The sequence below is a fragment of the Sinomonas sp. B1-1 genome, from assembly GCF_050474465.1.
Taxonomy (GTDB): Bacteria; Actinomycetota; Actinomycetes; order Actinomycetales; family Micrococcaceae; genus Sinomonas; species Sinomonas flava.
Window position 1 is genome coordinate 172,571 of the sequence record NZ_JBCHVF010000001.1, and the last position, 55,774, is coordinate 228,344.

At 71.4% G+C, this 55,774-nt stretch carries 55 protein-coding genes, 9 tRNA genes, 1 pseudogene and 1 riboswitch (2 of these 66 cut by a window edge); of the genes and pseudogenes, 41 read left to right on the forward strand and 24 right to left on the reverse strand.

The annotated features are described in order from the left end of the window. The 9 genes from dxs to ACQ5BE_RS00795 all read left to right on the forward strand — a co-directional run. Positions 1–1,490: the 3' portion of a 1-deoxy-D-xylulose-5-phosphate synthase gene (gene dxs, locus ACQ5BE_RS00755; RefSeq protein ID WP_430295071.1), read on the forward strand. 493 nt of this gene lie to the left of the window's left edge; only the last 1,490 of its 1,983 coding nucleotides appear in the window; its start codon lies off the left edge, out of view; it ends in the stop codon at positions 1,488–1,490. Continuing rightward, positions 1,487–2,098: a DUF402 domain-containing protein gene (locus ACQ5BE_RS00760; RefSeq protein WP_430295073.1), complete on the forward strand. Its 612-nt coding sequence runs from the start codon at positions 1,487–1,489 to the stop codon at positions 2,096–2,098. The genes dxs and ACQ5BE_RS00760 overlap by 4 nt, the downstream gene beginning before the upstream one ends. Then, a complete protein-coding gene (locus ACQ5BE_RS00765; protein WP_430295074.1) occupies positions 2,095–2,652 on the forward strand; it encodes a hypothetical protein in 558 nt (185 codons plus the stop codon). Before ACQ5BE_RS00760 ends, ACQ5BE_RS00765 begins: the two co-directional genes overlap by 4 nt. Positions 2,653–2,692: 40 nt before the next feature. Then, positions 2,693–3,670 carry an aldo/keto reductase gene (locus tag ACQ5BE_RS00770; protein WP_344297858.1) on the forward strand — a complete coding sequence of 326 codons (978 nt, stop codon included), beginning with the start codon at positions 2,693–2,695 and terminating at the stop codon, positions 3,668–3,670. Positions 3,671–3,748: 78 nt separating this feature from the next. Beyond that, positions 3,749–4,759, forward strand: a complete 1,011-nt coding sequence (locus tag ACQ5BE_RS00775) for a nucleoside hydrolase (RefSeq protein WP_430295739.1) — start codon at positions 3,749–3,751, stop codon at positions 4,757–4,759. Between the two features lie 103 nt (positions 4,760–4,862). Beyond that, positions 4,863–5,684: an ECF transporter S component gene (locus ACQ5BE_RS00780; protein WP_430295075.1), complete on the forward strand. Its 822-nt coding sequence runs from the start codon at positions 4,863–4,865 to the stop codon at positions 5,682–5,684. Next, positions 5,677–6,468 (forward strand): energy-coupling factor transporter transmembrane component T, encoded by a 792-nt coding sequence (locus tag ACQ5BE_RS00785; protein WP_430295741.1) that lies wholly within the window; start codon positions 5,677–5,679, stop codon positions 6,466–6,468. Before ACQ5BE_RS00780 ends, ACQ5BE_RS00785 begins: the two co-directional genes overlap by 8 nt. Then, a complete protein-coding gene (locus ACQ5BE_RS00790) occupies positions 6,465–8,030 on the forward strand; it encodes an ATP-binding cassette domain-containing protein (RefSeq protein ID WP_430295076.1) in 1,566 nt (521 codons plus the stop codon). Before ACQ5BE_RS00785 ends, ACQ5BE_RS00790 begins: the two co-directional genes overlap by 4 nt. A 98-nt stretch (positions 8,031–8,128) precedes the next feature. Then, entirely contained in the window at positions 8,129–8,740 is a 612-nt protein-coding gene (locus ACQ5BE_RS00795; RefSeq protein WP_430295077.1) for a hypothetical protein, read from the forward strand. A gap of 36 nt (positions 8,741–8,776) precedes the next feature. On the opposite strand, the gene ACQ5BE_RS00800 is transcribed toward ACQ5BE_RS00795, so the two are convergent. The 9 genes from ACQ5BE_RS00800 to ACQ5BE_RS00840 form a co-directional block, all read right to left on the reverse strand. Continuing rightward, positions 8,777–10,936, reverse strand: a complete 2,160-nt coding sequence (locus tag ACQ5BE_RS00800) for a 3-hydroxyacyl-CoA dehydrogenase NAD-binding domain-containing protein (RefSeq protein WP_430295078.1) — start codon at positions 10,934–10,936, stop codon at positions 8,777–8,779. Next, positions 10,937–12,154, reverse strand: coding sequence for a thiolase family protein (locus ACQ5BE_RS00805; RefSeq protein WP_430295079.1), 1,218 nt, complete (start codon positions 12,152–12,154; stop codon positions 10,937–10,939). Positions 12,155–12,199: 45 nt separating this feature from the next. After that, entirely contained in the window at positions 12,200–13,603 is a 1,404-nt protein-coding gene (locus ACQ5BE_RS00810) for an HRDC domain-containing protein (RefSeq protein ID WP_430295080.1), read from the reverse strand. A 43-nt stretch (positions 13,604–13,646) separates the two neighbouring features. Continuing rightward, positions 13,647–14,231: a DUF3000 domain-containing protein gene (locus ACQ5BE_RS00815; RefSeq protein ID WP_430295081.1), complete on the reverse strand. Its 585-nt coding sequence runs from the start codon at positions 14,229–14,231 to the stop codon at positions 13,647–13,649. 85 nt (positions 14,232–14,316) lie between these two features. Then, positions 14,317–15,390 (reverse strand): threonine aldolase family protein, encoded by a 1,074-nt coding sequence (locus ACQ5BE_RS00820; RefSeq protein ID WP_430295742.1) that lies wholly within the window; start codon positions 15,388–15,390, stop codon positions 14,317–14,319. A 96-nt stretch (positions 15,391–15,486) separates the two neighbouring features. Further along, positions 15,487–16,260: an SDR family NAD(P)-dependent oxidoreductase gene (locus ACQ5BE_RS00825; RefSeq protein ID WP_430295082.1), complete on the reverse strand. Its 774-nt coding sequence runs from the start codon at positions 16,258–16,260 to the stop codon at positions 15,487–15,489. After that, a complete protein-coding gene (locus ACQ5BE_RS00830; RefSeq protein WP_430295083.1) occupies positions 16,257–17,654 on the reverse strand; it encodes a DUF6421 family protein in 1,398 nt (465 codons plus the stop codon). Before ACQ5BE_RS00830 ends, ACQ5BE_RS00825 begins: the two co-directional genes overlap by 4 nt. 185 nt (positions 17,655–17,839) lie before the next feature. Continuing rightward, the gene (msrB, locus tag ACQ5BE_RS00835) at positions 17,840–18,283 is read right to left on the reverse strand and encodes a peptide-methionine (R)-S-oxide reductase MsrB (protein WP_430295084.1); all 444 of its coding nucleotides are present in this window, start codon (positions 18,281–18,283) and stop codon (positions 17,840–17,842) included. A gap of 14 nt (positions 18,284–18,297) precedes the next feature. Further along, positions 18,298–18,789, reverse strand: a complete 492-nt coding sequence (locus tag ACQ5BE_RS00840) for a hypothetical protein (RefSeq protein ID WP_430295085.1) — start codon at positions 18,787–18,789, stop codon at positions 18,298–18,300. Positions 18,790–18,824: 35 nt separating this feature from the next. Here ACQ5BE_RS00840 and ACQ5BE_RS00845 point away from each other — a divergent pair, with 35 nt between their 5' ends. After that, positions 18,825–20,102 (forward strand): alpha/beta hydrolase family protein, encoded by a 1,278-nt coding sequence (locus ACQ5BE_RS00845; RefSeq protein ID WP_430295086.1) that lies wholly within the window; start codon positions 18,825–18,827, stop codon positions 20,100–20,102. 28 nt (positions 20,103–20,130) lie between these two features. Here ACQ5BE_RS00845 and ybaK read toward each other — a convergent pair whose 3' ends face one another. The 3 genes from ybaK to ACQ5BE_RS00860 all read right to left on the reverse strand — a co-directional run bounded on the left by ybaK (position 20,131) and on the right by ACQ5BE_RS00860 (position 22,250). Further along, complete coding sequence (gene ybaK / locus ACQ5BE_RS00850) at positions 20,131–20,670, reverse strand: Cys-tRNA(Pro) deacylase (protein WP_430295087.1); 540 nt, start codon at positions 20,668–20,670, stop codon at positions 20,131–20,133. Position 20,671: 1 nt separating this feature from the next. Beyond that, on the reverse strand, positions 20,672–21,145 hold the full coding sequence (locus ACQ5BE_RS00855; protein WP_430295088.1) for a SufE family protein: 474 nt from the start codon (positions 21,143–21,145) through the stop codon (positions 20,672–20,674). Positions 21,146–21,335: 190 nt separating this feature from the next. Then, the gene (locus ACQ5BE_RS00860; protein WP_430295089.1) at positions 21,336–22,250 is read right to left on the reverse strand and encodes a sulfurtransferase; all 915 of its coding nucleotides are present in this window, start codon (positions 22,248–22,250) and stop codon (positions 21,336–21,338) included. Between the two features lie 276 nt (positions 22,251–22,526). Between ACQ5BE_RS00860 and zapE the strand changes: the two genes are divergently transcribed. Next, entirely contained in the window at positions 22,527–23,561 is a 1,035-nt protein-coding gene (gene zapE / locus ACQ5BE_RS00865; protein ID WP_430295090.1) for a cell division protein ZapE, read from the forward strand. Between the two features lie 102 nt (positions 23,562–23,663). Here the strand turns inward: zapE and ACQ5BE_RS00870 are convergent, their stop codons facing one another. From ACQ5BE_RS00870 to ACQ5BE_RS00905, 8 genes are all read right to left on the reverse strand, one after another. Further along, positions 23,664–23,894, reverse strand: a complete 231-nt coding sequence (locus ACQ5BE_RS00870) for an antitoxin (RefSeq protein ID WP_344297893.1) — start codon at positions 23,892–23,894, stop codon at positions 23,664–23,666. Positions 23,895–24,039: 145 nt separating this feature from the next. Beyond that, a tRNA-Val gene (locus ACQ5BE_RS00875) sits at positions 24,040–24,111 on the reverse strand. A 32-nt stretch (positions 24,112–24,143) separates the two neighbouring features. Further along, positions 24,144–24,216, reverse strand: a tRNA-Gly gene (locus tag ACQ5BE_RS00880). A gap of 22 nt (positions 24,217–24,238) precedes the next feature. Beyond that, positions 24,239–24,310 (reverse strand) — tRNA-Val (locus ACQ5BE_RS00885). A 32-nt stretch (positions 24,311–24,342) separates the two neighbouring features. Then, positions 24,343–24,415, reverse strand: a tRNA-Gly gene (locus ACQ5BE_RS00890). A 22-nt stretch (positions 24,416–24,437) separates the two neighbouring features. After that, positions 24,438–24,509: transfer RNA gene (locus ACQ5BE_RS00895), tRNA-Val, on the reverse strand. A gap of 32 nt (positions 24,510–24,541) precedes the next feature. Beyond that, positions 24,542–24,612, reverse strand: a tRNA-Cys gene (locus tag ACQ5BE_RS00900). Positions 24,613–24,650: 38 nt separating this feature from the next. Then, a tRNA-Gly gene (locus ACQ5BE_RS00905) sits at positions 24,651–24,723 on the reverse strand. A 317-nt stretch (positions 24,724–25,040) separates the two neighbouring features. On the opposite strand from ACQ5BE_RS00905, the gene ACQ5BE_RS00910 reads away from it, so the two are divergent. The 15 genes from ACQ5BE_RS00910 to hisF all read left to right on the forward strand — a co-directional run bounded on the left by ACQ5BE_RS00910 (position 25,041) and on the right by hisF (position 36,059). Continuing rightward, positions 25,041–25,112 (forward strand) — tRNA-Val (locus ACQ5BE_RS00910). Between the two features lie 97 nt (positions 25,113–25,209). Beyond that, positions 25,210–26,154: a cytochrome gene (locus ACQ5BE_RS00915; protein WP_430295091.1), complete on the forward strand. Its 945-nt coding sequence runs from the start codon at positions 25,210–25,212 to the stop codon at positions 26,152–26,154. A 43-nt stretch (positions 26,155–26,197) separates the two neighbouring features. After that, on the forward strand, positions 26,198–26,785 hold the full coding sequence (def, locus tag ACQ5BE_RS00920) for a peptide deformylase (RefSeq protein ID WP_430295092.1): 588 nt from the start codon (positions 26,198–26,200) through the stop codon (positions 26,783–26,785). Further along, positions 26,782–27,702: a methionyl-tRNA formyltransferase gene (fmt, locus tag ACQ5BE_RS00925; RefSeq protein WP_430295094.1), complete on the forward strand. Its 921-nt coding sequence runs from the start codon at positions 26,782–26,784 to the stop codon at positions 27,700–27,702. The genes def and fmt overlap by 4 nt, the downstream gene beginning before the upstream one ends. Further along, positions 27,699–29,273: an RsmB/NOP family class I SAM-dependent RNA methyltransferase gene (locus ACQ5BE_RS00930; protein ID WP_430295095.1), complete on the forward strand. Its 1,575-nt coding sequence runs from the start codon at positions 27,699–27,701 to the stop codon at positions 29,271–29,273. Before fmt ends, ACQ5BE_RS00930 begins: the two co-directional genes overlap by 4 nt. Continuing rightward, complete coding sequence (gene rpe, locus ACQ5BE_RS00935) at positions 29,274–29,939, forward strand: ribulose-phosphate 3-epimerase (protein WP_430295096.1); 666 nt, start codon at positions 29,274–29,276, stop codon at positions 29,937–29,939. A 111-nt stretch (positions 29,940–30,050) separates the two neighbouring features. Continuing rightward, positions 30,051–30,191, forward strand: a riboswitch (FMN riboswitch). Between the two features lie 81 nt (positions 30,192–30,272). Further along, positions 30,273–30,407, forward strand: coding sequence for a hypothetical protein (locus ACQ5BE_RS00940; RefSeq protein WP_430295097.1), 135 nt, complete (start codon positions 30,273–30,275; stop codon positions 30,405–30,407). 56 nt (positions 30,408–30,463) lie between these two features. Further along, positions 30,464–31,507 (forward strand): bifunctional diaminohydroxyphosphoribosylaminopyrimidine deaminase/5-amino-6-(5-phosphoribosylamino)uracil reductase RibD, encoded by a 1,044-nt coding sequence (gene ribD, locus ACQ5BE_RS00945; protein ID WP_430295743.1) that lies wholly within the window; start codon positions 30,464–30,466, stop codon positions 31,505–31,507. Then, the gene (locus ACQ5BE_RS00950; protein WP_413250756.1) at positions 31,507–32,130 is read left to right on the forward strand and encodes a riboflavin synthase; all 624 of its coding nucleotides are present in this window, start codon (positions 31,507–31,509) and stop codon (positions 32,128–32,130) included. Before ribD ends, ACQ5BE_RS00950 begins: the two co-directional genes overlap by 1 nt. Further along, positions 32,127–32,774, forward strand: a complete 648-nt coding sequence (ribB, locus tag ACQ5BE_RS00955; protein ID WP_430295098.1) for a 3,4-dihydroxy-2-butanone-4-phosphate synthase — start codon at positions 32,127–32,129, stop codon at positions 32,772–32,774. The genes ACQ5BE_RS00950 and ribB overlap by 4 nt, the downstream gene beginning before the upstream one ends. Further along, the gene (gene ribA, locus ACQ5BE_RS00960; RefSeq protein ID WP_430295099.1) at positions 32,771–33,448 is read left to right on the forward strand and encodes a GTP cyclohydrolase II; all 678 of its coding nucleotides are present in this window, start codon (positions 32,771–32,773) and stop codon (positions 33,446–33,448) included. The genes ribB and ribA overlap by 4 nt, the downstream gene beginning before the upstream one ends. Before the next feature lie 57 nt (positions 33,449–33,505). Next, positions 33,506–33,979 carry a 6,7-dimethyl-8-ribityllumazine synthase gene (gene ribH, locus ACQ5BE_RS00965; RefSeq protein WP_430295100.1) on the forward strand — a complete coding sequence of 158 codons (474 nt, stop codon included), beginning with the start codon at positions 33,506–33,508 and terminating at the stop codon, positions 33,977–33,979. Between the two features lie 99 nt (positions 33,980–34,078). Beyond that, complete coding sequence (locus ACQ5BE_RS00970; protein ID WP_208712433.1) at positions 34,079–34,342, forward strand: phosphoribosyl-ATP diphosphatase; 264 nt, start codon at positions 34,079–34,081, stop codon at positions 34,340–34,342. A gap of 81 nt (positions 34,343–34,423) precedes the next feature. Then, a complete protein-coding gene (hisG, locus tag ACQ5BE_RS00975; RefSeq protein ID WP_430295101.1) occupies positions 34,424–35,272 on the forward strand; it encodes an ATP phosphoribosyltransferase in 849 nt (282 codons plus the stop codon). A gap of 13 nt (positions 35,273–35,285) precedes the next feature. Beyond that, on the forward strand, positions 35,286–36,059 hold the full coding sequence (gene hisF / locus ACQ5BE_RS00980; RefSeq protein WP_430295102.1) for an imidazole glycerol phosphate synthase subunit HisF: 774 nt from the start codon (positions 35,286–35,288) through the stop codon (positions 36,057–36,059). A gap of 38 nt (positions 36,060–36,097) precedes the next feature. Here the strand turns inward: hisF and ACQ5BE_RS00985 are convergent, their stop codons facing one another. Continuing rightward, a complete protein-coding gene (locus tag ACQ5BE_RS00985; protein ID WP_430295103.1) occupies positions 36,098–36,622 on the reverse strand; it encodes a hypothetical protein in 525 nt (174 codons plus the stop codon). A 49-nt stretch (positions 36,623–36,671) separates the two neighbouring features. Then, positions 36,672–37,316, reverse strand: a complete 645-nt coding sequence (locus ACQ5BE_RS00990) for a TIGR03085 family metal-binding protein (RefSeq protein WP_430295104.1) — start codon at positions 37,314–37,316, stop codon at positions 36,672–36,674. An 88-nt stretch (positions 37,317–37,404) separates the two neighbouring features. On the opposite strand from ACQ5BE_RS00990, the gene hisI reads away from it, so the two are divergent. The 11 genes and pseudogenes from hisI (at position 37,405) to pyk (ending at position 52,570) form a co-directional block, all read left to right on the forward strand. Further along, entirely contained in the window at positions 37,405–37,791 is a 387-nt protein-coding gene (gene hisI / locus ACQ5BE_RS00995) for a phosphoribosyl-AMP cyclohydrolase (RefSeq protein ID WP_344297924.1), read from the forward strand. Between the two features lie 55 nt (positions 37,792–37,846). Then, positions 37,847–39,412, forward strand: coding sequence for an anthranilate synthase component I (locus ACQ5BE_RS01000; protein ID WP_430295105.1), 1,566 nt, complete (start codon positions 37,847–37,849; stop codon positions 39,410–39,412). Beyond that, on the forward strand, positions 39,405–40,055 hold the full coding sequence (locus tag ACQ5BE_RS01005) for a Trp biosynthesis-associated membrane protein (RefSeq protein ID WP_430295106.1): 651 nt from the start codon (positions 39,405–39,407) through the stop codon (positions 40,053–40,055). The genes ACQ5BE_RS01000 and ACQ5BE_RS01005 overlap by 8 nt, the downstream gene beginning before the upstream one ends. Before the next feature lie 75 nt (positions 40,056–40,130). Continuing rightward, a complete protein-coding gene (locus tag ACQ5BE_RS01010) occupies positions 40,131–40,394 on the forward strand; it encodes an HGxxPAAW family protein (RefSeq protein ID WP_344297930.1) in 264 nt (87 codons plus the stop codon). Next, positions 40,394–41,221 carry an indole-3-glycerol phosphate synthase TrpC gene (gene trpC / locus ACQ5BE_RS01015; protein ID WP_430295107.1) on the forward strand — a complete coding sequence of 276 codons (828 nt, stop codon included), beginning with the start codon at positions 40,394–40,396 and terminating at the stop codon, positions 41,219–41,221. Before ACQ5BE_RS01010 ends, trpC begins: the two co-directional genes overlap by 1 nt. A gap of 143 nt (positions 41,222–41,364) precedes the next feature. Further along, complete coding sequence (gene trpB, locus ACQ5BE_RS01020; RefSeq protein ID WP_430295745.1) at positions 41,365–42,699, forward strand: tryptophan synthase subunit beta; 1,335 nt, start codon at positions 41,365–41,367, stop codon at positions 42,697–42,699. Continuing rightward, the gene (gene trpA, locus ACQ5BE_RS01025) at positions 42,696–43,505 is read left to right on the forward strand and encodes a tryptophan synthase subunit alpha (protein ID WP_430295108.1); all 810 of its coding nucleotides are present in this window, start codon (positions 42,696–42,698) and stop codon (positions 43,503–43,505) included. The genes trpB and trpA overlap by 4 nt, the downstream gene beginning before the upstream one ends. 2 nt (positions 43,506–43,507) lie before the next feature. Next, a pseudogene (gene lgt / locus ACQ5BE_RS01030) lies at positions 43,508–44,417 on the forward strand (prolipoprotein diacylglyceryl transferase); the annotation flags it as partial. 462 nt (positions 44,418–44,879) lie between these two features. After that, positions 44,880–49,499 (forward strand): glutamate synthase large subunit, encoded by a 4,620-nt coding sequence (gene gltB / locus ACQ5BE_RS01035; RefSeq protein ID WP_430295109.1) that lies wholly within the window; start codon positions 44,880–44,882, stop codon positions 49,497–49,499. Next, positions 49,492–50,949 (forward strand): glutamate synthase subunit beta, encoded by a 1,458-nt coding sequence (locus ACQ5BE_RS01040; RefSeq protein WP_430295110.1) that lies wholly within the window; start codon positions 49,492–49,494, stop codon positions 50,947–50,949. Before gltB ends, ACQ5BE_RS01040 begins: the two co-directional genes overlap by 8 nt. A 112-nt stretch (positions 50,950–51,061) precedes the next feature. After that, positions 51,062–52,570: a pyruvate kinase gene (gene pyk / locus ACQ5BE_RS01045; RefSeq protein ID WP_430295111.1), complete on the forward strand. Its 1,509-nt coding sequence runs from the start codon at positions 51,062–51,064 to the stop codon at positions 52,568–52,570. Positions 52,571–52,646: 76 nt separating this feature from the next. Here pyk and ACQ5BE_RS01050 read toward each other — a convergent pair whose 3' ends face one another. Then, positions 52,647–53,270 (reverse strand): ANTAR domain-containing response regulator, encoded by a 624-nt coding sequence (locus tag ACQ5BE_RS01050; protein WP_430295112.1) that lies wholly within the window; start codon positions 53,268–53,270, stop codon positions 52,647–52,649. A 130-nt stretch (positions 53,271–53,400) separates the two neighbouring features. On the opposite strand from ACQ5BE_RS01050, the gene ACQ5BE_RS01055 reads away from it, so the two are divergent. The 4 genes from ACQ5BE_RS01055 to ACQ5BE_RS01070 all read left to right on the forward strand — a co-directional run bounded on the left by ACQ5BE_RS01055 (position 53,401) and on the right by ACQ5BE_RS01070 (position 55,671). Next, positions 53,401–53,482: transfer RNA gene (locus tag ACQ5BE_RS01055), tRNA-Leu, on the forward strand. A 199-nt stretch (positions 53,483–53,681) separates the two neighbouring features. After that, positions 53,682–54,875, forward strand: a complete 1,194-nt coding sequence (locus ACQ5BE_RS01060) for an inorganic phosphate transporter (protein WP_430295113.1) — start codon at positions 53,682–53,684, stop codon at positions 54,873–54,875. A 2-nt stretch (positions 54,876–54,877) separates the two neighbouring features. Further along, positions 54,878–55,096 (forward strand): hypothetical protein, encoded by a 219-nt coding sequence (locus tag ACQ5BE_RS01065; RefSeq protein ID WP_430295747.1) that lies wholly within the window; start codon positions 54,878–54,880, stop codon positions 55,094–55,096. A gap of 35 nt (positions 55,097–55,131) precedes the next feature. Next, the gene (locus tag ACQ5BE_RS01070) at positions 55,132–55,671 is read left to right on the forward strand and encodes a dihydrofolate reductase family protein (RefSeq protein ID WP_430295114.1); all 540 of its coding nucleotides are present in this window, start codon (positions 55,132–55,134) and stop codon (positions 55,669–55,671) included. Here ACQ5BE_RS01070 and ACQ5BE_RS01075 read toward each other — a convergent pair. Continuing rightward, on the reverse strand, positions 55,656–55,774 hold the 3' end of the coding sequence (locus ACQ5BE_RS01075; RefSeq protein WP_430295115.1) for a hotdog fold thioesterase. 481 nt of this gene lie beyond the right edge of the window; the window shows 119 of its 600 coding nt (coding positions 482–600); its start codon lies off the right edge, out of view; its stop codon occupies positions 55,656–55,658. The genes ACQ5BE_RS01070 and ACQ5BE_RS01075 overlap by 16 nt on opposite strands.

Sequence of the window (55,774 nt, forward strand, 5' to 3'; positions counted from 1 at the left end):
ACCGGCGGGTGGTGATCGTGGTCAACGACAACGGCCGCTCCTACGCGCCCACCGTCGGCGGCGTCGCCGACTACCTGGCCTCGATGCGGCCCGCGATCGACAAGGTCCGCACCACCGCGGCGTACGAGGGGATGCTCGATCTCGCCAAGCGCCGCCTCAAGAACGGCGGGCCGCTCGGCCAGTTCGTCTACAGGGGCCTGCACGCGACCAAGAAGGGCCTCAAGGACTGGTGGGCGCCCCAAGGCATGTTCGAGGACCTGGGCCTGAAGTACGTCGGCCCGGTGGACGGCCACGACCTGCGCGCCCTGGAGGAGGCGCTCGCCACCGCGAAGAACTTCGCCGGACCCGTGATCGTCCATGCCATCACGGAGAAGGGGCACGGCTACGCTCCGGCGCGCAACCACGAGGCCGACCAGTTCCACGCGGTCGGCGTGATCGACCCCGAGACCGGGGCACCTGCCGAGACGGGCGGGGGCACGTCGTGGACGAGCGTCTTCGCCGACGAGATCGCCGCGATCGCCGACGAGCGCGAGGACGTCGTCGGGATCACGGGGGCGATGCTCATTCCCGTGGGCCTGCACAAGTTCGCCGCGCGGCACCCCGACCGCGTGTTCGACGTGGGCATCGCCGAGCAGCACGCGGTGGCGTCCGCGGCCGGCATGGCGTTCGGCGGCCTCCACCCCGTCGTCGCCCTCTACGCGACCTTCCTCAACCGCGCGTACGACCAGCTCCTCATGGACGTCGCGCTCCACAAGGCCGGCGTGACCCTTGTCCTGGACAGGGCCGGCGTCACCGGCCCCGACGGGGCAAGCCACCACGGGCAGTGGGACATGGCGCTCGTGCAGAGCATCCCGGGCCTGCACCTCGCTGCGCCGCGGGACGCGTCCCGCCTGCGCGAGGAGCTCCGCGAGGCCGTCGCGGTCGACGACGCGCCGACGGTCGTGCGCTTCTCAAAGGGCACCGTGGGCCCGGAGACCGAGGCGATCGAGCGCCTCGACGACGGCGTCGACGTGCTCGCCCGGGCCGGACACGGCGTGCCGGGCGAGGCCGGCCCCGACGTCCTGCTCGTCTCCGTGGGCGCGATGAGCGAGATCGCGCTCGATGTGGCGCGGCGCCTCGAGCACCAGGGGATCAGCTCGACAGTCGTCGACCCGCGGTGGGTGCTCCCCGTTCCGCGCAGCCTCATCCGGCTCGCGGCCCGCCACCGCATCGTCGTGTGCCTCGAGGACGGCGTGCGCACGGGCGGAGTGGGCTCGCGCATCCGGCAGGAGATGCGCGCCGCGGGAGTGGACACGGCGCTGAACGAGGTGGGCCTGCCCGCGGAGTTCCTCGACCACGGCACCCGCGCGCAGGTCCTCGAGCGGGTGGGCCTCACACCCCGGCAGATCACGCACGACATCGTCGCGCAGGTCCTCGGCACGAAGGTCCCCTTCGCGCGCCCGCTGCCCGGGCAGCCCGCCCCCTCCACCGGCAGCCTGCCCCAGCTGTGACAATCCCGACTGGTCCCTGGACACCGGCTCCGCCGTCGGGCGCGGACACTCCGCGGCCAGGAGAGCTCGTCGTAGCCCGCAACCGCAAGTGGGACGGCAGGGGGCACTGGGTGGTCCCAGGCTTCAGCCTCGGCGAGGACGAGCACGGCTGGTGGATCTACCAGGGCAGGGGAGAGTTCATCTCCCGCCCGGGCGCCGCGCTGCACACGCGCTCGGACGCGGTCCTGCTCGTACCCCGGGCCGGGGGCTACGCGGCCACCTTCTACGACGACACCAACCCGGGCGACTTCCGCGTCTACGTGGACCTCGCCTGGGACCTCGCGTGGCACCGCATCGGCGAGCCCGCGGGCCCCGGCCACCCGGGGGTGGTCGAGTTCCACATGGTCGACATGGACCTGGACGTGATCCGGTCCGCCCACCACGGGGTGTTCGTCGACGACGAGGACGAGTTCGAAGAGCACCGCCGCGAGCTCGCCTACCCCCAGGAACTCGTGGCCGCCGTCCGCGCGGAGTGCGCGCGCATCCACCGGGCGGTGCTGGACGGCACCGGCCCCTTCGACGGAACCGCCGACGCCTGGATGGCGCGCGGCCGGAAGGAGAACGCATGAGCTACACGAGGCTGTACAGGCGCACCGAGGACGGGACCCTCGAGTTCCGCGAGGCGTGGTACGACGACGAGGCCGCCCAGTTCGTGGTCAACCACGGCACGGTGGGCCACCAGTCCAAGACCCAGGAGACGGACGACGTCGGCGCTGACGCCGGCGAGGCGCTCCTGGCCGCCTTCGAGGCACAGTGCGCCGAGGACGGCTACGGCCCGGTGCCCGACGACCAGCTGTGGCGGGTCGTCGCCCAGTTCGCACTCAAGACCGCCGAGGGCACTGAGCGGGACAGACACCTCGAGCGGCAGGCAGTGCAGGCGCTGTCGGCCCACCTGGCCTGGCGCGGCCTCGGGACGGTCGAGGGCAGCTCGATCGGCGCTGGGAAGCTCAACGTCTTCGCGACCTGCGTCGACGCCGGCAAGGCCGTCACGGCGGTCAAGACCTGCCTGCGCGAGGCCACGAGCGACTTCACGAAGCTCTCGATCGCCGTCGCGCCGGCCACCGACCCGGAGGCTTTCAGGCTCAAGCACGCACCCGCCGGGGTCCGCGGCTTCTCACTGTAGGACCGGCGCTGCCCGCCGGTCGCGCGGGTAGGCTGGCGGCATGACTGACTACCGCCGTCTCGGCCACTCCGGCCTGACCGTCTCGACCGTCGGACTCGGGTGCAACAACCTCGGCCGTGCGAACACGCCGACCGCGACGCAGGAGGGCACCGACGCGGTCGTACATGCCGCCATCGACGCCGGCATCACGCTGTTCGACGTCGCCGACGTCTACGGAGCCACACCCGGGCTGAGCGAGGAGATGCTCGGCAGGGCCCTCGCCGGCCGACGGGACGATGTCGTGGTTGCCACCAAGTTCGGCATGGACATGCATGGGGCCAACGGAAGGGACTTCGGCGCACGCGGTTCGCGGCGCTACGTCCGCAAGGCCGTCGAGGCGTCCCTGCGGCGGCTCGGGACGGAATGGATCGACCTGTACCAGTTCCACACGCCGGACCCCGGAACCCCCATCGAGGAGACGCTCTCGGCCCTCGACGACCTCGTCCACGAGGGCAAGGTCCGCTACATCGGCCACTCGAACCGCTCCGGCTGGCAGATCGCCGAGGCGGAGTTCGTCGCGCGCATGGGCGGCTACACGCCCTTCGTCTCGAGCCAGAACCACTACAACCTCCTGGACCGGCGCGCAGAGCTCGAGGTCACGGAGGCAGCGGAGGCCTACGGGCTCGGCGTCCTGCCGTACTTCCCGCTCGCCAACGGGCTCCTCACCGGCAAGTACTCCCGCGGGAGTGCGCCGGAAGGGTCCCGCCTGTCCCACACGCGCACCAACCTCGTCCACGACGCGGACTGGGACCAGCTCGACCGCTTCTCCGCCTTCGCCGAGGAGCGCGGCCTCACCGAGCTGCAGGTCGCCTTCTCCTGGCTCGCGGCGCAGCCCTCGGTCGCGTCGGTGATCGCCGGCGCCACGCGGCCCGAGCAGATCCGCGAGAACGCCGAGGCGGCCTCGTGGGAGCCCAGCGCGGAGGACCTCGACGAGCTGGACGACATCTTCCCGAAGACGCCTCGCATCGCGCTGTTCTGAGCCGCGCACCGAACCGACGTGCACGAGCAGTCCCGCCCCGTCCCGCACGAGCCCACCCGCCATACCGTGTCCGTCCTCATGGACTGCGACACGGGGATCGACGACGCGCTCGCGCTCCTCTACCTGTGCAGCCAGCCGCACGTCGAGCTCGTCGCCGTGACGAGCACGCCCGGCAATGTCGACGCCGACCAGGTCGCCGCGAACAACCTGGCGCTCCTCGAACTCTGCGGCCGCGACGACGTCCCCGTTGCCATCGGGGCCCGGGCGCCGCTGTCCATCCCGCTCGTGACGACGCCCGAGACCCACGGTCCCCAGGGAATCGGGTACGCGGCGCTTCCCCCGGCACGGCGGGCACCCGAGGCGCGCGACGCCGTCGGGCTCTGGGTGGAGGCGGCACGCGCACGCCCCGGCGAACTCACGGCCCTCATCACCGCGCCGCTGACCAACTTCGCGCTCGCGCTGCGGGCCGAGCCGCGCTTGCCCGAGCTGCTGGCCGGAGTGGTGATCATGGGCGGGGCGTACAACTACCAGGGCAACACCACGCCGACCGCGGAATGGAACACGCACGTGGACCCGCACGCCGCCGCCGAGGTGTTCGCCGCGTATGCAGGCCATCCCGCGGACCGGCTCCCTGTCGTGTGCGCCCTCGAGACCACCGAGCGGATCGAGATGCACCCCGAGCACCTCGCTGCCCTCGCGGAGGCGGCGGGATGCGCGGAGCCGGAGGAGGTCCTGCCCGACCAGCCCGAGGGCGCGCGCAGCCGGGCATCCAGCCCCCTCGTGCGGCACGTGAGCGACATGCTGCGCTTCTACTTCGAATTCCACCGCCACTACGACCAGGGCTATGTCGCCCACGTGCACGACTACTTCGCGGCGAGCGTCGCGGCCGGAACCGCCCGCTACGCCACGCGCGCCGCGACAGTCCACGTCGAGACCGGCTCGCCCCGCCTCGCCGGCACCACGGTTGCCGACTACCGCGGCCTGTGGGGCGAGCCCCCCAACGCGCGGATCGTCTCGGAAAACCACCCCGACGAGGCCTTCGCCGAGCTTGTGGCGTCCCTCGGCGCCCTTGCGCGGCGACTGGACTAGACTGCACTGTGCCCCGGCAGCGCCGGGACAACCGCCGAGGTGACATAGGCGGCGTCGCCCCATCCACGAAGCACGACGCACTCGCAAAGGACCTCGCCCGGCCATGTCGCACCCCCTGACTGAAGACGCCCCGCGCCGAACGCCCCTGAGGACTGTGCTCATCGTCCTCGGCGCCGTGGCCATCGTCGCCACGTTCGTCTACCTTGTCGCGACGTCCCCGGCAGAGCCCGCGGACGTGCCCTCCTCGTCCGCCGCCCTCGTGGCGCTCACCGGCTACGGGATCGCGACGGCGCTCCTGTTCGCCGGGATCCTCCCGACGCTGCCGACCTCGACCCTCGTGCTCCTCCCCGTCGCGCTCGTGCTGAATATTGTGCTGGGCCAGTTCGTCGGTTCGAGCCTCGTCCCGATCTACCTCGACTCGATCGGCACGGTGCTCGTCGGATTCCTCGCAGGCCCCGCCGCCGGTGCCGCGACGGGTCTCCTGAGCACGATCGTGTGGTCGTTCTTCAACCCGACACTCATCCCGTTCGCCGCCGGGGCCGCGGTCATCGGCGCCCTCGCAGGGCTCGCCGCGCGGCTCGGCGCGGTCCGCCGCTTCTGGTGGGTTCCGGTCGCCGGCCTGGTCACGGGAGCCGTCGCCGCCGTGATCGGCGCCTCCGTCGCGGTCGCGGTGTTCGGCGGGACCTCGACGGGCGCGACCGGGGCCGTCATCGCCTTCTTCAGGGCCACCGGCGACAGCCTCGTGGATGCGGTCCTGAAGGGATCGATCTTCTCGGACCTCTGGGACAAGCCGATCACGTTCACGGTGGCGGCGCTGCTGGCCTACGCCCTTCCCCGGCGCACCAGCGGGCGTTTCGGCTTCGTGCGGCACCACCGCGTCCTGGCTGCCCAGAGGCAGGACTCCGAGGCGGCGCCTGCTGTCTGACGATCCTCATCTCCCTGCACGCGACGCCCCGGGGAGCGTCAATCCCCTCACCGGGCTCGCGCTCGCGGCGGCAGCGCTCGTGCTCTGCTTCGCCGTGGCGCACTGGGCGGTGTGGGCCGGGACGATCGTGCTGGCCGCGGCGGCCTCGGCAAGGGCCGGGACGCTGGGACGGGTGGCTGTGGCTGCCGGCGTGGTCGTCGCGCCTTTCGCCCTGTGGGCGCTCGTCATCCACGGGTCCTTCTTCCCGGAGGGGCGCACCGTGCTGCTCGCAGCCGGACCGCTGAGGGTCACCGCCGAGGGGCTGGCCTACGCCGGGTCCTTCGTGCTGCGGACCGCGGCGGCCGTGGCGGTGATGCTCGCCTTCTCGCTGTGGGTCGATGTGGCTGTGCTCCGCGCCGCCCTCGTGCGCCGGAGAGTCCCACCGCAGCTGGGGTACGTCCTCGCCGCGTCGCTCGGCCTCGCGGGCGTCGTGGGGGACCGCCTCCGTCGCATCCGCGAGGCGCAGGAGGCCCGCGGACTCGTCGTCGGAGCGGGTCCGGGGTCACGGCTGCTCGCGGCGCGGCTCCAGATCGTGCCGCTCGTGCTCGGCCTCCTCGACGAAGCCGGGGAGCGGGCGATGGCGCTCGATGCGCGAGGCCAGACCCTGCCTGGGCCGCGCACCTCGTATGTCGACGAGCCGGACTCCGCAGCGCAGCGCGCCCTGCGCTGGGCCCTCGTCGTGACGGCCGGGGCCGCGGCTGTGGGGACAGTCGTCGCGGCCGTCGCGGGAACGACGGGCGGATGACACCGCGCGCTGCGCAGCCGGTGCTCGCTGCGGACATCCGGTCCTTCTCCTACGACCGCGCGGCCCCGGTCCTGCGCGGCGTCCGGGTCGAGCTGCCGCCCGGCTCGCTCAGCGCCGTGCTGGGCGGGTCGGGCAGCGGGACGTCCACGCTCGCGAAGCTGCTCTCGGGCTGGGCGGTGTCCGGCGGGCACGGAGTGTTCGACGGGACGCTTGCCCTCAGGCCGGCTGGCTCCGGGCAGCGCACCACGCTCGAGTTCCGGGGCGGCCCGGACGATCCCAGGCTGAGGCTCGGGGCCTGGGGACAGCATGTCGCCTACGTCCCGCAGCGTGCGACGGACCTCCTGACCGGTGCGGCGCAGACGGTCGGCGAGGAACTCGCCTTCGCCCTCGAACAGCGGGGGATGCCCCGCGAGCAGATGCGCCGCCGCGTCGCCGAGGCCGCGCGCGCCGTCGGGCTCTCGGCCCTTCTCGGGAGGCACCCGGCCCACCTGTCCGGCGGGGAGCAGCGCCGCCTCGCACTCGGCTGCGCGCTCGTCGGGCGGCCGACCGTGGTGGTGCTGGATGACCCGTCGGCATCGCTCGACGCCGCCGGCCGCGCGGACCTCGGGCAGCTCATCGACACGCTGCGCGCCGCGGGGACGGCCGTGGTCGTCGTCGGGATGTGCGCCGATCGGCTCGCCCGCCGTGCGGACCACTGGGTGCTCCTGGCCGCCGGGGCTCCCGCCGCAGAGGGAACCCCCGAGCAGGTCCTGGCCACGGAGGCCTTCCGGCTCTCCGGGGTCCTGCCGCAGGACCCCGCGGACGCCGCGCCGGACGCCCCCTCCCAGCGGTCAGCGGCCGGCAGCGCGGCGGTGCGGGCCCTCTCGGCGGCGGCACCGGCTGACCCCGCGCTCGCGGAGCTCGCGACGGTCTCGTTCGCCTACCCGGGCGCCCCGTCATGGGTGCTGGACCACGCGGACCTCGAAGTGCGCCCGGGCGAGGTGGTCGCACTCGCCGGGCCCAACGGGGCGGGGAAGTCCACGGCCCTGAAACACTTCGCCGGCATTGCGCGGCCCACCCGAGGGACCGTGCGCATTGCCGGCCGGGATATCGCGCGTGTCCCCGCGGGGCGGGTCGCGGACACGGTGGGCACCCTCTTCCAGGATCCGCGCGACCAGCTCTTCGCCCGGAGCGTCCTGCGCGAGGTCGAGTTCGGCCTCCGCCTCGGGCCGCGGGGCCGCGCGAGGAGGTCCCGCGCCGAGGTCCGGCGTCGGGCGCTTCGGGCACTCGACTCCGTCGGCCTCGGCTCCCGGGCGGGGGAGCACCCGTACGATCTCACCGCCTCCGGACAGCGGCTGACCGCCCTTGCCGCGGTCATCGCCCGCGGGCCCCGTGTCCTGCTCCTCGACGAGCCCACGGTCGGCCTTGACCGCCACGGGCTCGCCTGCCTCGAGCGCCTCGTCGCCAGCGCGGCGGAGTCGGGCGCCGCCGTCGTGCTCTCGACCCACGCCGCCGCGTGGGCGCGCGCCCGGGCCGATCGCGTGCTGGCCATCGCGGACGGGCGCTTCGTCGCGGCGGAGTGACTCGCCAGCGTCGGGGGGCTGCCGTTCCGGTAGTGTTCTCGGCTAGGGGCGTCTGCGCCCGGCGCCCCCAGCGGGGCGGAAGTGCCAGAGGAGGATGCGTGCACGCGGCGTGGGAGCGTTGGGACAGCTTCTGGGTGGCAGGCGTCCGGCGGGGCGCGGTGTTCCGGGCGTTCGACGGCGGCCTCCTCACCACGCGCGTCGCGTTCCAGGATGCCACCGGGACCCCTTTCGCCTCGGAATCGCTCGTGCGCCTCACGGACGACGGGGAGACGTGGCGGGCCTACCGCTACCGGCAGGAGCCGGGTGGGCTCGGCGAGGGCCTGCGCCGTGACGAGTCCGGCCTGGGCGTGGACACACTGCCGGCAAGCGGCGAGTACCTCCTCGTCGCCCAGTTCGCGGCCTCCTCACGCGGCATCGCGACCTACCTGCGCGTCGACGAGGCCTGCCCCGAGGCAGCACCCGCTCCCGCGCAGCTGCGCCGCGGCCCCGCCGAGCCCGTGGACCTGCCGGATGGACGCAGCATCCGCGCCGAGCGGCTCGATGTCACCGCTGGCGGGATGCGGGTGGCCACCTACTGGGCGCACGACGGCGGGGTCGTGCGGACCGCCTCCGCCGGCACTCTGGCCTTCGCCTGCCCGGGGGACAGAGAAGCCCTCGCGGGGATCGCGCCGCGACTTGGCGCGTTCCTCCGCGAGGGCTTCGGGGGCTGACCGGCCTCCGCCCGGAGAACCCGGGCGAGCCGCGTCTCAGATCTCCGGGTGGAACCGCTTCCCGTTGATGCGCTCGGACGCGCCGACCCGGTCCAGGTAGGGCGTGATCCCGCCCAGGTGCATGGGCCACCCCGCCCCCAGGATCATGCACAGGTCCACGTCCTCGGGGCCGGCCACCACGCCCTCGGCGAGCATGAGGCCGATCTCCTCGGCGAGCGCGTCCTGGCAGCGGGTGAGGACCTGCTCGGCCGTGGACGGTGTGCTGCCGAACCGCAGGAGGGCGAGCGTCGCCTCCGGGACCTCGCGCCCGCCGTCGGCCGCCCGAGCCCAGAGGCCCTTGACGCCTGCGTCGATGAGCGCCTGCTGGTTTGCCGAGACGTGGAAGCGGTCGCCGAAGGCGGCGCGCAGGGACTCGGCGACGTGCTGCGCGACAGGCAGCCCGACCATCTCGGCGAGCGTGAACGGAGTCATGGGCAGGCCCATCGGGGCCAGGGCGCCGTCCGCGACCTCGGCGGGCGTGCCCTCGTCGAACGCCGCCGTGACCTCGCCCATGAGGCGCAGCAGCACCCGGTTCACGACGAACGCCGGGGCGTCCTTGACGAGCACGGCGGTCTTCTTCAGGCCCCTCGCCAGGGCGAACGCGGTGGCCAGCACCGCGTCGTCGGTCTGCGGGGCGCGCACAACCTCGATGAGCGGCATGACGGCGACCGGGTTGAAGAAGTGGAATCCGACTACGCGCTCGGGGTGGGCCAGATCCTGCGCCATCGCCGTGACGGAGAGCGAGGACGTGTTGGTGGCGAGGATGCATTCCGGCTTGACCACCGCCTCCACTTCGGCGAGCACCTGCTTCTTGACCGCGAGTTCCTCGAACACGGCCTCGATGACGAAGTCCGCGTCGGCGAACTCGGCCTTCGACACCGAGCCGGTGACCAGCGCCTTGGTGCGGTTGGCGGCGTCGGCGGAGATCCGGCCCTTGGCGAGCAGCCTGTCCACCTCGGCGTGGACGTGCCCCACGCCCTTCTCCACCCGGGCCTGGTCGACGTCCGTCATCACGACGGGGACCTTCAGCTGCCGCGCGAACACGAGGGCAAGCTGGCCGGCCATGAGTCCCGCTCCGACGACCCCGACCTTGGTCACGGGCCGCGCGAGCTTCGCCTCCGGCGCCCCAGCGGGCCGCTTGGCGCGCTTCTGGACGAGGTCGAGGAAGGCGTACACGGTGTCGCGGAACTGCGGGGACTGCATGAGCCCGGTGAGTGCGGCGACTTCGAGCTCGGCGGATTCCTCCTGCGTGGCGTGCGCCCCCGCTTCGAACACATCGAGCACCTTGCCGGGGGCCGGAGCGGCATCCGATGTCTTCGCGCTGACGACGGCGCGCGCGGCCTTCGCGGCCTCGGCCCATCGCTGCGCTGCGGCAGCGTCCTCGCGGGGTTCGACGGCGTGCGGCCGCTCCACGGTGGTGGCGCCGGAGAGCACCGAGGCGGCCCACACGAGGGAACGCTCGAGGAAGTCGGCCGGCTCGAAGAGGGCGTCGGCGATCCCGAGCGCGAACGCCTCCGTGCCGCGAAGGGTGCGGTTGCTGTTCAGCGGGTTCTCGATCATCACCCTGAGCCCGGCCTCGGGCCCCGTGAGCCGGGGGAGGCGCCATACTCCGCCCCAGCCCGGGATGAGTCCGATGAACGCCTCCGGCAGCCCGATGCCCTGGGCGCCCGCGGAGACTGTGCGGTACGTGCACGCGAGCGCGATCTCGAGGCCGCCGCCGAGGGCGACTCCGTTGATGAAGGCGAAGGTCGGCACGCCGACTCCGTCCGCGAGGAGGTCATAGGCGGCATGGCCGAGGCGCGCCATCTGCTCGCCGGCCGCGGGATCGCGCAGGGTCTTGACCGTCGTCAGGTCGGCGCCGGCGACGAGGAAGTACGGCTTGCCCGTGACCGCCACGGCGTGGATCTCTCCCGCCGCCGCCCGGGCCCGCAGCCCTTCCAGCCTCCGGCCGAGTTCGATGAGCGTATTGGGGCCGAGGGTGGTGGGCCGGGTGTGGTCGAGGCCGTTGTCGAGCGTGATCAGCGCGATCCGGACAGGGCCGCCGTCCGTGGGCACCTCGACGTCCTTCACGAGCGAGTGGGTGACCACTTCGTCGGGCACGTGGGCGGCGAGCCCCGCAAAGGCGTCGAACCGCGAGGTGGGGGTAGTGGCGCTCATTCACTCGCCCTTCCGGTAGTCGGGGTGGTGGGGGTTCTCCCAGATGACGGTGCCGCCCATGCCGAGGCCGATGCACATCGTCGTCATGCCGTAGCGGACGCTCGGGTCCTCGGCGAACTGGCGGGCGAGCTGGGTCATGAGTCGCACGCCCGAGGAGGCGAGCGGGTGGCCGACCGCGATCGCTCCGCCGTAGCGGTTGACGCGCGGGTCGTCGTCGGCGATCCCGAAGTGGTCCAGGAAGCTCAGGACCTGGACGGCGAAGGCCTCGTTGATCTCGAACAGGCCGATGTCCTCGATTCCCAGGCCGGCCTTGGTCAGGGCCTTCTCGGTGGCTGGGACCGGACCGATGCCCATGACCTCCGGCTCGACGCCCGCGAACGCGAAGGCCACGAGGCGCATCTTCGGCTCGAGTCCGAGTTCTTCGGCGGTCTCCGCCGACGTGAGCAGGCACGCCGTCGCACCGTCGTTGAGGCCCGCGGCGTTGCCCGCGGTGACCCTGCCATGGGGGCGGAACGGGGTCCGGAGTCCGGCGAGGTCCTCGAGCGTGGTGCCCGGCCGCGGCGGCTCGTCTGCAGTCGCGAGGCCGAACCCCTCGCCGGGCCGGTGCGTGGCGACGGGGACGAGATCGGGCTGGATCCTCCCGTCCCCGTATGCTGCGGCGAGCTTGGCCTGGGAGGCGACGGCGTAGGCGTCGGCGCGCTCCCTGGTGATGGCCGGGAAGCGGTCGTGGAGGTTCTCGGCCGTGTTGCCCATGTTCAGCGCTGCGGGGTCCACGAGCCTCTCGGACATGAAGCGCGGGTTCGGGTCGGCCCCCGCACCCATCGGGTGGCTGCCCATGTGCTCGACGCCGCCGGCGATCACGACGTCGTACGCGCCCACCCCGATGCCGCTCGCCGTCGTCGTCACGGCCGTCATGGCACCGGCGCACATGCGGTCGACGGCGAAGCCGGGGACGCTGCGGGGAAGGCCCGCGAGGAGTGCGGCAGTGCGCCCGATCGTGAGCCCCTGGTCTCCGGTCTGGGTGGTGGCCGCGATGGAGACCTCGTCCACGCGCTCGGCCGGCAGCGACGGGTTGCGGCGCAGCAGCTCGCGGATGGTCTTGACGACGAGGTCGTCGGCGCGGGTGCCATGGTAGATCCCCTTCTCGCCGGCTCTGCCGAAGGGGGTGCGGACGCCGTCGACGAAGACGACGTCCCTGATGTGACGTGCAGTACTCATGCCGCTAATGTTACTGACCAGTAACATCTGTGGCAATGGGGTCGGTCAGTCCTCGACGGTGTCCTTCCTGGCCTTCGCAGCAAGCGGCTCTGGGTGCTCGAACGCGTCGAGGATGAGCGGGGCCACATGCTGGATCTGCCACTCACGCGCACCCAGTCCCCGAAGCGCGGCGGCCAGTGACCCCAGCGTCAGCGGCTCCGGGGGGCGCCACGCGACACGTCGCAGGTGGTCCGGCGTCAGGAGGTTCTCGGTGGGCATGTGCAGCGCGTCCGCGGCCGCCGCGACGCGCGGGCGTGCGGTCTTGAACCGCGCCGCCGCCTCCGGGTCGCGCTCGTCCCAGACCCGTGGCGGAGGCGGCGCGGAGCTGGGAACATGCAGCGGAGGGAGCTCTTCGAGGCGACGCGCTGCCGCGATGGCGCGGAGCCACCGGGGCGCCTCGCGCTGGGCGGCGCGCCCGTGGAAGCCCTTGGTGGTCAGCAGCTGGGGGACGGTGGTCGGCATGGCACGCGCCACCGCGACGAGCGCCGAGTCGGGGATGAGCTTGCCGGGGGCGATGTCACGCTTCGCCGCGAGCGCGTCGCGCTCGAGCCACAGCTCGCGGACGGCGGCGAGCTGGCGCCGGTCACGGATCTGGTGGACCCCCGAGGTGCGGCGCCAAGGGTCCTGCTTCGGCTCCGGGACGCCCGCCGCGAGGATCGCTGCGAACTCCTCCTCGGCGAAGCCGAGCTTGCCCTGGCCTTCGAGCAGCTCGATCAGCTCCTCGCGCAGCTCGACCAGGACCTCGACATCGAGCGCCGCATACCGCAGCCACGGCTCGGGGAGCGGTCGCGTCGACCAGTCGGCGGCCGAGTGCTCCTTGGCGAGGCCGAACCCCAGCATCTGCTCGACAACGGCGGCGAGCCCCACACGCGGGAGCCCTGCGAGCCGGGCCGCGAGCTCGGTGTCGAAGAGCCTGTCGGGCCACATCCCCAGCTCGGCGAGGCACGGAAGGTCCTGCGTGGAGGCGTGGATGATCCATTCGACGCCGCGCAGGGCCTCGTTGATGATCTTCAGGTCGTCGAAGGGCTCCGGGTCGATGAGCCACGTGCCCGCGCCCTCGCGGCGGATCTGGACGAGGAAGGCCCGTTGCCCGTAGCGGAAGCCTGAGGCGCGTTCGGCGTCGACGCCGGCGGGTCCCGTTCCGGCCGCGATCGCCCGGGCCGCGCGCTCGAGCCCCTCGTCGGTGGAGATGACGAGCGGGACACCGTCCCGCGGCGCGTCGAGGTCCACGACAGCGGGGACCGGCACTTCGAAGCCCTCGACGGCGATGTGCGCGGCTCTGCGGATCACGGATGCCGCGGGAACGTCGGCCGCGGCGCCGGCGGGCACGGCATCGGACCGCCGCCCTGACGCTGCTGTGGGAGCGTCGTCGTCCTTCGGGTGGGGAACGTCGTGGGGCTGAGCGGTCATGGTGACGTCAGTGTACCGCCGGTGCAGGCTGTGCCGGCGGCGCTCACGGCTTCTCCACAGGGCGGGGACGGCGCCAGTGAAGCGCTGCGACACCCGGCGGGAGAGGCGGCACGCCTGCGAAGCTGCAGACCATGTCGCACCATGCCTCGAGGTGGTCCCTCATCTGCGGGCCGGCGGGAGTCCACGAGGCCCTCAGCTCGATGTCGATCGCGTCACTGCGCCCGGCAAGGGTCCCGAAGGACTCCGAGAGCACGCGTGTCGCAGTCCCGCCCGCGGCTGCATAGTCGGCGTGGTGCTTCTCGAGCGACTCCACGAGCCATGTCCAGGCGACGGAGCCCAGCAGGGCGTCGTTCCCCATCTCGGGCTCGAGCTGGGCGCGGATGTAGGTGACGATGCGGAACGTTCCCTCCCAGACCACGGGCGGCTCGGGGTCGTGCAGGAGGATGAACCTGCCAGTCGCCAGTTCCTCGTCGTCGTCGCGCACCTCGGCCTCGAGGGCTACGGCGTACGGGGCCAGACGGGCCGGAGCCGGAATCTCCTTGAGCCCCAGCTCGCGCCGGTTCGACGCGCTGCGGAGTGAGCGCAGAGCGCTGACGAAATCCGCAGGCAGGTGTGCTAGTGCGGTCACCTCACCAGCGTACGCTCAGGCCCTTCGGCCCCTCTGGAGCGGCGCGCCGGTCCAGAGGGGCCGAGCGTCGCCGGCCGGCCCAGGCTCACCGCCCCAGTTCCGCCCGCAGCGCCTCGGCGAACCGGTCGACATCCTCGGGGGTCGTGTCGAAGGAGCACATGCAGCGGACCTCGCGGCGGGAGGCGTCCCAGTCGTAGAAGCGGAACTTCTCCCGCACGCGGTCAGCCACTCCCTCGGGCAGGATCGCAAAGACCCCGTTGGACTCGGTGGGCTGGGTGAGCTCGACGCCGTCGAGCCCTTCGACGGCCGAGCGGAGGCGGGCTGCCATCGCGTTGGCGTGTGCCGCCGAGCGCAGCCAGAGGCCGTCCTCGAGGAGGGCGAGGAACTGGGCCGAGACGAAGCGCATCTTGGAGGCGAGCTGCATGTCCATCTTGCGCAGGTACGTGAGTCCGCGCGCCGCCTCGGGGTTGAGCGCGACGACGCATTCGCCGAACAGCATGCCGTTCTTCGTCCCGCCGAAGGAGAGGATGTCGACCCCCGCGCCCGAGGTGAACTCGCGCACCGGGACTCCGAGCGCCGCAGCCGCGTTCGCGAGCCGGGCCCCGTCCATGTGCACGCTCATGCCGCGGGCGTGGGCGTGCTCGGTGATCGCCCGGACCTCCTCCACCGAGTAGCGGGTCCCGAGCTCGGTGGACTGGGTGATCGAGACGGCGAGCGGCTGTGCACGGTGCTCGTCGCCCCAGCCCCAGGCCTCCCGGTCGATGAGTCCAGGGGTGAGCTTGCCGTCCGGGGCAGGGACGGCGAGGAGCTTGATCCCGCCTACGCGCTCGGGTGCGCCGTTCTCGTCCACGTTGATGTGGGCGGTCGTCGCGCACACCACGGCGCCCCAGCGCGGGAGCAGCGACTGGAGGGAGACGACGTTCGCGCCGGTGCCGTTGAACACCGGGTACGCTTCGGCCGCCTCTCCGAACAGGCCCTTGACGGCCTCCTGGAGCCTCGCCGTGTAGTCGTCCTCGCCGTAGGCGACCTGGTGGCCGCCGTTCGCAGCGGCGAGCGCGGCGAGCACCTCGGGGTGCACGCCGGAGTAGTTGTCCGACGCGAAGCCGCGCACGCCCGGATCGTGGAGCGGCCACCCGGACGGGGCGGCGGGCAGCGGCACGGAGGCGGGCACGGTCGGAGCAGGGGAGTCAGTCACAGTCACAGTATGCCTAAGGGTGTCGGTGTCTACAGGGGGTCTCGGGGAGCCGCGGACGCCTCACGCCGTGAGGTCGAGGCGCGCGCCGTTGACCGCGGCGGCGTCGTCGGAGAACAGCTCGACGGCGCGCGCTGCGAGCGCGTCCACATGGGTGTAGCCCGCGAAGCTCCGCTCGGGGCTCTTGGCGCGCATCGCCTCGTCGAGCAGGGCCTTGACGGCGAGGACGACGGCGGCGCTCGTCTGGGGGAGCGGCCCCTCCTTCCGCGCGGACTGCACGGCGGCGAGGCCCTGGGCCATGGCCCGCGTCCAGGCCTCGGCAGCAGCCTTGGCCGCCTGGTAGTTCGCGTTCGCCGCGCTGGGGCGCGCGAGCGTGGTCGTGGAGACCATGGCGAAGCGTCCGCGCGGCGACGCCGCGATGGCGTCGAAGAAGGCGCGCGAGGTGTTCCGCAGGGTCGTGATGGCGCCGCGGGCCAGGAAGTCCCAGTCGGCGTCGTCCTGGTCCGCGAGGGTGCCGCCTCCGCGCCACCCGCCGACGAGGTGGATGACCCCGTCGACCGCGCCGAACCGGGCGCTCACGTCCGCGGAGAGCCGCTGGACCGCTGCGAAGTCGGCGAGGTCGCACGCGAACTGGGGTACCCCGGCGTCGTGCGCGGGGTCCCCGAAGACCTCGGCGAGGTGCCCCGTCCTGCTGCCCACGGCGATCGCCGTCGCGCCGGCGGCGCGCAGGGCACGCACGGCCGCCACCCCCGAGGCCGCCGTGGCCCCGGCGACGACGACCACCGCACCCTCCGCGCCGGCGGACGGCGACCGCGGAGGCTGGCTGTCCGTGCTCACGCGGCCGCCGGGGGCAGGGCGGTCTCCCCGGTGATCCCGGCGGTCGACTCGACGACAGTGCGCATCTTCTTCTCCAGGGCCTCGTAGAACATCGACAGCGGGAACTCGTCGTCGAGGACCTGGTCCGTGAGCTCGCGCGGGGTGCCCGTCAGGGGCAGGGCGTCGGGGCCCTTGGCCCACACGGAGGCCGGGTGCGGCGTCACGGTGCCCGAGATGAGCTCGTACGCTGCGAGCCAGTGTGCCACCTTCGGCCGGTCGATGGAACGCCAGTAGAGCTCATCGATGGCGTTGCCGAGGGCGCTCACGACGTCGGGCACCTCCGCCCAGTCGATCGTGAGCTTGGTGTCGGTCCAGTTCAGGACGCGGTGCTGGTGCATCCACGCGAAGAGCAGCTGGCCGCCGAGGCCGTCATAGTTGCGCACGCGGCCGCCCGTGATGGCGAACCGGAAGATCCGGTCGAAGACCACGGCATACTGCACGAGCTTCGCGTGCTTCCGGGCCGCCGGGTCCGCAGTCTCGTCCCACTCGATCTTCACGCACTCCCGGAAGGCGGTGAGGTCGCAGCGGAGCTCCTCGAGCGAGTAGAGGAAGAACGGCATGCGCTGCTTGATCATGAAGGGGTCGAACGGGAGGTCGCCGCGCATGTGCGTGCGGTCGTGGATGAGATCCCACATGACGAAGGTCTCCTGCGCGAGCCCCTGGTCCGCGATGAGCTCGGCGGCCTCCTCGGGCAGGTCGAGGTTGGTGATCCTCGCCGCCGCGTCGAGGACTCGGCGGAACCGGGCGGCTTCCCGGTCCGCGAAGATCGCCCCCCAGGTGAACGTCGGGACCTCGCGCATCGCCACGGTCTCCGGGAACAGCACGGCGGAGTTCGACGCGTAGCCCGGCGTGAAGTCGAGGAAGCGGATCGGCACGAACAGCCTGTTGCTGTATTCGCCGGCCTCGAGCTGCGCGATGAAGTCGGGCCAGACGACCTCCACCAGGACGGCCTCGACGAAGCGGTTCCTGCTGCCGTTCTGGGTGTACATCGGGAAGACGACGAGGTGCTGGCGGCCGTCGGCCCTCTCCAGCTGCGGCTGGAAGGCGACGAGCGAGTCCAGGAAGTCCGGTACCCCGAAGCCGCCCGCCGACCACGCGCGGAAGTCGGCTGCGAGCAGGCGGAGGTACTCGGCGTCGTGCGGGAAGCGCGGGGCGAGGGCCTCGACGCCGGCCACGATCAGCTCCACGAGCGCTGCTGCGCGGTCCCGGCTGTCCGGCTCCGGGACCGAACCGTCCTGCGCTTGGAGGCCCTGGAGCTCGATGGCTGCACTCTTCAGGGAGAGCCACGCGGGATCGTTCTGGACCGGGGCATGGGGAGTGGACGCGCTGGGAGTCGCGACGGCGATGGCGGACATGTCACTCTCGCTTTCTTCTGCTGGTGAGTCGAGCGTAGCGAGAGGGCGGACACACTGGGCCTAAGAAGCCCCGAGCATCAGGAAGTCTTGGTCTCAGGTCTGCAGGAAGGCCGAGCGGCGGGCCGCGCGCTGGTCCTCACCAGGCTCGGCCCGCCGCAGAGGGGCAGGATCCTGACGCGGGCCCGTCAGCCCTCGTCGGGGACGAGCGTCAGGGAGATCGAGTTGATGCAGTACCGCTGGTCGGTGGGCGTCGCGTAGCCCTCACCCTCGAACACGTGGCCGAGGTGCGAGTCGCAGGTGGCGCAGCGGACCTCGATCCGCTCCATGCCGAGGGTCCTGTCGTGCAGGTACACGACCGCGTCCTCGGCGAGAGGGGCCCAGAACGAGGGCCAGCCGCAGTGCGAGTCGAACTTCTCCTGGCTGGTGAACAGCTCGGCGCCGCAGGCCCGGCACCGGTAGGAGCCGCGCGTGTGGGTGTTCCAGTACTCGCCGGTGAAGGCGCGTTCCGTCCCGGCCTGCCGGAGGACCTGGTACTCCTCGGGGCTCAGCTGGGCACGCCACTCGGCGTCCGACTTGCGGACCTTCTCGCGGGCGGGATCGGGGGAGGGGGTTGTCGGGGTGGTGTCCATGCTCAGAACAACGTTCAGGAGTCCCCGATGAATCCCGTCCCCGCGTACAGGTGCAGGACGGGGATGCCGAGCCTGCGCTGGGCCTGGTTCGCCCAGTCGGTGTGGAACGTGTCCTCGATGGCGTGGGGGAGCGTCACCACCACGGCCTGCTCTGCCGCCGTGGCGGAGGCGCGGTCGGCGAGGGCCTGCACGGGGTCCCCCTCGATGATGCTCCCCGAGACGTCGGTTCCGAGTCCTTCGAGGGCGGCGAGGGACGTGGCGAGTGCAGTCTGGGCGAGCGCGCGCGCCGACTCGGGGCCCGGCCCCTTGTCCGTGAGGCCGCCGACGGCCTTGCCGAACTCGAGCATCGAGAGGTGGTCGAGGAAGTCGACCACGAGACGGCGCTTGCGGCCGGCGGGGACAAGGATCTCGAGACGGGCCATGCCGTTCTCGAGGAGGCCCTCGACCGCCTTGCGCTCGCTGGGGCCCAGTGCCACTTCGGTCAGGATGAGGATCGGCGCGCTCATGCACTCAGACTAGCCGCACGCGACACAATGAGAGCATGCCGCACCGTGTTCGTCCCGCCAAGGCGGGCGCTGCCCGCTCGGGCCGCCCCTCGCCGTCGTCCGCCGCCGAGCCGCTCCCACGCACGTTCTGGGCAGCCGCGGGCGCCGGCGCCGCGCTCCTGGCCGCCTCCGCGGCCGCCGCATCCAGCTCGGCCCTTGCCGCGTACTTCGCGCGCCGGATCGTCACCCCGGAACGGGTCAAGGCGGAGGACCAGGAGGTCCTCGCCGTCCAGGGCGAGGGGGAAACGCGCCGCGTGATCCTCCGCGCCACGGCGGAGACGACGGTCGACGGCGAGTACAGCCTCTTCTTCGACCGCGGCGCCGGCCACGTCCGCCTGGGGCATCTCGAGGACTACGCCCCCGAGGAGTCCACCGTGACCAGGCCGGTGCTCGCCGAGTACTCGGGAGACCTCACGAAGGCGGTCCGCGCGCGCTGGAGCGGCTTCGTGTACAGCACGCCGGCGGACCTGGGGCTCGACTTCCGCGACATCGAGCTCCCCCTCGACGTGGGCGCCGCACCGGCGTGGCTCGTCCCGGCCAGCCACGCTTCGCCCACGTGGGCGATCATGGTCCACGGACGGGGTGCCACGCGCGGCGAGTGCCTCCGCGCGCTCCCCACGGCGCAGGAGCTCGGGCTGACGAGCCTCGTCATGTCCTACCGCAACGACGGCGACGCCCCCTCGACCCCTGACGGCCGCTACGGGCTCGGGATGACCGAGTGGCGCGACGTCGAGGTCGCCATCCAGTACGCGCTCGACGCCGGCGCCCGCGACGTCGTGCTCTTCGGATGGTCCATGGGAGGGGCCATCGCCCTCCGGGCCGCCGACTCCTCGACGCTGAGGGAGAACGTGCGGGCCCTGGTGCTCGACGCGCCGGTGGTGGACTGGGTGCATGTCCTGGCGTTCCAGGCCAAGCTCAACCGCATCCCCTCACGGGTGGGGCGGTTCGGCCAGGTGCTCCTCGGCCATCCGTGGGGACGTCGGCTCACCGGGCTCGCGGCACCGTTGGACTTCAAGGCGATGGACTGGGTGACCCGGGCCGTCGAGCTGCGGACGCCGACCCTCGTGCTGCACAGCGTCGACGACGACTTCGTGCCCGTCGCCCCCTCCCTCGAGCTTGCGAAGCGGAACCCGGAGATGGTCACTCTGGAGACGTTCCGGCACGCCCGGCACACCAAGGAGTGGAACGTGGACCCCGAACGCTGGGAACGGGCGGTGCGCACGTGGCTCAGGGAGCAGCTCGCGCCGCGGCGAGGCCCGGGAGGCACCGTCTGACGCGCCGCTGACGCGTCAGGCGCGCACCTCAACCGACGCTGCGGACCGTGGCGACAACCGCGCCGGTGAGCCTGACGAGATCATCGGGGGCGAGTTCGATGTCGAAGCCCCGCCGGCCGCCGGACACGAGCACGGTGGCATGCTCGAGGGCCGAGTCGTCGATGACGGTGGGGGAGGGCTGGCGCTGCCCCAGGGGCGAGATCCCGCCCACGACGTATCCGGTGCGCCGTTCGGCGGCGGCGGAGTCGGCCATCGCCGCCTTCTTCCCCCCGAGGGCTGCGGCGGCCGCCTTCAGGTCCAGACTGCCGGAGACGGGGACGACGGCGACGCAGAGCCGGCTCCCGCTGCCTGCGGCCACCTCCACCATGAGCGTCTTGAACACCCGCCCGGGCTCCACCCCGAGGGCGTCCGCCGCCTCGAGGCCGTAGCTGCCGGCCGACGGGTCGTGGTCGTAGGTGCGGGCGGTGTACGCGATCCCGGCAGCGTCGAGGGCCGTCGTGGCGGGTGTGGCGGGACCGTGGTGCCCGGGTCCGTCCGCCTCCTGCGCCTTCTTGGACTTCCTGCCCACGTCAGACGCCGATCGGGCACTCCCCGCGGACCTTGCGCTTGATCCGGGCGAGCATGGCTGACATCCCGCGCATGCGCAGCGGAGTCACCGCCCGCGTGAGGCCGAGCTCCTCGGGCATGTCGTCGGGGACTGCGAGGATCTCCGCGGCCGTGAGTCCATCGAGGCCTTCGTGCAGCACTGAAGCGAAGCCCCGCGTGGTCGGAGCCTCCGCCGGGGCCGAGAAGAACAGCCGGACGACCGGCCCGGCCGCCTGCGCGGTACCTTCCGCGGGCGCCTCCGTCTCGATCGCGATGAAGAGCGGCGACTGGCACTCGACCACCTGCTCGAGCATCTCGGGGTGGTCCCTGAGCCGCTCCGGCAGGTCGGGGAGCGACCGGGAGAATTCGAGCAGCAGCTGCAGCCGCTCGCGTTCGTCCACGGCCTGGAAGTCTTCGACGATCTCCGCCAGTGCAGCGGGCATGGTGTTCGTGCTCATCCCTTCAAGGGTACGCGCAAGGCCCCGCCGCACGGCGCGTGTTCGCCGTGGGCGGGGCCCAGTGTGACGTCGGGTTGCGGCAGCGCCGCTTCCGCCTCCCTGATCCGGGCGGCTCAGGTGCCGCGGTTCAGGCCAGCGGCCACGTGCTGTCCTTCCGCCTGCCTGATCCGGGCGGCTCAGGTGACGCGGTTCAGCCCAGCGGCCACGTGCCTCGCTCTTCCCCCTTCACAATCGGAACCCGCACCGCGTTTCCCCACTCGGTCCACGAGCCGTCGTAGTTGCGGACGGTGTCGAAGCCCAGGAGGTACTTCAGCGCGAACCACGTGTGGCTCGAACGCTCGCCGATGCGGCAGTACGCCACGACGTCGTCGCCGGGCGTGAGGCCGGCCTCGCCGAGGTAGAGCGCCTCAAGCTCTTCGCGTGACCTGTACGTGCCGTCCTCGGCGGCGGCGCGCGCCCACGGGATCGACGCCGCGGTAGGGATGTGGCCGCCGCGCAGCGCGCCCTCCTCGGGGTAGGCGGGCATGTGGGTGCGCTTGCCGGTGTACTCGTCGGCGGAGCGCACATCGATGAGCGGCTTGCCCAGGTGCGCCAGGACGTCGTCCTTGAACGCGCGGATCGGCGCGTCGTTGCGCTCGACCACGGGGTAGTCGCCCTCGACCGGGGCCGGCACCTCCGTCGTCAGCTCGCGGCCTTCGGCGATCCACTTGTCCCGGCCGCCGTCGAGGAGGCGAACGTCCTCGTGGCCGAACAGCGTGAACACCCAGAGGGCGTAGGCCGCCCACCAGTTCGACTTGTCGCCGTAGATCACCACGGTCGTGTCGCGGGAGATGCCCTTGGAGGCAAGGAGCTTCGCGAAGGCGGGGCCGTCGACATAGTCGCGGGCAACCTCATCGTTCAGGTCGGTGTGCCAGTCGATCTTGACGGCACCGGGGATGTGGCCCGTCTCGTAGAGGAGCACATCCTCGTCGGACTCCACGACGACCAGCTTGCCGTCGCCGACAGCGCCGGAGGCGATCTGCTCGGCAAGCCACTCGGTGGACACGAGGCGCTCGGGGTGGGCATAGGCAGCGAACTTCTCGCTGCTGTCGACGGGGTAGCTCATGGTGTGCCTTTCGCTCGGCTGAGCCAGGGCGCGGGGCAGCCGGGATGCCCGGGAAGTCCTCGCTCCTGAGTGGTCGAATCAAGCCTAGCCAGCGTTCCCTGTGCGCGCTCGCGCCCGCCGTCGGACCTGTCACGGTGCGCAACATGGGGGGCGCCCCGGGCCGAGGGGGGAAGGGCCAAACGTGTGCGGTCTCCCACATACCGCCCTCTGCGGCCGGACCGAAACGATATCCTTGTCCCTGCCCCTTCTGAGAGCCCACCCCCTGGACGGAAATTCTTGGCGACTGTCGCACACCTCACCACCCGAACGCCCAGAGTCTCCGTCGAGGAGCTCTTGAAGGGATTCCATCCGTCTCCGCGCTTCGGGGAAGTGTCCTTCGACAGCTACCGTCCGGATCCGGCACAGCCGTCGCAGGCTGCCGCGGTCAGGGCACTCCAGAGCTTCGGCAGCACGATCGGAGCCTCCAACGGAAGCTTCCTCTCCAGGATCTTCGGCTCCAAGCCCACCTCCCGTGCCGGCATCTACCTCGATGGCGGGTTCGGCGTCGGCAAGACCCACCTCCTCGCATCGCTCTGGCACGCTGCGCCCGGGCCCAAGGCCTTCGGGACCTTCGTCGAGTACACGAACCTCGTCGGCGCGCTCTCGTTCCGCAAGACCGTTGACGCGCTCAGCTCGTACAGGCTCGTGTGCATCGACGAGTTCGAACTGGACGACCCGGGGGACACCGTGCTCATGTCCCGGCTCATGCGCGAGCTCGCCGACGCCGGGGTCAAGCTAGCCGCCACATCCAATACGCTGCCCGGCGCGCTCGGCGAGGGCCGCTTCGCCGCAATCGACTTCCAGCGCGAGATCCAAGTACTCGCCGACCAGTTCGACGTCGTCCGCATCGACGGGGAGGACTACCGCCACCGCGGGCTCCCGGCCGCGCCCCAGCCGATTCCCACCCATGAGCTCGACTCCCGGATGAATGCCGAGTTCGACGGCGGAGTGGTCGCCGTCGACGATTTCGCGGATCTCATGAAGCACCTTGCAGGCGTCCACCCGAGCCGGTACCGGCAGCTGATCGACGGGATCGACGGCGTGGTGTGGAAGGACGTCCACACCATCGAGTCCCAGGCCGTGGCACTTCGGTTCGTCGTGCTCGCGGACCGGCTCTACGACAAGGACGTCCCGATCCTGGCCTCCGGCGTGCCATTCGACGAGCTCTTCACGCCGGACATGATGGGCGGGGGGTACATGAAGAAGTACTTCCGGGCGGTGTCCCGCCTGACCGCGCTGGCGCGTGAGGGCCAGACGCACGAGCCGTCCTGACGGGACAAGCGAGCCCGGGGCCTAGCCTAGGCGCCTGGAAACGCCGAGTGCCGGTCCCGCCTCGCGGCGGTACCGGCACTCAGTGACGAAACGAAGGGAAGCTCAGGCCTGGTGTGCGGGAGCCTCGGAGGGCTCGGAAGGGGCATCTTCCCTGTCCAAGCCGTCGACGTAATCGGAGGCGGACTGCTGGACCCCGTCGACCTGTCCGGAGAACTTGCCACCGGTCTTCTCGTCGATGAAGTCGCCGACCTTCTCGATGCCGCCCTTGACGGCTTCGGCGTTGCCGCTGATCAGTTCCTCAGCTTTGCCCTTGACGTCGTCGAGAAATGACACGGCCACCTCCTTTCACTCCGCGGGGCCAGATTCGCCCCTGCTGGAATCGATGGTAGCCAGCACCGGAGGCCAATCCAACCCGTTCCGGGCCGGTTGCGCTGAGAGCGTACGGGCACAAAAAAAGCGGCGCAGTGCGCCGCGTGCGTGGGCGATACTGGGATCGAACCAGTGACCTCTTCCGTGTCAGGGAAGCGCGCTACCGCTGCGCCAATCGCCCGTGTTCTGTTGTGTCCCGTTTAACAGGGAGAGAGCGGACGACGAGACTCGAACTCGCGACATCCACCTTGGCAAGGTGGTGCTCTACCAACTGAGCTACGTCCGCAGGGGGAGCCTGGGCTCCTCCGTGGGCGATACTGGGATCGAACCAGTGACCTCTTCCGTGTCAGGGAAGCGCGCTACCGCTGCGCCAATCGCCCGTGTTCTGTTGTGTCCCGTTTAACAGGGAGAGAGCGGACGACGAGACTCGAACTCGCGACATCCACCTTGGCAAGGTGGTGCTCTACCAACTGAGCTACGTCCGCAGGGGGAGCCTGGGCTCCTCCGTGGGCGATACTGGGATCGAACCAGTGACCTCTTCCGTGTCAGGGAAGCGCGCTACCGCTGCGCCAATCGCCCTCGCTCCCGTCAGGGAGCCAGTATGACCACCGAGGTGGGGACGGGATTCGAACCCGCGTATACGGCTTTGCAGGCCGCTGCCTCGCCTCTCGGCCACCCCACCGTGTTGGCATCACGAGGATGCTTCGACAGTGTCCTGCGAGCGGACGACGAGACTCGAACTCGCGACATCCACCTTGGCAAGGTGGTGCTCTACCAACTGAGCTACGTCCGCGGGGGTGATCCACGGCCTCCGGCCATCACGGCCCCTGATCAGGGGTCGTTCGAGGCCTTGAGGCGCGCTTCAACGAGTAACGACTCTATAGGACGGCAGGCCAATGCACAAATCCGTGCCGGCCCCTCGCGCGGGGGCGCGCGTCCTATTCCACCCGGGGGATTGACCAGGGTGGAATAGACGGTGACGGGCTGCCGGCCTCGGCGGTGTGGGCGCGTCCGCGCCGCGCTTGACGGGATTTGGCGGTGCGGGTCTCTCTGGGCTAGAGTCGTAGAGCGCCGCAGGGGCCCGGGTCATCCCGGTCCGCGAGGCAGCACGGGCGATTGGCGCAGTGGTAGCGCGCTTCGTTCACACCGAAGAGGTCACTGGTTCGAACCCAGTATCGCCCACACTTCAGGACCCCTGGACGCGAGTCCGGGGGTCCTTCTCGTATCACGACGGCGGGTGGGCGGCACGAGTGTCGGACCGCTGTGAAAGGGTGCCAGCATGACAGCTCCGCAGCTCGCAGTAGCCTCGCCCGATGGGTTCGGACGCATGTACCGCAGGTCGTTCAGCACGCCGCCGACCGTTCCTTCCATCACCACCGTGATCGCCCAGCAGCCCGTCGAGCTCGATGGCTGGCGCAGCTACATGGCGGCGAAGCACATCGCGGACCACCCCGAGCTCAGGAATGTCCTCGACAACCCGGCAAAGATGCGCACGCTCGTGCGCACGGCCGTCGACGCCTCAGAGTCCTACACCCGCTCCGCCGCCGAACGGGGGGACCGGGTCCACACCTTCGCCGAGCAGCTCGGACTCGAGGCCCTTGGCCGCCCCAACACCCTGCGGGAGGCCCGGGAAGCCCTCCGCGAGCACGGCGAGGAGGGCTTCGCGGCGAGTGTGGAGAAATGGTGGGCCGACTTCGGCGTCGAGCCCATCGCCACTGAGCTCACCGTCTGGAACCACACGCTGGGGTACGCGGGCACCCTCGACCTCGTGGCGCGGATCAACGGGCGCATCTGCCTCGTCGACTACAAGACGAAGGGCACGACGCGGGACGGCCGCGTCAAGATGCCGGACGAGAAGGTTGCCATGCAGCTCGTGGCAGGCATGAAGGCCGAGGAGAGCCTCGTCGACCCGCAGGAGGGATCCTGGGAGCCCTGGGCGTACGGGGAGGACCCCCTCCTCATCGCCGTGGCGGTCGGCGAGACGGAGTCCGCCGCGGTCAGGGTGAACCCCGAGGTCAGGCGGGAGCACTGGCTCGCCTTCTGTCACCTGCGGCGGGTCTGGGCCGCGCGTGTGGAGGTCTCGGCCGCCGGCCGCACCCTTCTGCCGCTGCCGCCACCGCCGCCGGCGCGGGCCGCAACACCGGCGCCAGCCGAGGGTGGGGCTCGGGCTGAGGCCGGGGCGGGGGCTGAAGAGCAGATCCTCGCGCACACCCCCGGCGCCTAGACTGGACAGGCGTCTCCCCATACCACCCGAAAGGTTTGATTGCATGGCCATCCTGCCCATCAGGATCATCGGCGACCCAGTACTTCGCACCGTTGCAGAGCCCGTCACCGACTTCGGCCCCGGCCTGCGCCGCCTCGTGGACGACATGATGGAGACGATGGAGGACGTCGACGGGGCCGGCCTCGCCGCCCCGCAGGTGGGTGTGAGCCAGCGCGTGTTCACCTACCAGTTCGATGGCCGCCGTGGGCACATCGTGAATCCCGTCCTCGAACTCTCCGACGACGACCAGGACGACGCCGTCGAGGGCTGTCTGAGCATCCCCGGCGTCGCCTTCCCAGTCCGCCGCCGTGCGAGGGCCCACGTGAAGGGGGCCGACGCAGACGGCAACCCCCTCGAGTTCGACGCCGAGGGCCTCCTCGCACGGATCGCCCAGCATGAGACAGACCACCTCGACGGGATCCTCTTCCCGGACAGGCTCGAGGGCGAGGACCGAAAGGCCGCCCTGCGGGCCATCCGCGCGCTGGACTACCGCTCGGTGGCCGACGCCACGGTGACGAAGCGCGCGTCGCATGTGGGATCAGCGTTCGGCTCCGGCCAGGGCGCCGCCTTCGGCGGTGGCTCCACCGCATGAGGATCGTCTTCGCCGGGACCCCGCAGGTCGCGGTCCCTTCGCTCGACGCCCTCGCGGCGGCCGGGTTCGAGATCGCCGGCGTGCTGACGCGCCCGGACGCACCCGTCGGCCGGAAGCGGGTCCTGACCCCGTCCCCGGTCGCCGCCCGTTCCGCAGAGCTCGGGATCCCCGTGGTCAAGGCCGCGCGCGTGACCGAGGAGGTCACGCGCCAGATCGCCGCGTGGGCACCGGAGGCTGCGGCGATCGTCGCGTATGGCGGCATCATCCCCCCGTCGGCACTGGCCATTCCGACGCACGGATGGGTGAACCTGCACTTCTCCCTCCTGCCTGCCTGGCGTGGCGCAGCGCCCCTGCAGCATTCGGTCATCCACGGCGACGACGTGGTGGGCGCCTCGACGTTCAGGCTCGAGGAAGGGCTGGACACCGGCCCGGTCTACGGCACGCTCGCAGTGACCCCCGGTCCCGAGGCGACCAGCGGCGAGCTGTTCGCCGAGCTCGCGTCGAGCGGCGCGACGCTCCTGGTGGCCACGCTCGAGGGCATTGCGTCGGGCCGGCTCGAGCCTCAGGCACAGGCCGGAGATCCGACCTTCGCGCCCAAACTGACGCTCGAGGACGGGCACCTCGACTGGTCCCAGCCGGCGGTCGCGCTGCACCGCCGGGCGCGCGGAGTGACGCCGGAGCCCGGGGCTTGGACGCTCCTCGACGGGCAGCGCCTCAAGCTCGAGCCGCCCCGCCTCCGTCCCGACGTCGACGGGGTGGCGCCGGGACGCCTCGCGTGGGCCGGGAAGGCGCTCGTGGTCGGGACGGGCACGCACGCCCTCGAGCTCACGAGGGTCCAGCCGTCCGGAAAGAAGATGATGGGCGCGGCCGACTGGGCGCGGGGCGCCGGCGACATCGAAGGGAAGGTGCTCGGATGAGCGAACGGGAACACCGGGGGTCAGGCGGCCGGCCGTCGCGCCGTGACGCCCAGGGCCGCGAGCGCAACCGGGGCCAGGGACAGCGGCAGCAGAGCAGGACGGCGCCGAGCCAGCGCACACGCCGCGCGGATCCGGCCCGCCTCGTCGCCTTCGAGGTCCTCCGCGCCGTCTCGTCCGAGGACGCCTACGCGAACCTCGTCCTCCCCGCACGCATTCGGCACCATCGGCTCGCCGGGAGGGATGCCGCCTTCGCTACTGAACTTGCCTATGGCGCCCTGCGCGGGCGGGGCACCCTCGACGCCGTGCTGGCGCGCTGCGTGGACCGGCCCCTCGCACAGCTCGATCCCGCGGTCCTCGACGCCCTCCGGCTCGGGGCCCACCAGCTCCTAGGGATGCGGGTGCCGCCGCACGCGGCGCTCGACACGACCGTCGGCCTCGTCCGCGCGGTCGTCGGTGCCGGCCCAGCTTCCCTCGTCAACGCTGTCCTGCGCCGCGTGAGCGAGCGCACGCTGGACGAGTGGCTCCACGAGCTCGAGGCGGACGCGGCCGACGACACCGAGCGGGACGCGCTCCGCCATGCGCACCCCGCGTGGATCGTCCGGGCGCTGAGGCAGTCCCTCGTCGCCCACGGGCGCCCACCCGCCGAGATCGACGAACTCCTCGAAGCCGACAACGCTGCTCCGGTCGTCAACCTCGTCGCCCTTCCGGGGCTCGGGTCGCTGGCCGAAGCGCTCGAGGACGGTGCCGAACGAGGCAGCCTCGTGGACGACTCCGCCCTCTCGGGCGGGGGAGACCTCGGACGGTGGTCGTCCGTGCGCACGGGGACGCTGCGCGTCCAGGACGTCGGGTCGCAGCTCGTTGCCCGCGCCGTCGCCTCGGCGCCCCTCGCCGGCAAGGCCGCGGAGGACGCCGCAGCCCACCACGAGCGGTGGCTCGACCTGTGTGCCGGACCGGGCGGGAAGGCCGCGCTGCTCGGGGCTCTCGCCGCGCAGCGGGGGGCGACTTTGCTCGCGAACGAGGCTGCGCCCCACCGGGCCGACCTCGTGCGGCAGGCACTGCGGCCCGTACCGGGGGAGTCGTGGGCAGTGCGCCTGGGCGACGGCCGCGAGCTCGGGCGCGAACAGCCGGCCCAGTTCGACCGCGTCATCGCAGACGTGCCCTGCACCGGGCTCGGAGCCCTCCGCCGACGGCCTGAGTCACGGTGGCGTCGCACCCCGAACGACCTCGCCGAACTGGGTCCGCTCCAGCGGGCCCTGCTGGATTCGGCGATCGACGCGACAGCACCGGGCGGCGTCGTGGGCTACGTGACGTGCTCGCCGCACCCGGCCGAGACCACGGTCGTCGTCCAGGACGCACTCAGGCGCCGATCGGACGTCGAACTCCTCGACGCCGGCGAAGCGCTCGACGCGGTGGCGCTGCGGCCCCTGGAAGCCGGCCACGACGGCACCGCCCAGCTGTGGCCGCACGTCCACGCGACCGACGCGATGTTCCTGGCGCTCTTCCGCAAGCTTCCGTCCAGCGATCCGTCCACGCGCCGCTCATCCACCGGCGCGCCGACCAAGGAGTCCTGAGTGACCTGCAGCATCCACCCGAGCATCCTCTCCGCCGACTTCGTCAACCTCGAGGCCGAACTGGCCAGGATCTCGACGGCGGATGCCGTCCACGTGGACGTCATGGACAACCACTTCGTGCCGAACCTCACCCTGGGCCTTCCGGTGGTCCAGCGGCTCCAGGCGGTCAGCCCGGTCCCGCTCGACGCCCACCTCATGATTGCCGACGCCGACCGCTGGGCGCCGCTCTACGCGGACCTCGGCCTCGCGTCGGTCACCTTCCACGCCGAGGCCGCCACCGCCCCCATCAAGCTTGCACGCGAACTCCGCGCCCGGGGCTCCAAGGCCGGCATGGCACTGCGACCCGCCACCGCCGTCGAGCCCTACCTCGACATGCTGGCCGAGCTCGACATGCTCCTCGTCATGACCGTCGAGCCGGGCTTCGGAGGCCAGTCGTTCCTGGACGTGACCCTGCCCAAGATCCGTCGCGCCCGCGCCGCCGTCGACGGCAGCGGGGCGAAGGTGGCGATCCAGGTCGACGGCGGCATCTCCGAGGCGACCATCGAGCGCGCGGCGGAGGCAGGGGCCGACGTCTTCGTGGCCGGCTCGGCGGTCTACGGCGCCGACGATCCCGGAGCGGCCGTCGAGAAGCTCCGCGGACTCGCCCAGGCCGCCTCGCGCCGCTGACTCCATGTGACGCGGCGCATGCGTAAAAGCGCTCCTGATATGTCAGAATGTCACTGGTCGTTTGGTTGAACTGTCATCGAAGCAGGCGCCACACGGCCAGATAGCAAACGAAACGTGCTCCGGGGTCGGTGAAAGTCCGAACCGGCGGTGACAGTCCGCGACCCGGCGGCCCAGCTCATCCGAGCAGGGACGTCGGTTGAGCCGGTGGAATTCCGGCACCGACAGTTAGAGTCTGGATGGGAGAAGCACGTGCAGTGTGCGGTGCGCCGTCATCGGCGGCGCCGCATCTGTCGCAACCCCGGAGCCGCTGCGGTGAAGGAAAAGGAGGTTGCGATGGACTTCATGCAGTGGCTCTTGACAGCGCGGATCCCCCTGACGGGATCCGCCTTCCACGCACGCGAGGTGGGCCTCAGGCCCCGATCCGGCGTCGGGCCCATGACGCGGCACAGCCGGGAGGTGGCCGCGTGAGCGCCCCATCCCCCGAGGACCTTCGCGCGCACTGGGCGGCCGAGGACCTCGCACACATGCAGCGGGCACTCGCGCTCGCATCCCAGGGCGTCAGGGGAGCGAACCCGCTCGTGGGGGCGGTCGCCGTCGGACGCGACGGGACGACACTGGCGACGGGGTACCACCGCGGGGCGGGAACCCCGCACGCCGAGGCTGACGCGATTGCCAACGCCCAGCGCGGCGGGGTGGACCTGGCCGGGTCGACGATGTACGTCACCCTTGAGCCGTGCAACCACACAGGGCGCACCGGGCCCTGCGCACAGGCGATCATCGGTGCTGGTATCGCGCGCGTCGTCTACGCCATCGACGACCCCCACGACATCGCGAGCGGCGGCGCCCGGACGCTGCGCGCTGCGGGTGTCGACGTCGAGTCGGGCGCTCTCGCAGCGGAGTCCGCCGAGCTGAACCGACGCTGGCTCACCGCGGTCGCGGAGCGCCGGCCGTTCGTGACCCTGCACATCGCGCAGACCCTCGACTCGCGGATCGCCGCCGAGGACGGGACGAGCCAGTGGATCACGTGCCCGGAGTCCCTCGCGGACAACCACGCCACGCGCTCGCGCATCGACGCGATCCTCGTGGGAAGCCAGACCGTCGCGGTGGACAACCCGCGGCTCACCGCGCGCGCCGAGGACGGGTCGCTCCTGGCCCACCAGCCGCTGCGCGCCGTCATGGGCCTGCGCGACGTGCCCGAGGACGCAGCCGTGCGCGGGTCCGACGGCCGTTTCGTCCACCTCCGGACCCAGGACCCCACCGAGGCTCTCGAGGAGCTCTTCGCGGCCGGAGTCCGGCACCTCATGGTGGAGGGTGGGTCCCGCGTCATCGCGGCCTTCCTCTCAGCGGGCCTCGTCGACGAGCTCATCGTCTACCAGGCCCCGACGATCCTCGGCTCCGGCAAGAACGCCGTGGCCGACCTCGGCGTCCGCACGCTCGCCGATGCCCAGCACTGGCGCTGGGACGAGGCCGACGGCGGGTCCGTCCGCCGCCTCGGCGCGGACGTCCGCTTCCATCTCGCACCCGCGGCGCCGTCCGCCGCGGACGACAGCTCCAAGGAGACCCACTGATGTTCACCGGAATCATCGCCGAGCGCGGGACCATTGAAGAGGTGCGCTCGGCCGACGGCAGCGCGGTCCTCACGCTCAGCGCGCCGACGCTCGCCCGCGACCTGCCTCTCGGCGGCTCGATCGCCGTCGACGGATGCTGCCTGACAGCCGTGACCAACGACGGCCAGCGCTTCACCGTCGACGTCATGGGGGAGTCCCTCGCCCGCACGACCATCGGCACCCTCAAGGCCGGCGACGCGGTCAACCTCGAGCGCTGCGTCCCAGCGGGCGGCCGTCTCGACGGCCACGTCGTCCAGGGCCACGTCGACGGCGTCGGCGCGCTCATCGAGCGTGAGCCCCAGGCGGCCTGGCACCGGCTGAGGTTCTCCGTGCCGGCCAGCCTCGCGCCCTACATCGCCGAGAAGGGCTCCATCGCGATCGACGGCGTGTCGCTCACCGTCACCGCCGTGAGCCCGGCGGGGGAGAAGGAGCAGTGGTTCGAGGTCGGCCTCATTCCGGCGACCCTTGCCGACACGGGCCTCGGAGCGAAGGCGGTCGGCGCACCCGTCAACCTCGAGGTCGACGTCCTCGCGAAGTACACGGCCCGCCTGCTCTCCTTCTCGCGTGAGGGGGCCCAGCTGTGAGCGCCCCCGCACAGGCCATCCGGCTCGAACCGGTCAGCGCCGCGGTCGACGCCTTCCGCTCGGGGAAGCCCGTCCTCGTGGTCGATGACGAGAACCGCGAGAACGAAGGCGACATCATCTTCGCCGCGCAGCACTCGACGCCAGCGCTCATGGGCTGGACCATCCGCTACAGCTCGGGGGTGGTCTGCGCGCCCATGGACGGTGCGACCGCGGAACGGCTCGCGCTTCCCCCGATGGTGGCCGACAACCAGGACGCCAAGGGAACGGCCTACACCGTCTCCTGCGACCTCATCGGCACGGGCACCGGCATCAGCGCGACCGCGCGGTCCCAGACGGTCGCGGCACTCGCCTCGCCGTCCTCGACGGCCGCCGACTTCAGCCGGCCGGGGCATATATTCCCCCTGCGGGCGGTTGACGGTGGTGTGCTGGCCCGGCCGGGCCACACCGAAGCGGCGGTCGAGCTCTGCCGCCTCGCCGGTCTGGCGCCCGTGGGCGTCATCGCCGAAGTCGTGCACGACGACGGCGAGATGATGAGGCTTCCGGCGCTCCGCGAGTTCGCGGACGCGCACGGCTGCCCGCTCATCTCGATCGAGGAGCTGTCAGCGTTCGTCGCCGCAGGCGGCGGCCGGGGAGGAGTCTCATGACCAAGCGGCATTCCCCCGACGACGTGCACCGACCGCATCCCGTCTCCGGGGGTCCGATCGTGAAGCTGCCCACCGCGTTCGGCGATTTCGTCGCCCAGGCCTGGGTCGACGAGGAGACGGGAGTCGAGCACTTCGCGGTCAGTTCGCCGATGGCGCCTGTGGACGGCACGGCGCCCCTCGTGCGCCTCCACTCCGAATGCCTGACAGGGGACGTCTTCGGCTCGTACCGCTGCGACTGCGGCGAACAGCTTGCCTACGCCCTCGAGAAGATCGGCCAGGAGGGTGGCACACTGCTCTACCTTCGCGGCCAGGAGGGCCGCGGCATCGGCCTGGCCAACAAGATCAAGGCCTACGCCCTGCAGGAGGCCGGCTTCGACACGGTCGAGGCCAACGAGCAGCTCGGCCTGCCCGTCGACGCCCGCTCGTACCGCGCCGCTGCCCAGATCCTCGTCGAGATGGGCCTCACCCGGATCCGGCTCCTGAGCAACAATCCCGACAAGAAGCACCGCCTGGCAGACGCCGGCGTCGTGATCGTGGAGATGGTGCCCACCGAGGTGCCCTCCCGAGCGGAGAACCTCCGCTACCTGCAGACCAAGAAGGACCGCATGGACCACCGCCTCACCCTCGAGGTGCGCGCGGCCACCGGTCCGCGGCGGCAGCGCGCGGCTGACTGACAGCCTCCCCGTCCTTCGACGACCCAGACCACCACACGACAGAAGGAGCCCCACCACGTGAGCGGACACGGCGCCCCCACCCTTTCCCTCGACAATCCCGACCTCGGAGGCCTGAAGCTCGCGATCGTCGCCGCGAGCTGGCACACCCAGATCATGGACGGACTCCTCGACGGCGCCCTGCGCGCGGCCGGCGAGGCCGGCATCGGCTCTCCGACCGTCGTCCGGGTGCCGGGGGCCTTCGAGCTCCCGGTCGCCGCCGCGAAGCTCGCCGCCAGCCACGACGCGGTGGTGGCGCTCGGCGTCGTCATCCGTGGGGGGACGCCGCACTTCGAGTACGTGTGCCAGGCGGCGACGGTGGGCCTGACAGACGTGAGCGTGCGCACCGGGGTCCCCGTCGGGTTCGGCGTGCTCACGTGCGACACCGAGCAGCAGGGGATCGACCGGGCCGGCCTCGAGGGCTCCTCCGAGGACAAGGGCCACGAGGCTGTCACCGCGGCCCTGCTGACCGCCCAGACCCTGCGCGGCGTCTGAGCCCCACGCCTCGGCGCAGGCTGTGGCGTCTCTCACAGGCCGAGGTTCACAGAGCCATCGGGGGGCGGGCGCCCCGTCCGGCTCCAGTAGTCTTGGGTCGTGAAAGATTTCGAGACACTGTTCGCCGAGCTCAGCGAGAAGGCCGAGAAGCGCCCGGCCGGATCGCGCACCGTCGCCGAACTGGAGTCCGGAGTGCACGGCATCGGCAAGAAGATCGTCGAAGAGGCCGCTGAAGTCTGGATGGCTGCCGAGTACGAGTCGGACGAGGCTGCGGCCGAGGAGATCTCCCAGCTCCTCTACCACGTCCAGGTGCTCATGCTGGCCAAGGGGTTCACGCTGCAGGACGTCTACCGTCATCTGTAGCCGCGGCGCCCGCCGAATCCCCGGCGGGCAACCGCGGCGTCAGCCGCCCTCCCCACGTCCACACGCCCAGAAAGCCCCTCAATGCTCCGTGTAGCCGTCCCGAACAAGGGATCCCTGTCCGAAGCCGCCTCGTCGATGCTCTCCGAGGCCGGCTACCGCCAGCGTCGCGAAGGCGGCCGCGAACTCGTCATGGTCGACCCGGACAACGACATCGAGTTCTTCTACCTGCGACCCCGGGACATCGCGGTCTACGTGGGCCGCGGCACCCTCGACGTGGGCATCACCGGCCGCGACCTCCTGCTCGACGCCGAGGTGGAGGCCGAGGAACTGCTCGGCCTCGGCTTCGCCTCCTCGACGTTCCGCTTCGCCGGCCCCGTCGGCCAGTTCACCAAGCTCGAGGACCTCGAGGGGAAGCGGATCGCGACGAGCTACGACGGCCTCGTGCGCCGGTACCTCGGTGAGCGCGGCATCGCCGCGTCCCGCGTGGTCCGGCTGGACGGCGCCGTCGAGTCGTCGGTCCGCCTCGGCGTCGCGGATGCGATCGCCGACGTCGTCGAGACCGGCAGCACGCTCAAGGCCGCCGGCATGGACGTGTTCGGCGAGCCGCTCCTGAAGTCGGAGGCAGTCCTCATCGGCCGCAGCGGGCACAGCCTGCCGGCGATCGACGTGCTCATCCGCCGGCTCCAGGGCGTCCTCGTGGCGCGCCAGTACGTGCTCATGGACTACGACATCCGCAAGGACCTCGTCGAGCTGGCCGCCGCACTCACCCCCGGGCTCGAGTCGCCGACGGTCTCGCCGCTGCGGGACTCCGAATGGGTGGCGGTCCGCTCGATGGTGCCCAAGCGCGAGACGAACCGGATCATGGACGAGCTGTACGACCTCGGCGCCCGCGCCATCCTCGTCAGCAGCATCCACGCCTGCCGCATCTGAGGAAGGACGCCACATGTCTGTTGCCGTCCGCGTGATTCCCTGCCTCGACGTCGACGCCGGGCGCGTTGTCAAGGGGGTCAACTTCCAGGACCTCCGCGACGCCGGCGATCCAGTCGCCCTCGCCCACCGCTACGACAACGGCGGGGCCGACGAGCTCACGTTCCTCGACGTCACCGCGTCCTCGTCCGACCGGCAGACCACCTTCGATGTGGTCCGCCGCACCGCCGAGGAAGTCTTCATCCCGCTCACCGTCGGCGGCGGCGTGCGGGGAGTGGACGACGTCGACCGTCTCCTCCGCGAGGGCGCGGACAAGGCGTCGATCAACACCGCGGCGATCGCCCGGCCTGACGTCATCGACGAGATCACCCGCCACTTCGGCTCGCAGGTCCTCGTCCTCTCCGTCGATGCCCGTCGCGTCCAGGAGGGCACCGTGACGGCGTCCGGCTTCGAGGTCACGACCCACGGCGGTCGCCGGGGAACCGGCATCGACGCCGTGGCGTGGGCCAAGGAGGCGGCGGACCGGGGCGTGGGGGAGATCCTGTTGAACTCGATCGACGCCGACGGCACCAAGGAGGGCTTCGACCTGGAGCTCATCCGGCTCATCCGAGCCGCCGTCAAGGTCCCGATCATCGCCTCGGGCGGTGCCGGTGTGCCCGAGCACTTCCCGCCGGCGATCGAGGCCGGCGCGGACGCCGTGCTCGCCGCGTCGATGTTCCACTTCGGCCCGGACGACATGATCGCCCAGGTGAAGGCAGCCATCCGCGACGCCGGCTTCCCGGTCCGCTAGGCCCCCCGTCCGCTAGGCCTCGGGGCGCGCGCAGGGGCTCACTGCAGCTTCCTGCGGAGCCTTGCGGCGGGGGCCCAGCCCTCGCCGAGGAACGCCGGCACTTCGGCCGGGTCGCCCTCGACGAGCGTGACGAGCCATTCGGCGCCCTCCAGGAAGGCCTGCTCGGCCAGGGCGGAGACGACCGCGGCGCCCAGGCTCCCCTCGGCGTCGTCGACCGCGAACTCGAAGCCGCCCACCGCGGCGACCGAGCTGCCGTAAGCGATCCGGCCCTTGGCCGCCGGCCGGCCGAACACCGTGAGCTCGACGGCGTCGTAAGCACCCAGGGGCGCCTCGGCGATCCCGCCGCCCTCCGGCAGCTTCGGCGGCTGGGGGATGTCGCCCGTCGCGATGGCGAGGAGAGTCGCATCAGCCGCGCCGTCGCCGTCGTGCATCGAGAGGATCGAGCCCGCGGCGCCCGTGGTCGGGGCGATGAGGAGCGCGCCGTTGTCGAACTGCGCTTCCTGGCCGTGGAGCGCGGCAAGCAGAGGGGCGATGGACTCCCAGGAGGGCGAGAAGTCAGTCATGGGACCATCCTGCCACTCCGGACCTGGGTGTCCGGCTCAGTGCCCGAGTTCAGTGGCCGACCTCGGAGCTCGCGAGCAGCGCGACGGCGTCAGGCTGCCCCTCGAACGTCACGAGGGCCTGGGCCGTGCGGCCCGAGGCATGCAGGAGGAGCTCGCCGGGGTCACCCACGATCGCGACCGACACGGCCGCTCGGCGCGCGACGTGACGGGGCCCCGCCGTGCTCACGAGGACGACACCGAGGTCGACGCCGCGGTACAGAAGCGCGGCCCGCTTGATGAGCTCGTCCCACAGCGCGTCCGCGTAGGCAGTGTCGAGAGCCCGGGGTGCCCAGCGGTCGGTGGCACGCCGGACGTCCTCGGTGTGGACGAAGAACTCGGCAAGGTTCGCGGCCTCGTCCACCGCGGCGAGGCGGAGGGGCGACAGGGCCGGCGGTCCGGCCCGGAACGCCGCGACGATCTCCGCGAACCGCTCGGGGGTGGCATTCCTCGCCGCGAGCCGCTCTGTCGCGCGGTCCGACGCGCCGTGCCACGCCGGGACGACGAGGCCGAGGCCCACGCGGGCGCTCCGCTCGCGCAGGTACAGGTGGGCGGCGAGGTGCCGAGTGGCCCAGCCCTCGCAGAGCGTGGGCGCGTCAGGGCCGGCCGCGAGCAGCGTCTCGGCCAGGACTTCGCGCGACAGGTGGCTGAAATGCATCACTGGCGAAACTAGCACGCGCGCGCGAAGCGTGCAGGCGCGCCGCGGGCGGCAGGTCCATCCAGCGGCGCCCACTAGACTTGAGGGGATGTCTGAGCAGAGAACCTCCCCCGTGTCCAGCCCGCTGCCCGCCGACCTCGCCGCGCGCCTGAAGAGGGACGACGCCGGTCTGGTCGCCGCGGTCGTGCAGCAGCACGACACGAACGAGGTGCTCATGGTCGGCTGGATGGACGACGAGGCGCTGAACCGCACGCTCACGACCGGCCGGGTGACCTTCTGGTCGCGTTCGCGTCAGGAGTACTGGCGCAAGGGCGACACGTCGGGCCACGTCCAGTGGGTGAAGTCCGTGGACCTCGACTGCGACGGCGACGCCCTCCTCGTCCGCGTCGACCAGGTCGGCGCCGCGTGCCACACCGGGACGCGGACCTGCTTCGACGGCCGGCGCCTCGACGCCGTCGTCGGCGACGCGTCCTGAAGCCCGCGCCCCACGAACCACGACGGACCCGCGAACCGAAAGCGACACTGCAGCCATGAACGACCTAGGAGCCATCAGCCCCACCCTCGAGGAGTTCCGCGCGGTGGCGGCCCACCGCCGGGTCGTGCCCGTGCGGATGCGCCTCCTCGCGGACGCTGAGACGCCGATCAGCATCTACCGCAAGCTCGCGGACGGCAGACCGGGCACCTTCCTCTTCGAATCCGCCGCGGTCGGCGGCGCGTGGTCGCGGTACTCCTTCGTCGGGGCGGCGTCCCGCGCGACGCTCACGAGCCGCGACGGCGAGGCCCACTGGATCGGGGAGCCGCCGGCCGGGGTGCCGACGTCCGGCAACCCGCTCGAGGCGCTGCGCGACACCGTCGCCGCACTGAGCACCGAGCGGTTCGAGGGCCTGCCGCCGCTGACCTCCGGAATGGTCGGGTTCGTCGGCTGGGAGGCCGTGCGCCGCTGGGAGAAGCTCCTGGCGCCGCCCGAAGACGACATGGACCTCCCCGAGCTCGCGATGAACCTCGTGACCGACCTCGCGGTGCACGACAACGTCGACGGCACAGTGACGCTTGTCGCCAACGCCATCAACTTCGACAACAGCGACGAGCGCGTCGACGAGGCGTGGCAGGACGCGGTGGACCGGCTCGGCCGCATGCTCGAGGCGCTCCTGCGCCCCGCCGACCCCGCACTGAGCGTGCTGGGCCCGGTCGGCGACTACCAGGACAAGGTCATCCACGCGTGGGGCGAGAAGAGCTACCTCGAGGCCATTGCGCGCGGCAAGGAGGCGATCTACGACGGCGACGTGTTCCAGGTCGTCATCTCCCGCCGCTTCGAGCTCGAGTACGACGCGTCGCCGCTGGACGTGTACCGCGTGCTGCGCACCACCAACCCAAGCCCGTACATGTACCTGCTGAGCCTTGTCGACGCGCAGGGCCGCGACTACTCGATCGTGGGATCCTCGCCGGAGGCGCTCGTGACGGTCACCGGGGAGCAGGTCGTCACCCATCCGATCGCCGGCTCCCGCCCGCGCGGAGCCACCGTCGAAGCAGACAAGGCCCTCGCCGACGAGCTGCTCGCGGACGAGAAGGAGCGCGCGGAGCACCTCATGCTCGTGGACCTCGCCCGCAACGACCTCTCCAAGGTCTGCCGGCCCGGCACCGTGGAGGTCAGCGAGTTCATGGCTGTCGAGAAGTTCAGCCACATCATGCACCTCGTCTCGACTGTGGACGGCAAGCTCCGGCCCGACGCGAGCGCCTACGACGTCCTGGCCGCGACCTTCCCCGCGGGCACCCTGTCCGGGGCCCCCAAGCCCCGCGCCCTGCGCCTCCTCGACGAGGTGGAGCCGGTGCGCCGGGGCGTCTACGGCGGGGTGGTCGGATACTTCGACTTCGCAGGGGACATGGACATGGCCATTGCCATCCGGACGGCCCTGCTGCGCGGCGGCCGGGCCTACGTCCAGTCCGGCGGCGGGATCGTCGCCGACTCCGACCCGGCCGCGGAGGCCCAGGAGTCTGTGAACAAGGCGGCGGCGCCCCTGCGGGCCGTGCACACGGCGTCGGCGCTCCGGCCGGCCTCCGCCCCTGCCCCTGTGGAGGCAGGAGCTGACCGTGGCTGACACCGCCGGCAGCCGGCGCGCCGAACGGGGCGCGCCACGATGGGCCCGCAAGCCCATCGTCGTCACGGTCGCCGTCGCGCTCGCGCTGGCGGCGTTCGGCGCGACGACCCAGACCTGGCTGGACGCGGAAGTCCGGGGCGCCGCCGTGCGCACTGCCCACCTCGCTGTGCAGGGGAGCAAGGCCGCCACATCGGTGTCCGCCCTGGCCCTCGTGGGCCTCGCGGGGACGCTGGCCGTGGCGGTCGCGGGACGGATCGGGAGGACCATCTCCGGCGCCATCGTGGTCCTCGCGGGCGTCGGCATCGTGACGGCATGCCTCGCAGTCCTCGCCGACCCGCGGGCCGCCGCCGAGGGCTCGATCGCCCAGGCGACCGGCCTTGCCGGCACCGACGCGGCCGTCGGCCTCACCGCCTTCCCGGCCCTCGCGGCCGCAGCCGGCGCGCTGCTGGCCGCAGCCGGCGTCGTGCTCCTCGTCGCCTCACGCCACTGGCCCACCCGGACGAGGTACGACGCCGCCGTCCCCGGCTCCCGCGGCAGGGCCGCCGCTGGCGGGGGAGGGACGGGCGGCGACGGAAGCCGGTCCGCGGTCGACGGAATCGACGGCTGGGACAGCCTGAGCCGCGGCGAGGACCCCACCGACTGACCCCCTGCCGCGTCCTCGGCGCGCTGCCGGAGGTGGCAGAATGACAGTAGTACCCCGACTTCAGGAGACGAAGAGATGAGCAACACGCGAGCTTCCCAGACCACCACGAACGAGGTCCTCCACGGCGAGGACCTCGGCCACGGCAACAGCCCCGCTGCGTGGACGTGCGTGTTCGTCATGATGCTCGGCGCCATCGTCTCCTGCATCGGGTTCGCGATCGCCAACAGCATCGTGTTCTGGGCCGGCATTGTCGTCATCGCCGCGGGACTCGTCGTCGGCTGGGCCATGAAGAAGGCCGGCTACGGCGTCGGCGGCAGCAAGCTCAAGAACCAGCACTGATGGCCACCGTCCTCGACGAGATCATCGACGGGGTCCGTGAGGACCTCGCCGAGCGTGAACGCCTGCTCCCGGCGGCCGAGGTCCAGGCGGCTGCGGCTGCCCGCCCCGCCGCCCTGGACGCGTGGGCGGCGCTCGGCGGCGGGCAGCCTGCCGGTGAGCTGCGGGTCATCGCCGAGGTCAAGAGGCAGAGCCCGTCGAAGGGCGCCCTCGCGGACATCGCCGACCCCGCCTCGCTCGCGGCCCGGTACGCCGAGGGCGGCGCCTCCGTCATCAGTGTCCTCACCGAGCAGCGCCGCTTCGGGGGCAGCCTCGCCGACCTCGACGCCGTCCGCGCGGCGGTCGGGATCCCGCTCCTGCGCAAGGACTTCACGGTGGAGGAGTACCAGGTCCACGAGGCCCGGGCCCACGGCGCCGACCTCGTGCTGCTCATCGTCGCGGCGCTCGACGACGCGCGGCTCGCGGCCCTGCTCGAGCTGACCCGCTCGCTGGGCATGGAGGCGCTCGTGGAGACCCACACCGAGGACGAGATCGACCGCGCTGCCGCCGTCGGCGCCCGCATTGTGGGCGTCAACGTGCGCAACCTCAAGACGCTCGACGTGGACCGTGGCGTCTTCGGCCGGCTGGCCGACCGCCTTCCCGCCGGCGCCGTGGCCGTCGCGGAGTCCGGAGTGCGCGGCCCTGAGGACGTTGCCTACTATGCGGCGCACGGCGCCGGCACGATCCTCGTGGGCGAGGCGCTCGTCACGCACGGTGACCCTCGGGCCCGCATCCAGGAATTCAAGCGCGCGGGGGCGGCTGCCATCGCCGCCAGGCCGGGCGCGCACTGAGAACACGGCAGGGCCCACGAGGCCGTGCCTGAAGGAAGGTAGGACTGGTGGGCGACACGACGCCAGCGTCAGCCCCGGGCACCGGGGACGCATCCAACGTCAGGACGGACGGAGCGGCCGCCGAGTCGGCTGCTGAAGCCTTCCTGAAGGGAAGCCTGCGCCACGCGCCGGGCCCCTACTTCGGCTCGTACGGCGGGCGATGGATGCCCGAGTCGCTCATCGCGGCGCTCGACGAGCTCGAGGACACCTTCGAGAAGGCCAAGGCGGATCCCGAGTTCCTCGCGGAGATCGCCGAGCTCAACCGCACCTACTCCGGCCGTCCCTCCCTCCTGACGGAGGCGAAGCGGTTCTCGGAGCACGCCGGCGGGGTCCGGGTCTTCCTCAAGCGCGAGGACCTGAACCACACGGGCTCGCACAAGATCAACAACGTCCTCGGCCAGGCGCTCCTGGCGCGGCGCATGGGCAAGACGCGTCTCATCGCCGAGACCGGCGCGGGCCAGCACGGCGTTGCGAGCGCGACCGCGGCCGCGCTGCTCGGCATGGAGTGCGTCGTGTACATGGGGGCGGAGGACTGCCGCCGGCAGGCCCTCAACGTCGCCCGCATGCAGCTCCTCGGGGCCGAGGTCGTGCCCGTCACGAACGGTTCCCAGACCCTCAAGGACGCCATCAACGACGCCCTTCGGGACTGGGTGGCGAACGTCGAGACCACCCACTACCTCCTCGGGACCGCCGCCGGCGCGCACCCGTTCCCCGCCATGGTGCGCTTCTTCCACGAAGTCATCGGCGAGGAGGCCCGAGAGCAGATCCTCGCGCAGACCGGCCGGCTCCCGGACGCCGTGTGCGCCTGCGTGGGCGGCGGGTCCAACGCCATCGGCATCTTCCACGGCTTCCTCGACGACCCGTCGGTGAAGCTCTACGGACTCGAGGCTGGCGGACGCGGAGTCTCCACGGGGCACCACGCCGCGACCATCACGCTCGGCCGCCCCGGGGTGCTCCACGGCGCCCGGACCTACCTCATGCAGGACGAGGACGGCCAGACGGTCGAGTCCGAGTCGATCTCCGCAGGCCTCGACTACCCCGGGGTCGGTCCGGAGCACTCCTACCTGCACGACATCGGCCGGGTGACCTACGAGCCGATCACCGACTCCGAGGCCATGGATGCCTTCAGCCTCCTCTGCCGGACGGAAGGGATCATCCCCGCCATCGAGTCCTCGCACGCCCTCGCGGGAGCCATCAAGGTCGGACAGCGTCTGGCCGCCGAGGGAGGGGACCCCCACGAGAAGATCATCATCGTGAACCTGTCCGGCCGCGGCGACAAGGACGTCCAGACGGCTGCCGAATGGTTCGGGATGCTCGACGAGAACGGCCAGGTCAAGGGAACCACCCTCTCCACGCGGCGCCCGAAGGGCTTCATGCCGCACGGCGGGCAGGACGCGACGGGCGCCGGCGAGGACGACACCGAGGAGGGCATCGCGTGAGCAAGGTCGCCGACGTCATCGACAAGGCCAAGGCGGAGGGACGTGCCGCGCTGGTCGGCTACCTCCCTGCCGGCTACCCAAGCGTCGAGGAGAGCATCGACGCCGCCATCGCGCTCGCCCGCAACGGCGCCGATGTGATCGAGATCGGGATCCCGTACTCCGATCCGGTCATGGACGGCAGCGTCATCCAGGCCGCCACGACCCAGGCCCTCGCGAGCGGCTTCCACGTGGCGCGCGTCTTCGACGTCGTCAGGGCGGTCACCGAGGCCACCGCTGACCTCGGCACTGCGGTGCTGGTCATGACCTATTGGAACCCCGTCATGCGGATGGGCGTCGATGAGTTCGCGCGCCGCCTTGCCGAGGCCGGCGGAGCGGGCCTGATCACGCCGGACCTGATCCCGGACGAGGCCCACGAGTGGATCGAGGTGTCCGACCGGTACGGGCTCGACCGGGTCTTCCTCGTCGCCCCCTCCACCACGCCGGAGCGGATGGCCATGACGGTCGCCGCGACGCGCGGATTCACCTACGCGGTGTCCCTCATGGGCGTCACGGGCGCCCGGACCGCGGTGGACTCGGCTGCACGGAAGGTCGTCGAGTCCGCGAGGGCGGCCGGCGCCGAGCGCGTCTGCGTCGGCCTCGGCGTCTCCAACGCCGAGCATGTGCGCGAGATCGGTGCCTACGCCGACGGCGTCATCGTCGGCACGGCGATCGTCAGCGCGCTGCGCGAAGGCGGCCCCGACGCCGTCGGGAACCTCGCCGCCGAACTGCGCTCCGGGCTCGCGCGCACCGCGACGGCCGGGACCTGAGCGTGCCGTCGGCTCTGGCCGACGCCGCCTCAGCGGTGCCGGCCGTGATCCCGAGCCCCGACTGGTCCGGATTCGACATCCCGCTCCCGTGGGGCGCCCTGCGCATCCACGCCTATGCGCTGTGCATCCTCGCGGGAATCGTCGTCGGGCTCTGGCTCACCGCCAGGCGCTGGAGGGCCCGCGGCGGCAGCACTGACGCTATCTGGGACATCGCCGTCTGGGCGATCCCCGCCGGCATCGTCGGAGGCCGGCTCTACCACGTGTTCTCCTCGCCGGACCGGTACTTTGGGCCCGGCTTCAACGGCACCGGGGACCTCAGCGCGATCCCGCGCGTGTGGGAGGGCGGCCTCGGCATCTGGGGCGCGGTTGCCCTCGGCGCCGTCGGGGCCTGGATCGGCTGCCGGCGCGCGGGCGTGCGCCTCACGGCGTTCGTCGACGCGGCTGCGCCGGGCCTCCTGCTCGCGCAGGCGATCGGGCGCTGGGGCAACTACTTCAACCAGGAGCTCTTCGGCGGCCCCACGGACCTTCCGTGGGGGCTCGAGGTCGATGCGTCCAACCCGAACTTCCCGCCCGGGTACGCTCCCGGCACGCTCTTCCACCCGACGTTCCTCTACGAGTCGCTGTGGAACGTCGCCGGCGTCGTCATCCTCCTCCTGCTCGACCGGCGCCTGCGGTTCCGCGGAGGCCGCCTGTTCTGGCTCTACGCGTGCTACTACACCCTGGGCCGCGTATGGATCGAGGCCATGCGCATCGACGACGCCGAGATGGTCACCCTTGCGGGCATCACCGCCCGTCTCAATGTGTGGACATCGATCCTCGTCTTCGTGGTCTCGCTCGCCGTGTTAATCGTCTTGACGGTGCGCCGCGGCCGCGAGTTCGACGGCCTGGCGCTGCCGGGGCGCGAGGCGGCGGAACCAGCGACGGCGGGTGCTCCCCACGCGCGCGCTTAGCACGGCCGCACCCGCACGCTGCCAGTCATGTCCGGCATGCGGACCATGCCGTCTCGCAATGCGGTGGCGTGATAATCTGGCGGTCAGTCGAGACGGCTCTGACGACCCGCGGCCCGCATCAAAGGCCGCTTGGGAGACGTGAGGAAGCCGACCGGCTGCGGGAGGGGACCGCAGTCGGACCATGCTGGGCCACCGCCCGGACGGCTCGTCCCCACAATGACGTGGATCATCCCGGCTCCGACGGACAGTGCATCGAACGGCCGGCACCGTGTGGCTGTCATGCTGCAGCGTCCTGTGACGCCGGGCAGGGGCCAGCCATACAATTTCCAGTAATCAGCGCCTTGCTGTGCCCACTCGTGCCACAGCATTGCGGGGCCAACGTTGTCCCCTGTCGCGAATCGACCAGGAGGAAGGACGTTCCGTCATGACTCACCCGACCCACGGCGCCGCCGAGCAGGAGTCCGAAAGGGCGCTCTCGCCCTTCGAACGGTTTGCGGCCATGCCCGCCTCTGCCGGCATGTACCGCTCGGACGCCGAGAAGGACGCCTGCGGCCTCGCGATCGTCGCGACGCTGCGCGGCGAAGCCGGGCATGACATCGTCGACGCCGCGCTGCACGCGCTGCGGGCGCTCGAGCACCGCGGCGCCGTCGGCGCCGATGAGGGCACCGGCGACGGCGCGGGCCTCCTCACGCAGCTGCCCGACGCGTTCTTCCGCGCTGTCGTGGACTTCGAGCTGCCGGCCGCCGGCCAGTACGCCGCCGGCATCGCCTTCCTCCCCGCCGAGGAGCGCGAGGCGGCTACTGCGCGCGCCGGCATCGAGGCCCTCGCCGAGGCCGAAGGCCTGAAGGTCTTGGGCTGGCGCACCGTCCCTGTGGTCGCGGAGCTCGTCGGGGCGATGGCCCGGGCGTGCATGCCGCACTTCGAGCAGGTGTTCATCGCCTCGGCGACCGGCGAGGAGCTCGGCCGCAACGACCTCGACGGGCGCGCCTGGCGGATCCGGAAGCGGGCCCAGAACAAGCACGGCGTCTACTTCCCGTCGCTCTCCTCGCGCACGATCGTCTACAAGGGCATGCTCACCACGGCCCAGCTCGAGCCGTTCTACCCGGACCTCTCCGACGACCGTTTCGCCACGAAGCTCGCCATCGTGCACTCGCGCTTCTCCACGAACACGTTCCCGTCCTGGCCGCTCGCGCAGCCCTTCCGGACGATCGCGCACAACGGCGAGATCAACACCGTCAAGGGCAACCGCAACTGGATGCGCGCGCGCCAGTCACAGCTGGGCAGCCCGCTGCTGGGCGACGCCCCCGAGGAGCTGTTCCCCATCTGCACCCCGGGCGCCTCGGACTCGGCGTCGTTCGACGAGGTCGCGGAGCTCCTGTGGCTCTCGGGCCGCCCGATCACGCACTCGATCATGATGATGATCCCCGAGGCGTGGGAGAACCACACCTCGATGGACCCCGCGCGCCGGGCCTTCTACGAGTACCACTCCCTCCTGATGGAGCCGTGGGACGGCCCCGCTGCCGTCTCCTTCACCGATGGCACGGTCGTCGGTGCGACCCTGGACCGCAATGGCCTCCGCCCCTGCCGCTACTGGGTGACCGAGGACGGGCTCGTCGTGTTCGCGTCCGAGGTGGGCGTGGTCGACGTCGTGCCCTCGAAGGTCGTCAAGAAGGGACGTGTCTCGCCCGGCAAGATGTTCGTGGTGGACACCGACGCGGGCCGGATCATCGACGACGAAGAGGTCAAGGCAGAGATCTCCGGCTCGAACCCCTGGGACGAGTGGCTCAAGCAGAACGTGATCCGGCTCGCCGAGCTGCCGGAGCGCGAGCACGTGATCCACACGCCCCAGTCGGTCAACGTCCGCCAGCGCACGTTCGGGTACACGCAGGAGGAGCTCCGCATCCTCGTCGGGCCGATGGCCCGCACGGGCGCCGAACCGATCGGCGCGATGGGCTCGGACACCCCGGTGGCCGTCCTGTCCAAGCGCCCGCGTCTCCTGTTCGACTACTTCGTGCAGTCCTTCGCGCAGGTGACCAATCCGCCGCTCGATGCGATCCGCGAGGAGCTCGTGACGAGCCTCAACGGCGCGATCGGCCCCAACGGCAACCTCCTGAACACGGAGCGCGTCAAGGAGAAGCAGGTCATCCTGCCGTTCCCGGTCATCAACAACGACCAGCTCGCGAAGATCGCGAACATGGAGGCCGAGGCCGGGGAGAACAGAGGGGACCGGATCGCCGTGAAGATCCGCGGCCTCTACCGGCCCGAGGGCGGCGAGGCGGCCCTGCGCGCGCGCCTGACGGAGATCTGCGAGCAGGTCTCGGGCGCGATCAACCGCGGCGTCCAGTACATCGTCCTCTCGGACCGAGACTCGAACGCGCAGTGGGCCCCCATCCCGTCGCTCCTGCTGCTCTCCGCGGTCCACCACCACCTGCTGCGCAGCGCCAACCGCACCAAGACCGCCCTGGTGGTCGAGGCCGGCGACGTGCGCGAGGTGCACCACGTCGCGGTGCTCCTGGGCTACGGGGCGTCCGCCGTGAACCCGTACCTGGCCATGGAGTCCGTCGAGGAGCTCATCCGGTCGGGCGACCTGCCGGGCGTGACCCCCGAGGACGGCGTCTACAACCTCATCAAGGGCCTCGGCAAGGGCGTCCTGAAGATCATGTCCAAGATGGGCATCTCGACCGTCGCGTCGTACTGCGGCGCTCAGACGTTCGAGGCCCTCGGCCTGTCGCAGGACCTCGTGGACGAGTTCTTCGCCGGCACCCACAGCCAGCTCGGCGGCGTCGGGCTCGATGTCATCGCCGCCGAGGTCGCGGCGCGGCACGAGATGGCGTACCCGTCATCAGGTGTCGAGCAGGCCCACCGGCCGCTCCTGAACGGTGGCGAGTACCAGTGGCGCCGGGACGGAGAGCCCCACCTCTTCAACCCCGAGACAGTCTTCCGGCTCCAGCACTCCACGCGCGAGCGCCGGTACGACGTGTTCAAGGCGTACACGAACGGGGTCGACGACCAGTCCAGGAACCTCATGACCCTCCGGGGCCTGCTGCGGTTCAAGGACGGGGTCCGCCCCGCGGTCCCGATCGAAGAGGTCGAACCGGTCTCGAGCATCGTCAAGCGGTTCTCCACGGGTGCCATGAGCTACGGCTCGATCTCCAAGGAAGCCCACGAGACCCTCGCGATCGCGATGAACCGCCTCGGCGGCAAGTCGAACACCGGCGAGGGCGGCGAGGACGTCGACCGCCTGCTGGACCCGGAGCGGCGCTCCGCGATCAAGCAGGTCGCCTCGGGCCGGTTCGGTGTCACGAGCCTCTACCTGACGAACGCCACGGACATCCAGATCAAGATGGCCCAGGGCGCCAAGCCCGGCGAGGGCGGCCAGCTCATGGCCCAGAAGGTCTACCCGTGGGTCGCCCGGACCCGGCACTCGACCCCCGGCGTGGCCCTGATCTCCCCGCCGCCGCACCACGACATCTACTCGATCGAGGACCTCGCCCAGCTCATCTACGACTGCAAGCGGGCCAACCCGAGCGCGCGCGTGCACGTCAAGCTCGTCTCCGAGGTCGGCATCGGCACTGTGGCTGCTGGCGTCACGAAGGCGAAGGCCGACGTCGTGCTCGTCTCCGGGCACGACGGCGGGACCGGCGCCTCGCCGCTGAACTCGCTCAAGCACGCGGGCGTTCCGTGGGAGCTGGGTCTCGCCGAGACGCAGCAGACGCTCATGCTCAATGGGCTCCGAGACCGCGTCGTGGTCCAGGTCGACGGCCAGCTCAAGACCGGCCGCGACGTCGTGATCGCGGCGCTGCTGGGCGCCGAGGAGTACGGCTTCGCGACCGCGCCCCTGGTCGTCTCGGGCTGCATCATGATGCGCGTCTGCCACCTCGACACCTGCCCCGTCGGCGTCGCGACGCAGAATCCCGAGCTCCGGGCGCGCTTCTCGGGCAAGCCGGAGTTCGTGGTGAACTTCTTCGAGTTCATCGCCGAGGAGATCCGGGAGATCCTCGCCGAGCTCGGCTTCCGCTCGCTCGAAGAGGCGATCGGCCACTCCGAGTTCCTGGACACGCGCCAGGCCATCGACCACTGGAAGGCGGAGGGGCTGGACCTCTCGCCCATCCTGACCGGCCTCGACTTCGACGAGGACGCCCCGCTGCGCAACATGACGGGGCAGAACCACGAGCTCGAGAAGCACTTCGATGCGCAGCTCATCGAGATGTCGGCGGATGCCCTCAACGACCGTAGCCCGGTCAAGATCAGCCTCCCCGTGGTGAACACCGACCGCTCGGTAGGAACGATGCTCGGGCACGCGGTCACGAAGGCGTTCGGCACCGACACCCTCGCGACGGACACGATCGACATCACCCTCACCGGCACGGCCGGACAGTCCCTCGGGGCCTTCCTGCCGGCAGGGATCACCCTGCGCCTCTTCGGCGACTCGAACGACTACGTCGGCAAGGGCCTGTCCGGCGGCCGGGTGATCGTCCGTCCCGACCGCACGAACGTGTTCCCCGCGGAGCGCAACGTGATCGCGGGCAACGTCATCGGCTACGGCGCGACGAGCGGCGAGCTGTTCCTGCGCGGTCAGGTGGGCGAGCGGTTCCTCGTGCGCAACTCGGGCGCCACCGCCGTCGTCGAGGGCATCGGCGACCACGGCTGCGAGTACATGACGGGTGGCCAGGCGCTCATTCTCGGACGCACGGGGCGCAACTTCGGCGCCGGCATGTCCGGGGGAACCGCCTTCGTCCTCGACCTCAAGCCCGAGCGCGTCAACAAGCAGGCCCTCGACGCCGGAGAGCTCACGCTCCTGGCGCTCGACGACGAGGACCGCGACATCGTGCGCGCCCTCCTCGCAAAGCACATCGAGGAGACCGAGTCGGCCCTTGCCCAGCGGCTGCTCGAGAACTTCGACGACACGGCGGCGAGGATCACGAAGGTCCTCCCGCGCGACTACGCAGCAGTCCTGCAGACCCGTCTGGCCGCCCTCGACGAGGGGCTGGACCCAGACGGCGAAGAAGTTTGGTCTCGCATCCTGGAGGTGACCGGTGGCTGACCCACGCGGATTCCTGAAAGTCCGGCAGCGTGAGACGCAGCCGCGGCGCCCCGTTCCCGTCCGCATCATGGACTGGAAGGAAGTCTACGAAGCCCAGGAGAAGGGCGTCCTCAAGCGCCAGGCTGGCCGCTGCATGGACTGCGGCGTGCCGTTCTGCCACCACGGCTGCCCCCTCGGCAACCTCATCCCCGAGTGGAACGACCTGACGTGGCGCGGGAAGGGTGCAGACGCCTCCGAGCGCCTGCACGCGACCAACAACTTCCCGGAGTTCACCGGGCGGCTGTGCCCCGCTCCCTGTGAGAGCTCGTGCGTCCTCGGCATCAACCAGCCCGCGGTGACGATCAAGCAGATCGAGGTCTCGATCGCCGAGGAGGCCTTCGGCGAGGGCTGGGTCGAGCCGCTTCCTCCGGCGCGCCTCACGGGCAAGACGGTCGCCGTCGTCGGCTCGGGCCCCGCAGGGCTCGCCGCGGCGCAGCAGCTCACCCGGGTCGGGCACACGGTGGCGGTGTACGAGCGCGACGACAAGATCGGCGGCCTCCTGCGCTACGGCATCCCCGACTTCAAGATGGAGAAGGAGGTGCTGGACCGCCGCCTCGCCCAGATGAAGGCCGAGGGGACGCGGTTCCGCACCGGCGTGGCCGTCGGCCAGGACGTGAGCTGGGACCAGCTCCGCCGCCGGTACGACGCCGTCGTGGTCGCGACCGGCGCGACTGTCCCGCGGGATCTGGCGATCCCCGGGCGCGAGCTGGACGGCGTCCACTTCGCGATGGACTACCTCGTGCAGGCCAACCGGGTCTGCGCCGGGGAGACCGTACCGGACCAGATCGATGCGCGCGGCAAGCACGTCGTCATCCTCGGCGGCGGCGACACCGGGGCGGACTGCATCGGCACGGCGCACCGCCAGCAGGCGGCGTCCGTGACCACGCTCGCCATCGGCAAGCAGCCTCCGTCCGAGCGTCCCGCGCACCAGCCCTGGCCCATGTTCCCGAACCTCTTCGAGGTGGCCAGCGCCCACGAGGAAGGCGGTGAGCGCACCTATCTCGCGTCGACCGTCGAGTTCGTGGGGGAGAACGGGCGCCTCACGGGCCTCAAGGTCGCCGAGACCGAGTACGTCGACGGGAAGCGCCTTCCGAAGGCCGGCACCGAGCGGGTCATCCCGGCCGACCTCGTCTTCCTCGCGCTCGGCTTCACCGGGGCCGAGCCGGCGGGCCTCACGGAGCAGGTCAGCGCGCCCTTCGACGCCCGCGGCAACGTGGCGCGCGATGCCTCGTACATGACCGAGGTCCCCGGCATCTTCGTTGCCGGCGATGCCGGTCGTGGCCAGTCGCTCATCGTGTGGGCGATCGCCGAGGGCCGCGCTGCGGCCGCCGCCGTCGACCGGCACCTCATGGGCACGACCAGCCTTCCCGCTCCGGTCGCCCCCACGGACCGCGCCATCGCCGTCCTGTAGACATCAGGCGGGGTGGGCACGCCCGCTCCGCCTGTCCTTCCTGCTTGCTTTACCCCGACTGTTCACCCCTCTGCTCCCGACGCAGAATCCGCTCGACACTAGGGTTAGGTATATGAGACGCGCGAAGATCGTGGCAACCTTCGGCCCGGCCATCTCCACGTATGAGAAGACACTCGCCGTGATCGAGGCAGGTGTGGATGTGGCTCGCATGAACATGAGCCACGGCGACTACTCGGTGCACGACATCACCTACGAGAACGTCCGCAAGGCCTCCGCCGAGCTCGGCAAGGCGGTCGGCATCATGGCAGACCTCCAGGGGCCCAAGATCCGCCTCGGACGGTTCTCCGACGGGCCGCACGAGCTCTCCGTGGGCGATGTCTTCACCATCACCACCGAAGACGTGCCCGGCACGAAGGACATCTGCTCGACCACCCTCAAGAGCCTCACCGAGGACGTCAAGGTCGGCGACACCCTCCTGATCGACGACGGCAAGGTCGCGCTGCGCGCGACCGCGGTCGACGACGTCAAGGTCGTCACCGAGGTCACGGTCGGCGGAACCGTGTCCAACAACAAGGGCATCAACCTCCCTGGCGTCGCCGTCAACGTTCCCGCCCTGAGCGAGAAGGACGAGGGCGACCTGCGATGGGCCCTCAAGCGCGGCGTCGACTACGTCGCCCTGTCGTTCGTCCGCGACGCCAGCGACATCCGCCGTGTGCACGAGATCATGGAGGAGGAGGGCCGCCGCGCCCCCGTCATCGCCAAGATCGAGAAGCCGCAGGCCGTGGACCAGCTGCACGAGATCATCGACGCGTTCGACGCCATCATGGTCGCGCGCGGCGACCTCGGAGTCGAGCTGCCGCTCGAGCAGGTTCCGCTCGTGCAGAAGCGGGCCATCGAGCTTGCGCGGCGCTGGGCCAAGCCCGTGATCGTCGCAACCCAGGTCCTCGAATCGATGATCGACAGCCCGCGCCCCACGCGTGCCGAGGCCTCTGACTGCGCGAACGCGGTGCTCGACGGCGCCGACGCGGTCATGCTCTCGGGCGAGACGAGCGTGGGCGCGTACCCGATTGAGACTGTCAAGACGATGGCGAAGATCATCGAGTCCACGGAGGAGCACGGGCTTGAGCGCGTCCCGCCGCTCGGCTCCCAGCCCAAGACGCGCGGAGGGGCGATCACCCGCGCCGCCGTCGCGATCGCGGACCAGCTGGATGCGAAGTACATCTGCACCTTCACCCAGTCCGGCGACTCGGCGCGCCGCCTGAGCCGTCTGCGGCCGCAGAAGCCGGTCTTCGCCTTCACGCCGCTGACGTCCACGCTGAACATCCTGAGCCTGTGCTGGGGCATCCAGCCCCGGATGGTGGACTTCGCGGCCCACACCGACCAGATGATCGCGCAGGTGGACGAGTACCTCCTGCGTGCAGGCCTTGCCACGCCCAACGACCTGGTCGTCGTCGCGGCCGGATCCCCTCCCGGGGTCGCGGGCTCGACCAACGCGCTGCGGGTGCACAAGGTGGGAGACCTTGCCGACGCCGGCCAGCTCCTCGAGGGTGCCGCGGCGCCTGCCCGCGAACAGGTCGGTCCGTGGCCGCTCCCGACGGAGCCGCGCCGCGAGTCCATCTGACGGCAGGGAGAGCGCAAGCTGCAGCGAAGGGCGGCACCCGGGACCGGGTGCCGCCCTTTGCTGTGTCTGGGTGGGTCTAGCTGACCTGGTTGATGATCGTCTCGGCGACCTCGCGCATGCTGAGCCGGCGGTCCATCGAGGTCTTCTGGATCCAGCGGAACGCCTCGGGCTCGGTCAGGCCCATCTTGGTGATGAGCAGGCTCTTGGCACGCTCGACGAGCTTGCGGGTGGCGAACTGCTCCTTCAGGTCCGTCACCTCCGCCTCGAGGGCCTTGATCTCCTCGTGGCGCGAGAGCGCGATCTCGATCGCGGGGATGAGGTCGTTCGGGGTGAACGGCTTGACCACGTACGCCATGGCCCCGGCGTCGCGAGCGCGCTCGACGAGCTCCTTCTGGCTGAAGGCGGTGAGCAGTACGACGGGGGAGATGCGTGCCTTGACGATCCTCTCGGCGGCGGTGATGCCGTCCATGACGGGCATCTTGACGTCCATGAGCACGAGGTCGGGCTTGAGCTCCTCGGCGAGCTGCACGGCGCGCTCGCCATTGTCCGCCTCGGCCACGACGTCGAAGCCCTCGCCGCGGAGGATCTCGATGATGTCGAGCCGGATGAGGGTCTCGTCCTCGGCGACGACGACGCGGCGCGCCGTCGCGGAGGCCGCCCTCTCTGGGGAAGGGGCTGCCTGGGGGGTCTTGTCGGACACGCGGGCTCCTCGGGGTCAGGGGATACTCTGACGTCGATCCTACCGGCGCGCGGCCTGACTCCGCTTCCCTGTGGGAGGGGATGGCCGGGCAGCGCCGGGAAGGCCCGGAGCAGGTAGAGTTGTCGGGCAGGCCCGAGTGGCGGAATTGGCAGACGCGCCGCCCTCAAAATGCGGTATCGAAAGGTGTGTGGGTTCGAGTCCCACCTCGGGCACGTCCAGCGCGGGCCCCGGCAGTGAGCCGGGGCCCGCACTCGTCTGTCGGCGCGGGGCCCGCAGTGGCGCGCTAGGATGGCTAGGCTGCAGCCCAGCCGCCGCGTCAAGTCCTTTGACGCGAACTGTTCATGAACGTACCGTGAACACGGGCGATCCACGGGCTCCTTTCCCTGACCTCAACCCCGAAGGGCACTGCGGGTGGACATCACCGCCATGATCGTGCTGGTCATCGTACTGGCGCTCTTCTTCGACTTCACCAACGGCTTCCACGACACCGCCAACGCGATGGCCACGCCGATCGCGACCGGTGCGATCACCCCGCGCAAGGCCGTCGCACTGGCTGCCGTGCTGAACCTCGTGGGCGCCTTCCTCTCGACAGAGGTGGCCAAGACCATCTCCGGCGGCCTCATCAGGGAGGGGGAACAGGGCATCCACATCACCCCCGAAGTCATCTTCGCCGGCCTCATGGGCGCCGTCATGTGGAACATGTTCACATGGCTCCGCGGGCTCCCGTCGAGCTCGTCCCACGCGCTGTTCGGTGGCCTCATCGGTGCAGCGGTCGTCGGCATGGGCCTGCACGCCGTGAACTTCGAGACCCTCGTGGCGAAGGTCATCCTCCCCGCCGTTGCGGCCCCCATCATCGCGGGCTTCGCCGCCTGGCTCACGACGCGCATGGCGTACGCGCTCACGGCACGCCGCGACGCCGAGGGAAGCAAACTGCGGCAGGGGCGGGGAACCTTCCGCGTGGGCCAGGTCTTCACCTCGAGCCTCGTGGCCCTGTCCCATGGCACGAACGACGCGCAGAAGACGATGGGCATCATCACGCTGGTCCTCATCGCCGGCGGCGAGCAGCAGGTCGGGACCGGTCCTCAGCTCTGGGTCATCGCGGCATGTGCCGCCGCGATCGCCGTCGGAACGTACGCGGGCGGTTGGAGGATCATCCGCACGCTGGGCACCGGGCTGACAGAGGTCCGGCCCGCCCAGGGCTTCTCGGCCGAATCGAGCACCGCGGCGGCGATCCTCGCCTCGTCCCACCTCGGCTTCGCGCTCTCCACGACCCAGGTCGCCTCCGGCTCGGTGATCGGCTCCGGCCTGGGCAGGCGCGGCACGAGCGTCCGCTGGGGAACCGCGGGGAGGATTGCGCTCGGCTGGGTCCTGACGCTGCCCGCCGCGGCCCTCGTGGGCGGCCTGGCTGCCCTGCTGATCGCTCTCGGCACGCCCGGAGTGCTCGTCACCGCCATCCTCGGCACCATCGCTGTCGTGTGGATGTTCGTCGTCTCCCAGCGCCAGAAGGTGGCGCACCACAACGTGGTCGAGGTCGAGGAGGCCGGCGAAGCCGTGGCCTTCACGCGCCGAAAGCGCCGCCGCTTCACCTCGAGGGGGACCGCATGAGCATCAAGTGGGCTGAGCTCGCCGTCGTCGCGCTGGCCACCGTGGTGGGCTCCGGCGTCGTCGTCCTCCTCTACTCGCTCGGCGTCCGGCTCTCCGCCGTCGCGGGGGACCGCCCCCAGGGCGGAGGCCTGCCGCGCGCGGCCGCCGCGGTGTGCTTCGCGCTGTGCGGGGCGGCGGTGCTCTTCGGGATCTACCTGATCATCCCGTACTTCCACTCCTGAGCCCCGCCGTGCGGACCGGCGGATAGGCTGGGCCCATGGCGGACTTCGTGTACTTCGTGGGCAGCAGTCTGGACGGCTACATCGCCTCGGACGGCGGCGACCTCGCATGGCTCGAGCAGTTCAACGAGGTCGAGGGGGTCGCGGCCGCGTACGACGCCTTCGAAGCCGGGGTGGGCTGCGTGGTCATGGGCGGCGACACCTACGAGTGGGTGCGCGCCCACGCGAAGGACGGGTGGCCGTACCGCGTCCCGTGCTGGGTCTTCACCCACCACGAGCTCGGCACGGACGACGGCGCCGACGTCGTGCTCGTGCGGGGCAGCGTGCAGATGTTCGCCGACGAGCTCCGCAGGGACGCCGGAGACAAGGACGTGTACATCGTCGGCGGCGGGTCGCTCGCCGGGGAGTTCCTCTCCGCCGGGCTCATCGACCGCATCGTGCTCACCCTCGTGCCCGTCGCACTCGGCGGGGGCGTGCCCCTGTTCGGCGGAAACCCCCTCGGGGTGCCGGCGGGATTCACCCTCGAGAGCGTGGTCGAGCGCGGCGGGACGGTGGAACTCGCCTACAGGGCGGCCTGACCCCCGCGCTCCGGACGGCCTCCCTGCCGCCCGCCGCCCTGGCCTTCCGGACTACGGCCCGCCGGCGGGTTGTCCCGAAGCAGGTTCGTGATGCGCGCTGTGG

Bases quoted from the DNA above. Each gene is read 5' to 3' on its own strand.
- hisI (WP_344297924.1), top strand. From the start codon at position 37,405: ATGTCTGAGCAGAGAACCTCCCCCGTGTCCAGCCCGCTGCCCGCCGAC.
- hisF (WP_430295102.1), top strand. From the start codon at position 35,286: ATGTCTGTTGCCGTCCGCGTGATTCCCTGCCTCGACGTCGACGCCGGG.
- ACQ5BE_RS00985 (WP_430295103.1), bottom strand. From the start codon at position 36,622: ATGACTGACTTCTCGCCCTCCTGGGAGTCCATCGCCCCTCTGCTTGCC.
- ribD (WP_430295743.1), top strand. From the start codon at position 30,464: ATGCAGCGGGCACTCGCGCTCGCATCCCAGGGCGTCAGGGGAGCGAAC.
- ACQ5BE_RS00860 (WP_430295089.1), bottom strand. From the start codon at position 22,250: ATGAGCTACCCCGTCGACAGCAGCGAGAAGTTCGCTGCCTATGCCCAC.
- ACQ5BE_RS00830 (WP_430295083.1), bottom strand. From the start codon at position 17,654: ATGTCCGCCATCGCCGTCGCGACTCCCAGCGCGTCCACTCCCCATGCC.
- ribA (WP_430295099.1), top strand. From the start codon at position 32,771: ATGACCAAGCGGCATTCCCCCGACGACGTGCACCGACCGCATCCCGTC.
- ACQ5BE_RS00765 (WP_430295074.1), top strand. From the start codon at position 2,095: ATGAGCTACACGAGGCTGTACAGGCGCACCGAGGACGGGACCCTCGAG.
- gltB (WP_430295109.1), top strand. From the start codon at position 44,880: ATGACTCACCCGACCCACGGCGCCGCCGAGCAGGAGTCCGAAAGGGCG.
- ACQ5BE_RS01070 (WP_430295114.1), top strand. From the start codon at position 55,132: ATGGCGGACTTCGTGTACTTCGTGGGCAGCAGTCTGGACGGCTACATC.
- hisG (WP_430295101.1), top strand. From the start codon at position 34,424: ATGCTCCGTGTAGCCGTCCCGAACAAGGGATCCCTGTCCGAAGCCGCC.
- ACQ5BE_RS00775 (WP_430295739.1), top strand. From the start codon at position 3,749: ATGGACTGCGACACGGGGATCGACGACGCGCTCGCGCTCCTCTACCTG.
- ACQ5BE_RS00800 (WP_430295078.1), bottom strand. From the start codon at position 10,936: ATGAGCGCCACTACCCCCACCTCGCGGTTCGACGCCTTTGCGGGGCTC.
- ACQ5BE_RS00770 (WP_344297858.1), top strand. From the start codon at position 2,693: ATGACTGACTACCGCCGTCTCGGCCACTCCGGCCTGACCGTCTCGACC.
- pyk (WP_430295111.1), top strand. From the start codon at position 51,062: ATGAGACGCGCGAAGATCGTGGCAACCTTCGGCCCGGCCATCTCCACG.
- ACQ5BE_RS00780 (WP_430295075.1), top strand. From the start codon at position 4,863: ATGTCGCACCCCCTGACTGAAGACGCCCCGCGCCGAACGCCCCTGAGG.
- ACQ5BE_RS00940 (WP_430295097.1), top strand. From the start codon at position 30,273: ATGGACTTCATGCAGTGGCTCTTGACAGCGCGGATCCCCCTGACGGGA.
- ACQ5BE_RS00840 (WP_430295085.1), bottom strand. From the start codon at position 18,789: ATGAGCGCGCCGATCCTCATCCTGACCGAAGTGGCACTGGGCCCCAGC.
- ACQ5BE_RS01000 (WP_430295105.1), top strand. From the start codon at position 37,847: ATGAACGACCTAGGAGCCATCAGCCCCACCCTCGAGGAGTTCCGCGCG.
- msrB (WP_430295084.1), bottom strand. From the start codon at position 18,283: ATGGACACCACCCCGACAACCCCCTCCCCCGATCCCGCCCGCGAGAAG.
- fmt (WP_430295094.1), top strand. From the start codon at position 26,782: ATGAGGATCGTCTTCGCCGGGACCCCGCAGGTCGCGGTCCCTTCGCTC.
- ACQ5BE_RS00845 (WP_430295086.1), top strand. From the start codon at position 18,825: ATGCCGCACCGTGTTCGTCCCGCCAAGGCGGGCGCTGCCCGCTCGGGC.
- ACQ5BE_RS00790 (WP_430295076.1), top strand. From the start codon at position 6,465: ATGACACCGCGCGCTGCGCAGCCGGTGCTCGCTGCGGACATCCGGTCC.
- ACQ5BE_RS00805 (WP_430295079.1), bottom strand. From the start codon at position 12,154: ATGAGTACTGCACGTCACATCAGGGACGTCGTCTTCGTCGACGGCGTC.
- ACQ5BE_RS00915 (WP_430295091.1), top strand. From the start codon at position 25,210: ATGACAGCTCCGCAGCTCGCAGTAGCCTCGCCCGATGGGTTCGGACGC.
- trpC (WP_430295107.1), top strand. From the start codon at position 40,394: ATGGCCACCGTCCTCGACGAGATCATCGACGGGGTCCGTGAGGACCTC.
- ACQ5BE_RS00810 (WP_430295080.1), bottom strand. From the start codon at position 13,603: ATGACCGCTCAGCCCCACGACGTTCCCCACCCGAAGGACGACGACGCT.
- def (WP_430295092.1), top strand. From the start codon at position 26,198: ATGGCCATCCTGCCCATCAGGATCATCGGCGACCCAGTACTTCGCACC.
- ACQ5BE_RS00950 (WP_413250756.1), top strand. From the start codon at position 31,507: ATGTTCACCGGAATCATCGCCGAGCGCGGGACCATTGAAGAGGTGCGC.
- ACQ5BE_RS00930 (WP_430295095.1), top strand. From the start codon at position 27,699: ATGAGCGAACGGGAACACCGGGGGTCAGGCGGCCGGCCGTCGCGCCGT.
- ACQ5BE_RS00855 (WP_430295088.1), bottom strand. From the start codon at position 21,145: ATGAGCACGAACACCATGCCCGCTGCACTGGCGGAGATCGTCGAAGAC.
- ACQ5BE_RS00990 (WP_430295104.1), bottom strand. From the start codon at position 37,316: ATGCATTTCAGCCACCTGTCGCGCGAAGTCCTGGCCGAGACGCTGCTC.
- ACQ5BE_RS01010 (WP_344297930.1), top strand. From the start codon at position 40,131: ATGAGCAACACGCGAGCTTCCCAGACCACCACGAACGAGGTCCTCCAC.